Origin of the sequence: Paeniglutamicibacter antarcticus, from assembly GCF_039544305.1 — a bacterium.
In the GTDB taxonomy this organism is placed as follows: domain Bacteria; phylum Actinomycetota; class Actinomycetes; order Actinomycetales; family Micrococcaceae; genus Paeniglutamicibacter; species Paeniglutamicibacter antarcticus_C.
The window spans coordinates 1-57671 of sequence record NZ_BAABLK010000004.1 but is presented as its reverse complement, the minus strand read 5'-3'; the positions used below and the strand labels follow the sequence as shown (position 1 = coordinate 57671).

General features: G+C 60.0%; 50 protein-coding genes, 3 tRNA genes and 1 pseudogene (1 of these 54 running past the window's edge). 27 read left to right on the top strand and 27 right to left on the bottom strand.

All coding sequences use genetic code 11. The annotated features are described in order from the left end of the window. From ABEA12_RS18575 to ABEA12_RS00710, 6 genes are all read right to left on the bottom strand, one after another. A protein-coding gene (locus ABEA12_RS18575) for a D-alanyl-D-alanine carboxypeptidase family protein (protein WP_210100521.1) crosses the window boundary here: on the bottom strand, positions 1-132 show its start. The gene continues 159 nt to the left of window position 1, outside the view; 132 of the gene's 291 nt are visible here — the first part of the coding sequence; its start codon is at positions 130-132; the stop codon falls past the left edge of the window. Positions 133-743: 611 nt separating this feature from the next. Next, entirely contained in the window at positions 744-1361 is a 618-nt protein-coding gene (locus ABEA12_RS00730; protein WP_210100522.1) for an Asp23/Gls24 family envelope stress response protein, read from the bottom strand. A gap of 46 nt (positions 1362-1407) precedes the next feature. Further along, the gene (locus tag ABEA12_RS00725) at positions 1408-2010 is read right to left on the bottom strand and encodes a DUF6286 domain-containing protein (RefSeq protein ID WP_210100523.1); all 603 of its coding nucleotides are present in this window, start codon (positions 2008-2010) and stop codon (positions 1408-1410) included. Next, on the bottom strand, positions 2007-2435 hold the full coding sequence (locus tag ABEA12_RS00720; RefSeq protein ID WP_210100524.1) for an Asp23/Gls24 family envelope stress response protein: 429 nt from the start codon (positions 2433-2435) through the stop codon (positions 2007-2009). The genes ABEA12_RS00725 and ABEA12_RS00720 overlap by 4 nt, the downstream gene beginning before the upstream one ends. Next, on the bottom strand, positions 2432-2611 hold the full coding sequence (locus ABEA12_RS00715) for a hypothetical protein (protein WP_210100525.1): 180 nt from the start codon (positions 2609-2611) through the stop codon (positions 2432-2434). Before ABEA12_RS00715 ends, ABEA12_RS00720 begins: the two co-directional genes overlap by 4 nt. 66 nt (positions 2612-2677) lie before the next feature. After that, positions 2678-3199 (bottom strand): Asp23/Gls24 family envelope stress response protein, encoded by a 522-nt coding sequence (locus ABEA12_RS00710; protein WP_210100526.1) that lies wholly within the window; start codon positions 3197-3199, stop codon positions 2678-2680. A gap of 184 nt (positions 3200-3383) precedes the next feature. Between ABEA12_RS00710 and ABEA12_RS00705 the strand changes: the two genes are divergently transcribed. The 4 genes from ABEA12_RS00705 to ABEA12_RS00690 all read left to right on the top strand — a co-directional run bounded on the left by ABEA12_RS00705 (position 3384) and on the right by ABEA12_RS00690 (position 5536). Beyond that, entirely contained in the window at positions 3384-3974 is a 591-nt protein-coding gene (locus tag ABEA12_RS00705; RefSeq protein ID WP_210100527.1) for an RNA polymerase sigma factor, read from the top strand. Continuing rightward, positions 3965-4558: an Asp23/Gls24 family envelope stress response protein gene (locus tag ABEA12_RS00700; RefSeq protein WP_210100528.1), complete on the top strand. Its 594-nt coding sequence runs from the start codon at positions 3965-3967 to the stop codon at positions 4556-4558. Before ABEA12_RS00705 ends, ABEA12_RS00700 begins: the two co-directional genes overlap by 10 nt. Beyond that, the gene (locus ABEA12_RS00695) at positions 4551-4919 is read left to right on the top strand and encodes an Asp23/Gls24 family envelope stress response protein (RefSeq protein WP_210100529.1); all 369 of its coding nucleotides are present in this window, start codon (positions 4551-4553) and stop codon (positions 4917-4919) included. The genes ABEA12_RS00700 and ABEA12_RS00695 overlap by 8 nt, the downstream gene beginning before the upstream one ends. A 251-nt stretch (positions 4920-5170) precedes the next feature. Continuing rightward, positions 5171-5536 carry an SPW repeat domain-containing protein gene (locus ABEA12_RS00690; RefSeq protein ID WP_210100530.1) on the top strand — a complete coding sequence of 122 codons (366 nt, stop codon included), beginning with the start codon at positions 5171-5173 and terminating at the stop codon, positions 5534-5536. 80 nt (positions 5537-5616) lie between these two features. Here the strand turns inward: ABEA12_RS00690 and ABEA12_RS00685 are convergent, their stop codons facing one another. Continuing rightward, on the bottom strand, positions 5617-6051 hold the full coding sequence (locus tag ABEA12_RS00685) for a MarR family winged helix-turn-helix transcriptional regulator (protein ID WP_210100531.1): 435 nt from the start codon (positions 6049-6051) through the stop codon (positions 5617-5619). Between the two features lie 10 nt (positions 6052-6061). After that, positions 6062-7165, bottom strand: a complete 1104-nt coding sequence (locus tag ABEA12_RS00680) for a CE1758 family FMN-dependent luciferase-like monooxygenase (RefSeq protein WP_210100532.1) — start codon at positions 7163-7165, stop codon at positions 6062-6064. 154 nt (positions 7166-7319) lie between these two features. On the opposite strand from ABEA12_RS00680, the gene ABEA12_RS00675 reads away from it, so the two are divergent. Together ABEA12_RS00675 and ABEA12_RS00670 are read left to right on the top strand one after the other, a co-directional pair. Then, entirely contained in the window at positions 7320-8807 is a 1488-nt protein-coding gene (locus ABEA12_RS00675) for an MFS transporter (RefSeq protein ID WP_210100533.1), read from the top strand. 50 nt (positions 8808-8857) lie between these two features. Next, on the top strand, positions 8858-9730 hold the full coding sequence (locus ABEA12_RS00670) for an endo alpha-1,4 polygalactosaminidase (protein ID WP_210100534.1): 873 nt from the start codon (positions 8858-8860) through the stop codon (positions 9728-9730). Positions 9731-9776: 46 nt separating this feature from the next. On the opposite strand, the gene ABEA12_RS00665 is transcribed toward ABEA12_RS00670, so the two are convergent. The 10 genes from ABEA12_RS00665 to ABEA12_RS00620 form a co-directional block, all read right to left on the bottom strand. Further along, complete coding sequence (locus ABEA12_RS00665) at positions 9777-10229, bottom strand: pyridoxamine 5'-phosphate oxidase family protein (protein ID WP_210100535.1); 453 nt, start codon at positions 10227-10229, stop codon at positions 9777-9779. Positions 10230-10394: 165 nt separating this feature from the next. Next, complete coding sequence (locus ABEA12_RS00660; protein ID WP_210100536.1) at positions 10395-13745, bottom strand: efflux RND transporter permease subunit; 3351 nt, start codon at positions 13743-13745, stop codon at positions 10395-10397. Positions 13746-14596: 851 nt separating this feature from the next. Beyond that, positions 14597-14770, bottom strand: coding sequence for a hypothetical protein (locus tag ABEA12_RS00655; protein ID WP_210102717.1), 174 nt, complete (start codon positions 14768-14770; stop codon positions 14597-14599). A gap of 221 nt (positions 14771-14991) precedes the next feature. Next, the gene (locus tag ABEA12_RS00650; RefSeq protein ID WP_210100537.1) at positions 14992-15327 is read right to left on the bottom strand and encodes a PRC-barrel domain-containing protein; all 336 of its coding nucleotides are present in this window, start codon (positions 15325-15327) and stop codon (positions 14992-14994) included. Positions 15328-15571: 244 nt separating this feature from the next. After that, positions 15572-17068: a malate:quinone oxidoreductase gene (locus ABEA12_RS00645; RefSeq protein WP_210100538.1), complete on the bottom strand. Its 1497-nt coding sequence runs from the start codon at positions 17066-17068 to the stop codon at positions 15572-15574. 78 nt (positions 17069-17146) lie between these two features. Further along, positions 17147-18988 carry an ABC transporter substrate-binding protein gene (locus ABEA12_RS00640; RefSeq protein ID WP_210100539.1) on the bottom strand — a complete coding sequence of 614 codons (1842 nt, stop codon included), beginning with the start codon at positions 18986-18988 and terminating at the stop codon, positions 17147-17149. Between the two features lie 137 nt (positions 18989-19125). Beyond that, positions 19126-19207, bottom strand: a tRNA-Leu gene (locus tag ABEA12_RS00635). 90 nt (positions 19208-19297) lie between these two features. Further along, positions 19298-19795 (bottom strand): thioredoxin-dependent thiol peroxidase, encoded by a 498-nt coding sequence (gene bcp, locus ABEA12_RS00630; RefSeq protein ID WP_210100540.1) that lies wholly within the window; start codon positions 19793-19795, stop codon positions 19298-19300. A 476-nt stretch (positions 19796-20271) separates the two neighbouring features. Next, positions 20272-20344 (bottom strand) — tRNA-Lys (locus ABEA12_RS00625). 412 nt (positions 20345-20756) lie between these two features. Next, positions 20757-20829: transfer RNA gene (locus tag ABEA12_RS00620), tRNA-Lys, on the bottom strand. 245 nt (positions 20830-21074) lie between these two features. Between ABEA12_RS00620 and ABEA12_RS00615 the strand changes: the two genes are divergently transcribed. Beyond that, a complete protein-coding gene (locus ABEA12_RS00615; protein WP_210100541.1) occupies positions 21075-22025 on the top strand; it encodes a 2-hydroxyacid dehydrogenase in 951 nt (316 codons plus the stop codon). A gap of 214 nt (positions 22026-22239) precedes the next feature. Beyond that, on the top strand, positions 22240-24381 hold the full coding sequence (locus ABEA12_RS00610) for a catalase (RefSeq protein WP_210100542.1): 2142 nt from the start codon (positions 22240-22242) through the stop codon (positions 24379-24381). Between the two features lie 71 nt (positions 24382-24452). On the opposite strand, the gene ABEA12_RS00605 is transcribed toward ABEA12_RS00610, so the two are convergent. From ABEA12_RS00605 to ABEA12_RS00580, 6 genes are all read right to left on the bottom strand, one after another. Then, on the bottom strand, positions 24453-24887 hold the full coding sequence (locus tag ABEA12_RS00605) for a hypothetical protein (protein WP_210100543.1): 435 nt from the start codon (positions 24885-24887) through the stop codon (positions 24453-24455). A gap of 73 nt (positions 24888-24960) precedes the next feature. Next, on the bottom strand, positions 24961-25224 hold the full coding sequence (locus ABEA12_RS00600; RefSeq protein WP_210100544.1) for a lipopolysaccharide assembly protein LapA domain-containing protein: 264 nt from the start codon (positions 25222-25224) through the stop codon (positions 24961-24963). A 301-nt stretch (positions 25225-25525) separates the two neighbouring features. Continuing rightward, complete coding sequence (locus ABEA12_RS00595; RefSeq protein ID WP_210100545.1) at positions 25526-26287, bottom strand: glycosyltransferase family 2 protein; 762 nt, start codon at positions 26285-26287, stop codon at positions 25526-25528. Then, positions 26280-27653: a PIG-L family deacetylase gene (locus ABEA12_RS00590; RefSeq protein WP_210100546.1), complete on the bottom strand. Its 1374-nt coding sequence runs from the start codon at positions 27651-27653 to the stop codon at positions 26280-26282. Before ABEA12_RS00590 ends, ABEA12_RS00595 begins: the two co-directional genes overlap by 8 nt. Then, entirely contained in the window at positions 27647-28660 is a 1014-nt protein-coding gene (locus ABEA12_RS00585) for an acyl-CoA dehydrogenase (protein ID WP_345465740.1), read from the bottom strand. Before ABEA12_RS00585 ends, ABEA12_RS00590 begins: the two co-directional genes overlap by 7 nt. A gap of 404 nt (positions 28661-29064) precedes the next feature. Next, complete coding sequence (locus ABEA12_RS00580) at positions 29065-29325, bottom strand: GlsB/YeaQ/YmgE family stress response membrane protein (RefSeq protein WP_210100548.1); 261 nt, start codon at positions 29323-29325, stop codon at positions 29065-29067. Between the two features lie 1021 nt (positions 29326-30346). Between ABEA12_RS00580 and ABEA12_RS00575 the strand changes: the two genes are divergently transcribed. After that, positions 30347-30556 (top strand): hypothetical protein, encoded by a 210-nt coding sequence (locus ABEA12_RS00575; protein WP_210100549.1) that lies wholly within the window; start codon positions 30347-30349, stop codon positions 30554-30556. Between the two features lie 93 nt (positions 30557-30649). Next, the gene (locus ABEA12_RS00570) at positions 30650-31048 is read left to right on the top strand and encodes a hypothetical protein (protein WP_210100550.1); all 399 of its coding nucleotides are present in this window, start codon (positions 30650-30652) and stop codon (positions 31046-31048) included. Positions 31049-31132: 84 nt separating this feature from the next. On the opposite strand, the gene ABEA12_RS00565 is transcribed toward ABEA12_RS00570, so the two are convergent. Next, a complete protein-coding gene (locus ABEA12_RS00565) occupies positions 31133-31594 on the bottom strand; it encodes a hypothetical protein (protein ID WP_210100551.1) in 462 nt (153 codons plus the stop codon). A 116-nt stretch (positions 31595-31710) separates the two neighbouring features. Here ABEA12_RS00565 and ilvD point away from each other — a divergent pair, with 116 nt between their 5' ends. The 6 genes from ilvD (at position 31711) to ABEA12_RS00535 (ending at position 40490) form a co-directional block, all read left to right on the top strand. Next, positions 31711-33414 carry a dihydroxy-acid dehydratase gene (gene ilvD, locus ABEA12_RS00560; RefSeq protein WP_210100552.1) on the top strand — a complete coding sequence of 568 codons (1704 nt, stop codon included), beginning with the start codon at positions 31711-31713 and terminating at the stop codon, positions 33412-33414. A 287-nt stretch (positions 33415-33701) separates the two neighbouring features. Continuing rightward, the gene (locus ABEA12_RS00555) at positions 33702-35579 is read left to right on the top strand and encodes an acetolactate synthase large subunit (RefSeq protein ID WP_210100553.1); all 1878 of its coding nucleotides are present in this window, start codon (positions 33702-33704) and stop codon (positions 35577-35579) included. Between the two features lie 6 nt (positions 35580-35585). Then, positions 35586-36104, top strand: a complete 519-nt coding sequence (ilvN, locus tag ABEA12_RS00550) for an acetolactate synthase small subunit (RefSeq protein WP_210100554.1) — start codon at positions 35586-35588, stop codon at positions 36102-36104. A 39-nt stretch (positions 36105-36143) separates the two neighbouring features. Continuing rightward, positions 36144-37166, top strand: coding sequence for a ketol-acid reductoisomerase (gene ilvC, locus ABEA12_RS00545; RefSeq protein WP_210100555.1), 1023 nt, complete (start codon positions 36144-36146; stop codon positions 37164-37166). 135 nt (positions 37167-37301) lie between these two features. Beyond that, positions 37302-38150 (top strand): HAD-IIB family hydrolase, encoded by an 849-nt coding sequence (locus ABEA12_RS00540; protein ID WP_210100556.1) that lies wholly within the window; start codon positions 37302-37304, stop codon positions 38148-38150. Between the two features lie 276 nt (positions 38151-38426). Further along, entirely contained in the window at positions 38427-40490 is a 2064-nt protein-coding gene (locus ABEA12_RS00535) for an SH3 domain-containing protein (protein WP_210100557.1), read from the top strand. Between the two features lie 51 nt (positions 40491-40541). Here ABEA12_RS00535 and ABEA12_RS00530 read toward each other — a convergent pair whose 3' ends face one another. Beyond that, positions 40542-40778, bottom strand: a complete 237-nt coding sequence (locus ABEA12_RS00530; RefSeq protein ID WP_210100558.1) for a hypothetical protein — start codon at positions 40776-40778, stop codon at positions 40542-40544. A gap of 201 nt (positions 40779-40979) precedes the next feature. Here ABEA12_RS00530 and ABEA12_RS00525 point away from each other — a divergent pair, with 201 nt between their 5' ends. After that, complete coding sequence (locus tag ABEA12_RS00525) at positions 40980-42572, top strand: ABC-F family ATP-binding cassette domain-containing protein (RefSeq protein WP_210100559.1); 1593 nt, start codon at positions 40980-40982, stop codon at positions 42570-42572. A 109-nt stretch (positions 42573-42681) separates the two neighbouring features. Here ABEA12_RS00525 and ABEA12_RS00520 read toward each other — a convergent pair whose 3' ends face one another. Next, positions 42682-44883 (bottom strand): hypothetical protein, encoded by a 2202-nt coding sequence (locus ABEA12_RS00520; protein ID WP_210100560.1) that lies wholly within the window; start codon positions 44881-44883, stop codon positions 42682-42684. An 869-nt stretch (positions 44884-45752) separates the two neighbouring features. Between ABEA12_RS00520 and serA the strand changes: the two genes are divergently transcribed. The 10 genes and pseudogenes from serA to ABEA12_RS00470 all read left to right on the top strand — a co-directional run. Beyond that, on the top strand, positions 45753-47348 hold the full coding sequence (gene serA, locus ABEA12_RS00515; RefSeq protein WP_210100561.1) for a phosphoglycerate dehydrogenase: 1596 nt from the start codon (positions 45753-45755) through the stop codon (positions 47346-47348). Positions 47349-47659: 311 nt separating this feature from the next. Continuing rightward, on the top strand, positions 47660-48712 hold the full coding sequence (locus tag ABEA12_RS00510; protein ID WP_210100562.1) for an NYN domain-containing protein: 1053 nt from the start codon (positions 47660-47662) through the stop codon (positions 48710-48712). 47 nt (positions 48713-48759) lie between these two features. Next, positions 48760-50304, top strand: a complete 1545-nt coding sequence (metG, locus tag ABEA12_RS00505; RefSeq protein WP_210100563.1) for a methionine--tRNA ligase — start codon at positions 48760-48762, stop codon at positions 50302-50304. Between the two features lie 37 nt (positions 50305-50341). Then, positions 50342-52039, top strand: a complete 1698-nt coding sequence (locus tag ABEA12_RS00500) for an ATP-grasp fold amidoligase family protein (RefSeq protein WP_210100564.1) — start codon at positions 50342-50344, stop codon at positions 52037-52039. Between the two features lie 39 nt (positions 52040-52078). Beyond that, the gene (locus ABEA12_RS00495) at positions 52079-53968 is read left to right on the top strand and encodes a glycosyltransferase family protein (RefSeq protein WP_210100565.1); all 1890 of its coding nucleotides are present in this window, start codon (positions 52079-52081) and stop codon (positions 53966-53968) included. Between the two features lie 37 nt (positions 53969-54005). Then, positions 54006-54950: a glycosyltransferase family 4 protein gene (locus ABEA12_RS00490; RefSeq protein ID WP_210100566.1), complete on the top strand. Its 945-nt coding sequence runs from the start codon at positions 54006-54008 to the stop codon at positions 54948-54950. 119 nt (positions 54951-55069) lie between these two features. Further along, positions 55070-55489: a hypothetical protein gene (locus ABEA12_RS00485; RefSeq protein ID WP_210100567.1), complete on the top strand. Its 420-nt coding sequence runs from the start codon at positions 55070-55072 to the stop codon at positions 55487-55489. Between the two features lie 315 nt (positions 55490-55804). Next, positions 55805-56554 carry a hypothetical protein gene (locus ABEA12_RS00480; RefSeq protein ID WP_210100568.1) on the top strand — a complete coding sequence of 250 codons (750 nt, stop codon included), beginning with the start codon at positions 55805-55807 and terminating at the stop codon, positions 56552-56554. Between the two features lie 398 nt (positions 56555-56952). Continuing rightward, positions 56953-57222 (top strand): annotated as a pseudogene (locus tag ABEA12_RS00475) (IS110 family transposase); the annotation flags it as partial. A gap of 280 nt (positions 57223-57502) precedes the next feature. After that, positions 57503-57671 (top strand): helix-turn-helix domain-containing protein (locus tag ABEA12_RS00470; RefSeq protein WP_425571708.1); only part of this gene is annotated, 169 nt, incomplete at its 3' end.

The following is a 57671-nucleotide window of genomic DNA, read 5'->3' as shown; positions in this document are numbered from 1 at the left end:
TGCAGGGCACTTACCGCAGCCCGGGTTGCCCACGTCAACGGCCAACCCCGTTGGGTGCTCGGAGGTTCCGGGTTTGGCGGCAATGCGCCGGGCGTACGTTGATCCGCAGATCAGCGCGTATTTCGCGAGCAACGACTTCTGGATCGCTTAGGAACGGCAGCCGGAGCTGAGCCTGATGCCAACGCCGTCCTTGCGCGCGGCGGCAACAAGTTTCTTGTAGGCCCGGGCAACGACAGGTTGCAACCTGACCCCCGTGCCGGGGACCGTTGAGAGCGGTGGCGCGTAGGTCTTGGGGACCAGCGGCTATCTCTTGTTCACCAGCACGATGGTTGCAGTAACCTCAGACGGGCCAGGGTGCAGAACAGCCGTGTCCTGGATTCCCGCAGGTACCGGGGCCGCCAGCGCCTGAGAACCGGTCGGGGGAGCCAAGACCATGGCCAGTGCAGAGGCAGCCTCCCCGAACGTTGCCCTTTTGGTGCGCCCAATACCCATTTTGGGTGACCTCTCGTGTCCCTGGTGTCAGCTTGCCCGAAAGCGTCGAACCGGCCACCGGTTGCGGAGGCAGTGGTTCATCCTGACTCGGGGACGGGGCAGGGAGAATGAAACGGCTCCGGTATCCCCTCTGGCGGTTCAGGGGGCATCGTGCAGAAGCGAAAGATCACCACGAGTCCGACGGGATGCCCCTTGGTATCGGGCTTCATGTCACTGCGGAAAGGCAGATGGAGGCTCCGTGGCCAGGGTTGCTAGTGGAGGACGGTGCCGGTGGAGTGCACCACGGCTCCGGACTGTTGGGTGTGGGCGCTGACATCGAGCTCCAACCTGCACCTCTGGATGGGGCTCTCCAATGCCGTGGACACGTCCGCCGGGATGCTTCCTTCAAGCTTGCGCAACAGTTCCCGGATATCTGCGCCGTCATTGACGGTGACCTTGAGATCCAGATCCGGCTGGTCGGCGGTTCCGCGCAGCAGGGCCGAGGACGTGACCACCCCTGGTAAGCCGTTGATCTGTTCCACTATGGCAGAGGCCAGTACCGAGGGCTCACAGGTGGTCCGTCCTTGCGTGGTGTCCAGGTGCAAACGGTACTTCTCACTCAGGTTTCTCCGTGGAACCTGGGCGATCATCCAGGCCAGGGCCAAGACACCAAAGACAACGCCGATGACCAGCATCAGGGCCACTACCCAGGTTTGGGCGAAGAATGGGTGGAGTTCCCCGGAGACAACTTTCGCCTCCGGCTCCGGGGTTTGGGCGATGGCCTGGAGGATACCGGCGGCCTGGAGCAGGCCCAGTACTCCGGTGGCCAGTATCAGGATGCCCAGTATGGCCAGACAAGTGCGGTTCAGGGTTCCGGCTGTATGTTTCATCGCAATCCTTCCTGGATGATCGGTATGTGCGCGATGCCCATGGGCCTTAGCCCCGGGACTCGATGGTGGCAGTGACTTCCGGTACCGGGTCCAGCCCTATCGCCGTCAGTCGGTTGCGGACGCCGTCGGTGACAAGGGTGTGCAGGTCCTTGGTCTCGCGCAGGGAGGTTCCCACCTTGAGGTGGACCTTCTTGGCGGTGGCGGTCACCGAGGCCGTGGAGACGCCATCGACCTGTACGCACTGCGCCCGGGCAAGGTGTGCCACCCCGCGGCGGGTCATCACAGTCTGTTGCCCGGGATTTCCGGATTGCGCGTGGACATCGCCCCGACCGGTTTCTTCCCCGGAGCTGCTGCGTACCCTCAGGGTGTTGAAGCCGCCGGGAACAAGGGCGCAGAGCAGAAGGATCAATCCCACCGCGACGGCGACTGCCGCGATGCTCCACATCAAGGGATCGCTCCACGTCAATGTTGCCAGCTGGTTCCGTGGTGCTTGCAAGAGCGTGGACCATGAGCCGCTGACCAGCCTTGCGATGCACAGCCACGCCAAGCCGACGCCGATGGCCAGAAGCAGGATGCCGACGACCAATGACGGGACGGTGCGGGCCGGACGTCGGCGAAGTCCGGCGGATTCTCCCTCGTTGCGGCTCATAGCAGTTTCCTTTGCCTGCTGGCCGGGACCGTGGCGGCGCTTAGCCAAGAGATCTTGATATCGACATGGCGAACCTCTACACCGGTCATTTCGGTGACCCGGGTCCGGATGCGCTGGCGCATCTGTTCGGTTGTGCGCCGCAGCGGAACAGGATAGGGCATTCCGACTTCGACGCTGAGCGTGGCGATGTTCCCGGTGAGCTCCACGGAGGCCTTGGGTCGCGCCTTGAGGTCGGCGTGGGTTCCGATCCCCAGGAAGCCCCCGGAGGAACCGCCGGCGACCGATTCATCGCTGGCAACCTGGCTGGCGATCTTCTCGATCACCTTGTCTGCCAGGACCGTTTGGCCGCGCGAGGAGAAAGCGTCATGGTGCGACGTGCGTGGAGCGCCGTTGAACGCCACGGCGCCGGGCCCCGAGGCGTTCATCGGCTCGAGGCTTTACCAAACAGGGCCGCCATGTCCAGCTTCCCCTCCGCGACCCTGCCGACCAGCAAACCGATGAAACCCAGGACGACCGCGGAGACCAATGCCCACCAACCGCCGAAAGCCAAAACTATTCCAAGCACCAGCCCTATGGCCAGGCACCAACGTGTAGTAGACATTGCCAACCTTATTTCTTCTTGGACTTGACCGAGCACCGGGTCGATGGATCGGTCGGGGCAGCGGAGTTACTGAAGTTCGTTCTTGGGCTCCGGACGTGGGGCACGATCGCGCTCTTCGTCGTGGTCGTCTTCGGGCAGGTGCACGTCGGTGACATTGACGTTCACCTCCAGCACCTCCAGCCCGGTGGTTCTCTCCACCGACTGGATGACGTTGCGGCGGATCCCCTGGCTGACCTCCACGATCGAAACGCCATAATCGACGACGATCGAAACATCGATGGCCGTCTGCTTTTCGCCCTTTTCGACGGTGACCCCGCCACTGACGTTTACCTGGGATCCCGGGATGCGCTCGGTCAAGGCGCTGAATGCGCGGCGTCCGGCGCTGCCCATGGCGTATACGCCAGGAACCTCGCGGGTGGCGATCCCGGCGAGCTTCTGCACCACGGTCTCCTCGATCGTGGTGTCCCCGAGCTCGGTATGCAGTGCATCGTGCTGCCTGGGTTGCTGCGCCACGTCACTGCGGTGGTGTTCCTCGGCCTTGCCTGGCGCACCTGTGGGGGTTGCGGGGGTTCTGGGTGACTCGCCCATGGGAAACGACTCCTTCGAAGGAAATATGATCTTGCTTACATATAGAGAGACGAGGCCCGGAGCAAATCCTCACGCGGTGTCATGGACTATTTTTCTTTCCATCTCCGGCAGGGTTTGCCCACCTGTTCCCGCGGAGTGAAGGCTATGGCATATTGGAGACAATCCCGGGAGGAGCGGACTGCCAATGCCAGAGCACGTCCCGGGTTCGGACGCGGATGAAGGAAGCATCGTCGCGCGCGCCCAAGATGGGGACCTGGCGGCATTTGAACTGCTGGTTTCGATCTACCAGGTCAGGCTTTTTCGCTTGGCGTACCGGATGCTCAATGACCGGCTGGATGCCGAGGACATCGTCCAAGAGGCGTTCACTTCCAGCTGGCGTTCGCTGCCCATGCTCAGTGACGTGAATGCCTTCGGCGGCTGGATCTACCGGCAGGCGATGAACAAGTGCCTGGATCTGTTGCGCAAGCGCTCGGTACATCCCGAAGCCCTCACCGATCCCGATGATCTTCGCTCCACCTGCGAAACCGGCGCAAACCTCCTGTCCTCGTGTTGCGATCCGGCCGATTCGGCCCAATGCGCCGCCGCGGAAGACGAGCTTGCACAACTGCTCAACGCGCTGCCTCCGGTTCAAAAGGCTTGCTGGCTTCTGCGGGAGATCCATGGCAGGAGTTATGCCGAAATCAGTGACACACTGAAGATCAGCCCAAGCACGGTCCGCGGCACACTGGCGCGGGCCAGGCATCGCATAGCAGAGGGGATGAGCCCATGGCGTTAGCCGACCCTCCCCGCCTCGGGTGCGGCCGCAGCATCGACCAGGTATGGGCCGGGATAGATGCGCCGGCGATCGGACATGAACAGGGGTGCGCGCAATGCCAGGAGGCACGCACCCGGCTGCAGAAACTCAAAAAAGCAACCCGTGCGATGCGTGAGAACGAGATGCACGATGCACAGCCCAAACCCCGTGACGGGCTCACCGATGCAATCATGGCGGTTGCCCGGGCGGAGGTCCGCCGGGGAAGGATCCTGCTGCTGCGCACCACGGAGAACGGGGCCACGGAGATCAGTGAGCAGGCACTTGGTTCACTGGTTCGATCCGCGGCAAGCGTGGTTCCGGGCATCCATTCACGACGTTGCAGCATCGAGATCCATGAAAGCCCCGGGCAGCCCCCGGCTCCCGCTGGTACCGCCATCCTCGGCCAGGACTTGGTCATCAACCTGCGGGTTGCGTGCGCTGCCGGCATCGAGATCCCCCGTACCGTCCAGGCGCTGCGGCGCGGGATCTGCGAGGTGATCCCGGCATCCATCGGGGTCAAGGCAGCCACCATCAACATCACGGTGGAGGATCTCTATGATGCCTGAGCAGCGCGCCCTGGTTACCAACCGCGATATCGAGGCCCTTGCCGCCCAAGCCGCAATGCAAACCCCCGGTGTCCTGCGGCTTGAACCCACCATCCGGGATCTTCTTGGACGGATCGGACCCACGGGCGCGGCAAGGAGCGGGCAGGGAGCCAACCGGCTACACGAAGGGGTGGTGGCGACGATCAATGACGGAATAGCACGCGTCCACCTCGATATCGCCACCGACATCACCTACACAGCGCTGCAGGTGGCCCAAACCGTGCAGGACCGTGTCTGCCAGGGCATCCGCAAGACCGGCTTGATCCCCGGCAACGTGGACATCAGCATCCTGGCCATCGAGCCTGCTAACGCCACCGGGTAGTTCCCTGTTGGAGTTCGGCGGTGCAAGCGGTTGCCGGTGCAGTGGGGTGCTTTTGGGCATTCCGGGTGGCGAACGGTGACTTTGGACCCTATGCGGGCCCACCGGCCACGGGCAGGATGGAATTACAGCCGAGAGGACAGCCTGGCGGGCAGATTGGGCCAGCTGGAACATCGGCACCCGCAAGGGGAACCTTCGCGATTCCGGGCCATCCGAGAATCGGGGGTGGAGGAGAAATGAAGGAGATCTTAACCATGAAGCGATGGACTGCATGGCAAAACTGGATCGCCGTGGCTGCTGGCGTTTACATGCTTCTGGCCATGACATGGACCGTGGATGTTGGATCCTCAAACGCATACATGCTCACCGGCGGTATCGTCTTGATCGTCGTAGGCGTCATCAATCTCGTGTCCACGAGCAGGCCCGTGGCCGAGTGGGTGCAGATCGTTGTATCCCTGTTGGTGATCGCATCCCCATGGATGGGTGCCTTCGCAACCGGAACCCCGGCAGTGGCTTGGAGCACTTGGATCCCGGGCGTTATCGCGCTGATCGCCTCGGTGATGGCGCTGCAGCCTGCAATGAAGGGCTACCGCGAGCACCACGCAGTGGGCTCACACTAGGGAATGACTACCCAAGGACCCGGCCGGTTGGCCGGGTCCTTGGTCTGCGCCGGGGGCCGCTGGGCACACTGTGGCGGGATCTAGCGGGATTCGATATGCGTCCGCAGCTTGGTCGAGAGCTCCCGGAGGGTCGCGAACTCCTCGGCTGACAGGGCCGAGCCGATCAGTGCGTGGATGCCCTTGACATGCTCACGGCCAATGGACTTCTGGACCTCGGCGCCCTTGGCGGTTAACGAAAAGAGTACTGCGCGTTGGTCCGTGGGATCGGGCGCCCGGGACACTAGGCCCTTGGCCTCGAGCCTCTCGGCCATGCGGCTAAGGCTCGGCTGGGAAATCAGCAGGTGCGCATTGAGGTCCGAAAGCCGGCTGCTTGATGCCGGGCAGCGCGAGAGGTTGAAGAGCACGTCGTATTCGCGGATGCCAATTTCCTTGAACTCCGGGAGTTTCTGGATCTCGCGCATCACCGTAACCTGTGCCCGGAACAACGCTTCCCATGCCGCATTTGAGAACTGCATCGAGGCGGGCCTATGCATTGGCGTTCCCGGCGTTGGCCTTGGCGGCGCGGGCGGCAACACGGTTGGCGTGGGTGGGTGCTTCGGGATGCTCGGGAGGGGTTCGGTGTCCCAGTTCCTTGCGCAGCTCGGGCAGCACGTATTCCCCGAAGAGGTCAAGTTGTTCCAGCACCGTCTTGAGGGGCAGCCCCGCGTGATCGATGAGGAAAAGCTGGCGGTGGTAGTTGCCGAAGGCCTCCTGGAAGGTCAGGGTCTTGTCGATCATCTCGGCGGGAGAGCCAACGGTCAGCGGGGTCTGGTCGGTGAAGTCCTCCATCGAGGGTCCGTGCCCGTAGACCGGTGCGTTGTCGAAGTAGGGACGGAATTCGTCCTTCGCATCCTGGGAGTTCCTGCGGATGAAAAACTGCCCGCCCAAGCCCACGATGGCCTGATCCGCCCGTCCGTGTCCGTAGTGCTCGTAGCGTTCGCGGTAAAGGTTGATCAGCTGCTGGTAGTGCTCCTTGGGCCAGAAGATGTTGTTGGCGAAGAATCCGTCCCCGTAGTAGGCCGCGATCTCGGCGATCTGTGGGGTCCTGATCGAGCCGTGCCAGACGAACGGGGCAACTCCGTCAAGCGGGCGCGGGGTGGAGGTGAAGTTCTGCAGCGGGGTGCGGAACTTGCCCTCCCAATCCACTGTTTCCTCATCCCACAGCCGGCGCAACAGGTTGTAGTTTTCCACCGTCAGGTCCACCGAGTCCTGCTGGTTCTTCCCGAACCACGGATACACCGGGGCGGTGTTGCCCCGCCCCAGGACCAAGTCCACCCGGCCCTCGGCCAGATGTTGGAGCATCGCGAAGTCCTCGGCGATCTTCACCGGGTCATTGGTGGTGATCAACGTGGTGGTGGTGGAAAGGATCAGCTTTTCGGTTTGTGCGGCGATGAAAGCCAACGTGGTGGTGGGGGAGGAGGAGAAGAAGGGCGGATTGTGGTGCTCGCCGATCGCGAAGACATCCATGCCCACCTCTTCGGTCTTCTTGGCGATGGCGACGATGTCCTTGATCCGTTGTTTCTCACTCGGGGTCTTGCCGGTGACCGGATCGGCGGTGATGTCACTGACGGAGAAAATACCGAACTGCAAGGGTGCCTCCTGGGGCGGGTTTGCCTGGCTCCGCTAACTAGGTTGCCAGAGTTGTATGCGTTTGCATGTAATAGCGTCCGGGGCGGTCAAGTGATTCCCGAGTGCCCGGGTGATGGCGCTCACCCAAAACGGGACTTCGCGGTAGGCTCCCGCTATGGGCACACCGCTATCGGCAAACCGGGAACCGGACAAGGCACAACCGGTGCGCTGGAGCGCAGTGGCCGGAATCGTCGGGTTCCTTGCCATCGTGGAACTGACCAGCGGAATCCTGCAGGGCTACTACACGCCGCTGATGACGGACATCGCCCGCCACTTAGACATCCAAGACGCGGACGTGAACTGGTTCGAGGCCGCCCAGCTCATGGTTTCGGCCCTGGCCGTTCCGCTGCTTGCCTCGCTGGGCGATATCTTTGGCCACAAGAAGATGCTCCTGCTCTCGGCAATCGTCACCGCCGTCGCCTCATGGGCCGTGGTGTTCTCCGGTTCCTTCACCACCTTCCTGATTGCTTGGGCCCTGCAGGGGTTCTATGCCGTATGGCTGCCATTGGAAATCGCGATCGTCTTTTCCCGTGCGCGGAAGCTTGGCGCACCAGGACCAATGACCCGACGGGCAGCGGGGCTGCTGGTCGGCGCCCTTGAATTCGGCGTGATCGCCGGGGCGCTGGCCGGAGGCGCACTGATCGGGGTCTTTGGCGGAAACCTCGCATTGACCATGATGATTCCGGCCGTTGCCACCACCATCTGCATCTTCGCTGTGGCCTTCGGAGTACCTGATGACGGGCAACGCAACGAGGCGAAGATCGATGGTGGGGGATTCGGGTACCTGGCCGTGGGGTTGCTGCTGCTCACCAGCGGGCTGAGCTTCCTGCGGATCAACGGACCGGCGTCCCCGCTGGTGTGGAGCTCGTTGGCTCTGGGGTTGGCGGTGCTCTACATGTTCTACCGCCACGAAAACAAGCAAGCCGATCCCCTGATCGACTTCAAGGTGCTCTTTGCCCGATCGATGTGGCCGGTGCAGCTGACCGCGGGCCTCTTTGGCGTCTCGGTGCTCGGCGCCCAGATCCCCATGAGCACCTTTGCCCGCACCGACCCGGCAGTGAACGGCTACGGCCTGGGACTCAGCGCCTCGGGGGTCTCGGTGATCATCGGCGCCTACGTGCTGGCGTTGCTCACCGGTGCCTTGCTCTTCCCGGTCGCGGCACGCCGGGTTGGAACTCGGGTGACTCTGATTGGCGCCAGCATGCTGGTGGGGATCGGTTACCTGCTTTTCCTGCCGCTGCATGATTCCCTGGCACAGGTGCTGGCCAACATGATGGTTGCCGGCCTGGGCTCCGGTGCCTTGGTTGCGGCACTTCCGTCCGCGGCAGCGGCGGCGGCGCCGTTCCACCGCACGGGCATGGCCACCGGGCTGACCAACGCGATCAAGACGATCGGCGGATCCTTTGCCTCGGCGATCTTCGGTCTGGCATTGATCGGCCAGGTCGCCAGGGCCGTAACCGATGGTTCGGCGGAGAACTTCGCTGCTCCGTTGGCCGGCTACATGGTTGTCTGGGCGATATGCGGCGGCACTGCCGTGGTCTGTGCGCTCATCCTCTTCGCCGTGCCGCGCGATGCGCTCGAGGATGCTCCATTATCGAAATGAAGCGGCGTCTCCGTTTTCGTGAAGAACCCAATGAGTGCAATAGCAAGGAAATGGATGATCGAGGTTCGGCTCGGATCCCTGCGCGCCCGGCACCACCCGCGGGCCAGGCTGCCGGAGTCCAGAGGAACGCACGGGTCCGCCAACTGGCGGGGATAGGGATGCTGGTCGCTGCACTGCTGGCTTTCACGGCCTGTTCCTCGGGTGGGGCAGTGGACCCCGAATCGACGTGGTGGTCACCAGAGCAGGGCCAAAGCTGGCAAATGCAGCTTGCCGGTGGCCTGGATACCGACGTGGAAGCGCAGATCTACGACGTGGATTCGATCGACACGTCCTTGAAGGACCTGGAGGAAGCGCACGGAAAAGGGGCGCACCTGGTGTGCTATTTCAACGCCGGGGCGTGGGAAGAGTGGCGCGGCGACGCCACCGGGTTTGATCAGGTGCTGCTGGGTAACGAGCTCGGGGGATGGCCCGGAGAGCGCTGGTTGGATGTGCGCAGGCAAGATGCGTTGCTGCCGATCATGGCCAAGCGCATGGATGCATGCAAGGAACGCGGCTTTGACGCGGTGGACCCGGATAACGTGGATGGGTATTCCAACGACTCGGGCTTTGGGCTCAGTGAGGATGACCAGCTGGCCTACATCCGCGCCTTGGCGCAACTTGCCCACGAACGTGGCCTTGGTTTTGGCCTGAAGAATGCGGTGGAGTTGGTCGGCGGGCTGGTGGACGAGATCGATTTTGCCGTCAACGAGCAATGCCATGAATACGACGAGTGCGATGTCTATGACCGGCTGCTGGCTGCCGGCAAGGCAGTGGTGGTCCTGGAGTACGCCATGGACCCGAAGCAGGTCTGTGGTGCGGTCCCGCGAGGGATCGAAGTGCTCTTCAAGCCCCTTGAGCTCGGCGCCGAACGCAGCACCTGTTGAGCCTTGGCGCGCAACGACCGGTCCCGCGCCAAGGCTACCGCGTTGCCTACTCCTTGCTCATGTTCTTCCACCACGTCGTGGGATCGGCAACCTTGAAGCGCCTCCCCGTCATAGAGCTGGGAACGATGCGCACGAATTGTTCCTTCGGGCCCGACTCCCACGGGAAAAGCATTAAATCGAAGGTGTCTAGCGTTTCCTCGATCCCGCCAAAGAGCTCGGCTTCGCCCTGGACCATGACCGACCAGGCAACCCCGGTTTCTTGGTTTACCCCGTCGGCTTCGAAGGCAACGTGGGGCTGGGAGCGCAACGTATCGAGTTTCGTGCCCGGTCCGGTCCTGAAAACCACCGTGCCGTGGTCGATGGTGAAGTTGATGGGGAAGATTTGCGGGCGGTCGCCAGTGCTCACGGCAAGGTGGCCAACGGAAACCGCGCGGAGCAGCTCAAGGCACTGGTCGGTTTCGAGTCGTTCGGTGTTGGGGTGGTGTTGTTTCTCATCCATGCTCCGAGCGTACGTGTGGACGCCCCAAGTGGCCAGAGCCAAAGACCTTAAAGCACGTTTGACTATGCGCGGCCCGTGGATGGGCAACAGTGCTGAGCCCAAGGAGGGAGGCGGGAAACCCATGGTGTCGAACCCCCTCCTGAACGTGCACGCTCAGGGTAAAGCCTATGAATCCTTGTGCTTGTGCTTGCGCTCGTCCTCGATGTCCTTGCGCTCACGACGGGTGAGCGGGCTCTGACCGGTAGCCGGGTTGATGATCACGCCGGGTTCCGCCGGAACAGCTCCCGTGGTGCCCGGTGCTTGCGTCGCGCCGGAGGACGGGCCGCCAATAGGGCCTGAGGTGACCTTCGGTGCGGCCATCTTAGCCGGGACCTGGAGGCTGGCGCCGGCCACGGTCATGACCTCCTCGGTGGTGGGGTGGTTGCCGTGGCGCTGGGCCCGGCGGGTTGCTGAGCGCTCCTTGGCGCCTTCGACCAGGTGGTAGAGCACCGGAACCAGGATCAGTGTCAGCGCCGTGGAGGAGACCAGCCCGCCAATGACCACCACTGCCAAGGGCCTGGAAATGAATCCTCCCCCGCCGGTGAGTCCCAGTGCCATTGGCACCAGGGCGAAGATCGTTGCAAGCGCCGTCATCAGGATCGGGCGCAGACGCTGCCGGGCACCGTGGTAGATGGCATCTTGCAGGTTCATTGCCGGGCGTCCGTCGCGCGGTACCCTGTACTGGTTGATCAGATCGATGAGCACGATCGCGTTGGTGACCACGATGCCCACCAGCATCAGCATGCCGATCAGCGAGGGCAGCCCCAACGGGACCCCGGTGATCAGCAGCAGCCCGATGGCGCCGGTGGCGGCAAACGGGATGGAGACCAGCAGGATCAGCGGCTGCACCAGCGACTTGAACGTGGCAACCATGACCACGTACACGATGGCGATTGCCGCAAGCAGTGCCAGGTAGAGCTGGGCGAAGGACTCGGCCTGCTCGGTGGCGGCACCGCCAAGCTCGGCGGTGGCTCCCTCGGGAAGCTTAAGCGTGTCCAGGCGCTTGGTGACTTCCGCGGAGACCGCACCCAAATCGTTCTCGCCCGGGGTGATCGAGACGGTGGCGATCCTCTCCCCGTTGGAGGAGGTGATGGTTGCCGGGGATTCGGTGCGCTCAACCGTTGCCACGTCGCCGAGCTTCACGATGCCGTTCGCGGTGGGAAGCGCGAGGTCGCGCAGCTGCTTGAGGTCCTTGAGCTCGGTTCCTTCACCGATGCTCACTGGGTAGTCCGTGTATCCCAGGCGCACTGTGCCGGCGGGAACCGGAGAGATCGTGCCGGCGGTCAATCCGCCGATCTGCGCCTCGGAGAGCCCGGCCTTGGCGGCCTTGGTCTTGTCGATCTCGATGGAAACCTGGGGACGGGCCGTGGAGAGGTTGTCGCTGACGTCGGTTGCGCCCTCGATGCCACCCATGGCATCCACGGTGGCCTTGGTCGCCTCGGTGAGCAGCCCGGGGGTCGGTGCCCCGACCTTCACGGTGACGGTGGAGGAGCCGGTGGGACCGCCCTCGTTGGCCGATAGAGAGATCTCCGAATCCTTGCCCAGCGGGCCCAGCACCGTGCGTGCGGCACCCTGGATGGCCTCCTGATCGGCATCGGGGTCGGTCATCACGGTGAAGGACGCGGTATCTGTTCCCCCGGCCATGAACGCGGCGAACCCGCCGGACGGGTTTCCGGCGGTCAGCTGGACATCCATCACGCTATCGAGTCCACGCAGGGCCTTCTCCACCGGTTCGGCAGCATCCAGCGTGGTGTCCAGGGAGGAACCGGCGGGAAGCTTCTGGGAGACGGTGAAGGTGTTCTGCCCGGTGCCTCCGAGCAGGTTGGTCGGCACCAGGGGCACCAGGAAGGCCGTGAGCCCCAGCAACAGCACCGCGGCCACCAGCGTGACCGCCGGGTGCCGCTGGGTGCCGCGCAGGATGGGGGAGTAGCCGCGCTGGAGCCAGGAGCGTGATTCCTTGGCCTCGGCTGCGGTGCGGGCCGCTTCGACATCCGCCGCGCCGGACTGGCTCTGGCCCAGGAACCAGTAGGCGAGTACCGGAACAATCGTCAGTGCGACAAGCAGCGAGGCAAGCAGCGCAATGGTCACTGTCAGTGCAAAGGGTCGGAATAGTTCCCCGGCCACCCCGCCGACCAGGGCGACGGGCAAAAACACCGCAACGGTGGTTAGCGTCGCGGCGGTCACCGCGGTGGCTACCTCGCGCACCGCGGTGATGATGGCCTTGGACTTCTCCTCGCCATAGGCCAGGTGCCGCTTGATGTTCTCGATGACCACGATGGAGTCATCGACCACGCGGCCGATGGAGATGGTCAGTGCACCAAGTGTCAACACGTTCAACGAGTAGCCGCCCACGCTCAGGCCGATGAAGGTGACCAGCAGGGAGAGCGGGATGGAAATCGCGGTCACCAGCGTGGAGCGCACCGAGAGCAGGAAGATCAGGATCACCACCACGGCGAAGCCCAAGCCCAGCAGGCCCTCGACGGTCAGGTCGTGGATGGATTGCTCGATGAAGGGGGCCTGGTCAAATACCGTCGTGAAGGTGGCGGCGGCGCCCAGTTGGGCGGCCAGGTCCGGAAGCTCGGCGGTGACTGCCTGAGAGATCCCCACGGTGTCGCCGTCGGGCTTCTTGGTGATGGAGACCGCGAGGGTTTCCTCGCCGTTGGTGCGGGTGACGGAGGTCGCGGTGTCGTCCTGAAGTTCCACGGTGGCCAGCTCGGAGAGCTCGGCCACGCCGTTGGTTCCGCGCACGGGCAGCGACTTGACTGCCTTGAGCGAATCGATAGAGGATCCGGAGGTGACGGGCAGGTCAAGGCCATCGGTGCTCAGCCGGCCAACCGGCATCAACCCGGAACCTTCCTCGATGACGTCCTTGAGGTCCTTGACGCTCAATTGCGCGGCAGCCATCTTGGCGGAATCAGGAAGCACGGCAATGTGCTGGGAGGTGCCGCCGGAGACATCCGCGGTGCGCACACCCTCGATTTTCGAGAGCTTGGGAAGGACCAGGCGCTCGACGTCGGCACGCAGCGCGTTCAGGTTCTCGTCCCCGGAGACCGCCAAATAGACGACGGGGAAGTCGGAAATGGAACCGGCGAACGCGGTGGGATCGACGTCCTTGGGCAGCTCGGACTTGGCATTGGAAATGGCCTTGTCCACCTGCGCGCGCGCGCGGTCCAGGTCCGTACCGTAGACGAAGGTCAGCGAGACGGTGGTGAAGCCGGTCTGCGAGGTGGAAGACGAGGATTCAAGACCCTCCACGGCCTGCAGCGCGCCTTCAAGGGGCTGGGCAACCTGCTTGTCGATGACCTCGGGGGAAGCGCCCTGCTGGGATGCCACCACGGAAATCTGCGGGAACTCGAGGGCAGGAATGAGTTCCTGCTTGAGTTGGCCCATGGTGATCACTCCGAATACCGCCACAAACACGGTGATCAGTGCGATGAGGGCGCGGTTGCCCAATGAAAGTACGGCTAACCGGTACATCTGCCATCCTAGAAGATCGTTGTCTCGCTATTGCTCCTCCCGCCTACTCTAGTGGGCTTGGGGACGGCAGAGGTGCATCTCCGGGGCTACCTTTGGCCACGGGTTTGCCAGGACCGATTGCTGGACTCACCTGCCGTTGACGTGCAACCATGGGCCAACGGTCCGCAAGACCGATATGAGGTCGCTCCGCCGGCGTCCCCGCAAAGGGTTAACGGCGGCTGTCGACTCCAGCCAACGTGAGGAGAAAACATGTACTCCCTAATCAATGAGCCGGCGAATCACGAGCGCCTGCCGGGCGGCACGACGATGCCCCCGGAACACGCTCCCGAACCGGAACCGCCCCCGGGTCCTCCCGCCCCGGCGCCGGCACCCGAGCCCGGCTTCCCGCCGGATGCGCCCCCGGGCCCGCCTCCGGCGCCATCACCGGAACCGGATCCGTTCCCGGCACCTGGTCCCGGCCCGGTGCCCGGCCCCGATCCCATGCCGAACCCGGACCCCACGACCCGTTAGCCGCCCCGAGCCCACGGGCATTGCGCGTGCACCGTGTTGTGGCCCCGGCATTGTCTCGAGCCGATGCCCCAGGCAGCAGTATCAGCGAAGCCGGGTGAGCTCGCGGGGAAAAGGACTCGCTGGCCGAATCGAACCCGGCAGGGGATTGCTATTGAGCGCGCCCGGTGATTGGCGGTGGCTCAGTGGCCGGTTGGGCGTATGCAAGGGTTTGGCAGGAACTCGCTCAAAAAAATAAGCACGGATGCGGAACCTGGTCACAGGTTCCGCATCCGTGCTTTATCCAACATCCAGCGCGTGGAGGCTAGATTCGTGCAGCCTCCAGAGGCTGAGTATGTTGCGCGTTATTCGGCCGATTCCTTGTCGGGGTCGACGTTGGTGGCCGGTCCGCCCGGCGTGGCGCCCCCTTCGTCGGACCAGTCATGGCCGGTCTCTGCGCCCAAGGCAGGATCCGAGACACTGTCCTTTGGCTTGGTTGGCTCGTTCTTGGAGTTGCCCTGTTCGGTCTTATCGCTCATAGCTTGTTTCTCCTTTGTTTGTGCTGGCGGGGACTGCTCCCCGGCGGTACTGCCGGCCCTGCGTTGCTTTCTGCACCGGGCCAGAGGCCGTCGCCTTCCATCGTAGAACGGTTCTGCCCTCAAACCGTCGCAGCGACATAGTGCCACTTTGCCTCGTTGCTCGGTGTTGGGCAACTGTGGTTCGGTGCCCGATCCCGTCCCCAGGCGGACCGGATGCCCGGCTAGGATCCGGTGTCCGGGTCCATGGCGGAGTAATACCTGTCCAGCAGGTCCTTGGCATGGTGGTTGAGTTCCGCCGCAGGATCGATGTTCGGTGCGCGCTTGATCACGTCCTTGGGGAACCGGACCTGCAAGTGGCCATCGGTGAACACGGCGCCTGAGAGCGGGACCAAGCATTCCTCGGATCCGAACAGGCCAACGTGGACGGACACGAAGTCCGGATCCCCGGTGTTCCGGTCGACAAAGATATTGCCCATGGTGCCGACCTTCTCCCGGTTTGGGCCGTAGACGGTGCTCTTGGCTTTCTTCAACGTGTTCAGGTAGTCCTCGCCGGGCATGACACTGTCCTCACCGGATGGTCCTCCCGGGCGCTTTCACCGGGGCCATCTGGTCGGTGGCACCGCAGTCCGCGACGTACCAAGGCAGGCATGTGGTGGTCGTGCACCCGCCCCGGGCATCCACCCCAAGCAAAGCACCGTGCGCACCCGCTTTCAAGGGGCAAGGGCTTGGGAGGCAAAGAGCAAGGGCCCGGTTCCCCGAGCGGGGAACCGGGCCCTTGCCATCGTGGCAGGTGCCGTGGACCTAGGCCAGCTTCAGGACCTTGTCGGTCTCTGCGCGGACTTCTGTGTAGAGCGAGGCGTTCTCATTGAGCTTCACACCGTAGGACGGGATGATCTCCTTGAGCTTGGGCTCCCAGGAAGCGAACTGCTTGGGGAAGCAGCGGCCCAGCAGCCCGATCATGATCGGGGTCGCGGTGGAGGCCCCGGGGGATGCACCGAGCAGCCCTGAGATGGTGCCGTCATCGGAGGTGATGACCTCGGTGCCGAACTGCAATACCCCGACCTTCTTCGGATCCTTCTTGATGACCTGGACACGTTGCCCGGCGGTGATCAATTCCCAGTTCTCGTCCAGCGCGCTGGGCAGGTACTCGTGCAGGGCATCGATCTTGCTGCCGCGGGACTTGAGCACCTCCTTGACCAGGTACATGGTCAGGTCAAGGTTGTCCTTGCCCACGGCCAGCATCGGAAGGATGTTGTGCGGGCGGATGGACAGCGGAAGGTCCATCAACGAGGAGGTCTTCAGGAAGTTGGTGGAGAAGCCGGCGTAGGGGCCGAACATCAGCGAGCGCTTGCCATCGACGTAGCGGGTGTCCAGATGCGGAACGCTCATCGGCGGGGCACCGACCGAGGCCTGGCCGTAGACCTTGGCGTGGTGCTGTTCGATGATCGAGTCCTCGGTGCAGCGCAGGAACTGGCCCGAGACCGGGAATCCGCCGAAGCCCTTGATTTCCTTGATGCCCGACTTTTGCAACAGGCCCAGGGCGCCACCGCCGGCTCCGACGAAGACGAACTTCGCGTTCACCGTGTGCTTGGCCTTGGTGGCGTTGTTCCGCACGGTGATGCCCCAGCCGCCGCGGTTGCGACCGATGTCCGTGACGCGGTGGCCGAAGTTGACCTCGACACCATCGGCGGCGAGGCTTTGGGTCATCTGCTTGGTGAGCGAACCGAAGTCCACGTCGGTTCCCGAGGTGACCCGCGAGGCTGCCACCGGCTCGGATTCATCACGTCCCTTGGCCACCAGCGGCGTCCAGGAAGCGATGGTGTCCAGGTCCTCGGTGTGTTCGATCTCGTTGAACAGCGTGTTGGGCTTCAGGGCCTCGTAGCGCGTCTTGAGGAACTTCTGCGAGTCTTCGCCCAGGACGAAGCTCATGTGCGGCAGCGGGTTGATGAAGCTGGCGGGATCCTCCACCACCTTGTTCTTCATCAGGTGGGAGAAGAACTGGCGCGTGACTTGGTACTGCTCATTGATCTTTACAGCCTTGGCGGGGTCGACGCTGCCGTCGGCTTCAAGGGCGGTGTAGTTCAGTTCGCACAGGGCGGAGTGGCCGGTGCCTGCGTTGTTCCAGGGATCGGAGGACTCGAGGCCCGCCTGGTCAAGGTTCTCGAAAAGTCCAATGCTCCACCCCGGTTCCAATTGCTTGATCAGGGTACCGAGCGTGGCGCTCATGATACCGGCGCCGACAAGGACGACGTCGAATGACTGCTGGGTGGATTCAGAAGGCACGAGGGGGATCTCCATTGAAAGTTCTTCTAGACTCTAGGCAAGGTTAGCGTGGCGCGGCAGGGTCCGGGAAATTGGGGCCTTGGCACGTGATGTTTAGGTGGCGAGTTTCACGTCCGAGAACACTTCGTCCAGAACCGGTGAGGAAGGGTAGTACTTCACCGTGTCGTTGAACGCCAGAGCCGAAATCGGGAAGGCCAGGGGCAGTGCGGGAAGGTCGGTGGCCAGCGTGTTGGAGAGCTCCTCGTATGCGGTCACGCGGTCCTGGCCGGCCGGCATGGACCGGGCCAACAGCACCTGGGCCGAGAGGATCGGGGAGTCGTAGTCGAACTGCTTGCCGTTGGAGGTGAACAGCGCGCCCATGAAGTCATCGGGGTCCCTGTAGCCGCCGTTGAAGCCCAGCAGGTGCAGCCCCGGGACCTCCCCGGAGCGGACCTTTGCCACGTACCCGTCGGTCCAGTCGATGGGCATCGGCGCCACCTTGATGCCGGCCACCGCCAGTTGGCGTGAGATCTCGGCGTAGATGAGTTCGGGCAGCGGCAGGTAGGCCCGGGAGATGTTCAGCGGGTAGAGGAACGGGATCGGGGTGCCGTCGTAGCCGCAGGATTCGAGCAGCTCGGCGGCGCGGGCGGCATCGGGACCGAAGTAGGTATCCGAGGACTTCACCCCCAGCGAGGCGGGCAGGAAACCGCGGGCTTCCTTGGTCCCGGAGATGAAGAACTGCTCGATGATCTTCTGCCGGTCGATGCAGTGGGCGACGGCGCGGCGGAATTCGTCCTTGGCCAGCCACTCATCCTTGCGGTTCATGCCTAGGTAGGTCACCGAGTAGGGGTCGCGCTGGACCACCAGCTTGCCGTCGCGCACCAGTTCGCGCAGTCCGGTCACCGTGACCATGTCAAAACCGTCGACCTTCCCGTGGGTCAGCGCGCCCAGGCGTGCGGCGGGGGTGCGGTTCTCGTGGAAGGTCACCAGCGTGGGGGCCGTGGGGTTCGCCTCGAGGGTGGCAGCGCCCCAGTATTCCGGGAAGCTGCGCAGCGTGATCGCGTCGTCCTTCCAGGTGAGGAACTGGAAGGGGCCTGTGCCCACGGGGTGCGTCGAGAGGACCGAGACCCTTCCTCCGACCTCCGGCGCGGTGGCCAGGGCCGTGGGGGATGCAATGGCCATCCCCGGCAGGGTGAGGGCCTCGATGAGCCCGGTGATGGGCTTGCGCAGCGTGAGCACCACCGTGTGGGTGTCGGCGGCCTTAATGGAGCCGAAGTAGCTGGCGCTGCCCCCGGAGCCCGCCCCGACGAACGGATGGGCCTTGAGCTGGTCGTGCAACGCTGCCAAGATCTCTAATTGCGCGGTGTGGTGGGCCTCGGCCTGCGGCTCGACGACCTCGTTTCCGGAGGCATCCTTGGTCGGCTTGGGACTGGGCAGTGTCTTGGGCAGCTGGGGCAGCCGTTCGTTGGGCCTAAAGACCTGGGTGAAACCTTGGTCCGAGTTCTCGCGCTCCGCAGCCGGGAGCGTTGCCCAGTGCTCGAAGTTGGTGACAACGGCGTCGGCGTCGAAATCGGTGCCGTCGTGGAACTTGACCCCGCGGCGCAGGATGAAGGTGTATTGAAGCCGGTCCGGGCTCGCGATCCAGTCGGTGGCCAGCAGGGGGATGGGGGCTCCGGTCTCGCGGTCCACCCCCACCAGACCCTCGTAGAGTTGCCGGGTGACGCGGAAGGTCTCGTTGTCACCGGAAATCGCCGGGTCAAGGGTCGCCGGAGTCGCGGCCGTGCCGAAGTGGAACGGACGGATCGCCGGTTCGGCGCTGCCGGTGGGGCCGGGAGCCGGGGGCACGTCCTTGGGGATGCAACCGCTCAGTGCCAGGGCGCCCAGGCCCAGTCCGCCTGCCAGGAAGACACGTCGGGAGGCACCGTGGCGTGCTTCACTGTGCTGCTTGCTTGGCACCAAAGACTCCTCGATTGTGTTTTGGGCCCGTTCCCGTCGCGGCCCCGTACTTGGTTCAAACGAACAGGGCCCCCGGAAATCTCCGGGGGCCCTGCGCGATGCCATTGGTCCCCGTTGGGATTCCCTTGGCTTTGTAGTGCGAGCGGGGGGACTTGAACCCCCACGTCCGAAGACACTGGAACCTAAATCCAGCGCGTCTACCAATTCCGCCACGCTCGCAAGGCAGCGAACTGCTTTCGAAGTTCGGCAGGAATTAGTCTAGCTGAGATTATCTTGGGGCTTTGACGTTTTTGGGCCGTGGGTGGAACTTTACTTCGAATCCAGGCCCAAATCACGACGTAGTTTCGCAACGTGTCCGGTGGCGCGCACGTTGTACTGGGCCAAGGTGACGATTCCGCTTTCGTCCACCACGATGGTGGAACGGATCAGGCCCTCGTAGATACGGCCGTAGTTCTTCTTCTCGCCCCATGCGCCGTATGCGGCAGCAACCGCGTGCTCTTCGTCTGCCAACAGCGGGAAGCTCAGTTCCTGGTTGGCGGTGAAGGTGGCCAGCTTCGCCGGGGCGTCGGGGGAGATGCCCACGACCTGGTATCCGGCGGCCTTGAGAGGCTCGAGGGAATCGCGGAAGTCGCAGGCCTGCTTGGTGCAGCCCGGGGTCGACGCGGCCGGGTAGAAGTACACGATGGTCTTGGCTCCGCGAAGCGAATTCAGCGAAACCTCCTGCCCCTGGGCATCGGGCAGGGTGAAGTCCGGGGCGACGTCGCCGCTTGAGAGGCGGATGGGCTCGGCCGTGTTTGTCTCACTCATGGCTTTGGGGTGCTCCTTGGTGCGTATGGGAGATTCGAAAAGCGCGCGGGTTGCCACTTCCGGATCTGTTGGTGGGCGGGTTCTCCCCAAAGCCTATCCAAGGTGCACGTCGATTGGCGTGTTTGCACCGCGAGGCAGCGCGCGGAGAAAATCTAGCAACCGGGTCCGCCGTGACCTGTATGCCAACGACGCCGGAGGCATCGGCAGCGCGGTGTTGCAGGAAAGAACCCGTGCACCCACGGGCAGGCAGCCGCGCTCCTCACCCAGGTACTCCCAGATGCCCGGAAGCAGCGTTGTTCCTGGCGTGATCCCGGAAACCACGGAGGCCAAGGGCGTGGGTTCGCAGGAATACCGCAGGAAGCAAGCCAGTTGTTCGTGAAGGGAAGGAAGCTGCCGGCGTGACGGTCCGGCCTTGGAAGGAACCGGAGAAAGCGAAAGACCCGACCTGTTTGAAACAGATCGAGTCCTTCTTCCTGTGCACCCCTCGGGACTTGAACCCGAAACCTACTGATTAAGAGTCAGTTGCTCTACCAATTGAGCTAGAGGTGCATTCTTCGCGTGGCCCGGCGCTCCTTGCGGAACCCGTCCTTGCGACGCAGATAATCATAACCAGAAAGTGGGCAGGAAATAAAATCGGCGAACAACTTGCCCCGATAGCGCATGGTTCGCCGGATTCTCGCGGTCCTCGGCACTCTTGCGGCCGTCCTCCTGGCGGAAGTCAACGAGAGGGACCCGTATCGGACACTGTGATGATGAGCACATTGGATGGAATCCGATTCCGTCCCCATGCGCGGATGAGTGATCCGGGTGCCGGCATCTTGGATTGCGGTTGGTCATCCGCGAGTGATCGGTCGTTGAACAGCGGTGCGTTGTGGTCATTGGTGGCGGCGTGTTTGGACTGCCATGTGGACGCCGATGCGAAAAGCCCGGTTCGCTGTGGCAAACCGGGCTCTTCCGTATGTGCACCCCTCGGGACTTGAACCCGAAACCTACTGATTAAGAGTCAGTTGCTCTGCCAATTGAGCTAGAGGTGCGACTGTTGTTCTGCTCGAAGCTCGTGGCTCTTGCGCTTTGCAACGAGAAGAAACACTACCAGCTGGGATGTCGATTGCAAGCCCAGCACCGGCTTTGGGATTGAGGTCACAAAATTGTTTTGAGTAGCGTCTTTGCGGTTCCCGGCCCGGTGGCAAGTTTGCACTGTTTCGCGAGTCGCAGGTGCCGGTGCGCGGCGGTGACTTGGTCTTGGGGCCGCCCGATGCAGCGGCCTAGGCTGGGAGGCATGAAGCCGATTCGCGTTGTCACCTTTCCCACTTCCGAACTTCTTGAGGCAGTTGGCCCGTTACCCGATGGGCTCCGAGCAGGTGTTTGGGACATCAGCGGGAAGCCCGTAGGGGTTGGGTTGGAGGACATCGATGCCGTGATCCTGCCGTACATGGCGGATTTCTCGAAGCTCCAAGGCATCACGGCGGCGCGGAACCTCAAGCTTGTCCAGACCCAGACCACCGGATACGACGGAGTGCACGACCTGGTGGGCCCCGGGGTTGCCGTGGCCACCGCCGCCGGTGTCCACGCAGCGTCCACGGCCGAGCTGGCCGTCGGGCTGGCCATCGCCTCGCTGCGGGGGATTGGGGAGTCGGTCCGTGACCAGACAAGGAACCACTGGAACCCCGGGCGCTGGCCGGGATTGGCCGACCGCAGGGTCGCCGTGGTTGGAGTCGGCGGCATTGGCGAAGAGATCCGCAAGCGGCTGGATCCTTTCGAGGTCGAGCTGAGCCGCTTCGGCACGTATGCACGCACCGATGAACACGGCGAGGTCATGGGGATCGATGAGCTGATGGATAAAGCCAGCGGTATCGAGGTGTTGATCCTGATCGTTCCGCACAAAGAAAGCACCCACCATCTGGTAGGGGCCGAACTATTGGCCCGGCTTCCCGATGGTGCGGTCGTGATCAACGTCGCCCGCGGCCCGGTTGTTGACACCGATGCGCTGGTCGCGGAGCTGAAGACCGGCCGGCTTCGTTGCGCCTCGGATGTCTTTGATCCCGAGCCCCTGCCTGAGGACCACCCGATCTGGGCGTTGCCCAATGCATTGGTCGTTCCCCACAACGGGGGGAACACCGAAGCGTTCCTGCCCCGGATGACGTCCTTGCTCAAGCGCCAGATGCTGGCTTGGGCACAGGGGGAATCAAGTGAGAACCTGGTTGCCGATCCGGCAGGGGGAAAAGGGTAAGCTGCCCGAGGAACCGCAGCGGCGCAAAAGCGCGGTTCCCGATTCGGAATAAACCTTCGGATTCCCTTGACCAGCCTCGGGGACACGGGGCTACGGTAGGGATGGTGGAGCCGCGCAAGCAAACCATGTCCATGCGGTCTCGCGGTGAACCACCGGAAAGTTCATGTTCCATCGATCGTGTCCAGCTGCGGCACCGAACGAAAGCGAGTCAGGCATGACCACCCCAGTGCCCGAGCCCACCCAGGCCAGGAAGCCGAACACAAACGCAGACCCGGGCCACCCGCAGGGCACCGCGTTGACCACCAGCCAAGGCGCGGTCCTGCGGGACACCGACCATTCCCTCAAGGCCGGACCGAGGGGCCCGGTCCTGTTGCAGGACCACCACCTGAGGGAAAAGATCACGCACTTCGACCATGAGCGGATTCCCGAGCGTGTGGTCCACGCCCGCGGGGCCGGCGCCCACGGGACCTTCACCAGCTACGGCACCGGATCACGCATCTGCAGTGCGGCATTCCTGGCCGAGGGAGTGAAGACCCCGCTATTTGTCCGGTTCTCCACCGTGGCCGGTTCCAGGGGATCGGCCGACGCGGTGCGTGACACCCGCGGCTTCGCCACCAAGTTCTACACCGAAGAGGGCGTCTTTGACCTGGTGGGCAACAACATGCCGGTGTTCTTTATCCAGGACGCCATCAAGTTCCCCGACGTGGTGCACTCGGTCAAGCCGCACCCCGATCTGGAAATACCCCAGGCGCAGTCCGCGCATGACACCTTCTGGGATTTCGTTTCCCTGCACACCCAGGCCCAGGCCCACGCGATGTGGGTCATGAGTGACCGGGGGATCCCGAGATCCTTCCGGATGATGGAGGGGTTCGGCGTGCACACCTTCCGGATGATCGCGGCCGACGGGCAAAGCTCGTTGGTGAAGTTCCATTGGAAGCCGAAGCTCGGCGTGCATTCCCTGGTCTGGGAAGAAGCGATGCTGGCCAACGGGGCGGACCCGGACTTCCACCGTCGTGATCTTTCCGATGCGATCAAGGCCGGTGCGTTCCCCGAGTGGGAACTGGGACTGCAGGTCTTCGAGGATAACGAGGGGCAGTCCTTTGACGGCATCGATTTGCTCGATCCCACCAAGTTCGTCCCCGAGGAGCTGGTGCCCATCCAAATGGTGGGCAAGATGGTGCTGGATCGGAATCCCAGCAACTACTTTGCCGAAACTGAGCAGGTGGCCTTCCACCCCGGGCACCTGGTGCCGGGGATCGATGTCACCAACGATCCGCTGCTCCAGGGACGGCTGTTTTCCTACATCGACACGCAGATCACGCGGCTGGGCGGACCGAACTTCTCCCAGCTGCCCATCAACCTGCCCCACGCGCCGGTCAACGACATGCTGCGCGACGGCATGCACCAGACCTACATCCACGAGGGCATCGCCCCCTACCATCCCAATTCGCTCGATGGGGGATGTCCCTACCAGGCAGGGGAGGGTGACAATTCGAAGATGCCGTTCATCGACTTCCCGGAGCTGGTGGCCGAATCCGTGAAGGGACGCAGCAACCCGGTGTCCTTTGACGACCATTTTAGCCAGGCACGCATGTTCTACCGGAGCCTACAGGCCCACGAACGTCGCCATGTGCAGCAGGCCTACTCCTTTGAGTTGGGCAAGTGCGCCAGCGAGGTCATCCGTGCGCGGCAGCTGCAGGCGCTAGCCAACATCGATGTCCAGCTGTGCGCAGCCGTGGCACGGGAGTTGGGCTTGCCGGTTCCCGGGGCCGACACCGAGGTGGTGGACCGTGAACCGTGTCCCTCGGTCTCGCAAGCCCTGGGCAGCTGGCCGGTGGATGGACGCATCCTGGGTATCGTGGCCAGCCACCACACGGAGGCCTCCGTCATCGAGACCCTCGTCGCCGCGGCGAACCATGCGGGTTTTCAGCCGCTGCTTCTCTCTTCGGTCGGCGGCAGCCTCGCCGATGGTTCGCCCGTGGACAGGACGTTGCTCACCGCCAGGTCCATTGAATTCGATGCACTTCTCATCGCCGATTTCTTGGTGCCGGTAGCAGGGGCAAAGGTCGATTCGGACACCAAGGCCGGAGCGGTGCGGCCTCCGGGCGCCATAGGGTTTGACCCCCGCTTGGTCTTGCTGTTGCAGGAGACCTACCGCCAGTCAAAGGCCATTGTGGCGGTGGACCAGCCAGAGTCCTTCTTTCAGGATTTGGGACTGGAAGGGACCGGGCCGGGACTGGTGCATGCTTCGGTCCCCGACGCGGTGCCCGGGGCTGTGGCGCTGTTGGCCACCCACAGGGTCTGGGAACGGTTTGATGAATCCGGCCCTGTCCCGAAGGACAGCGCGAGGGCCTGAAAGGCAAATGCTCCCCCGTTCCGCGGAACGGGGGAGCATTTGCGTCGGGCTTGTGGATCCCTGGGGTGGTTCTACTTCTCGATGTCCGGATCCACGCCCTTGGCGTCGCTCGCACCGGTGTGCGGTTCCGAGGGGCGGGTGGCCGTGGTCTCGGGGTTTGCAGCGCGGCGGACCACGATTGCTGCGACGATGCCGATCACTGCCAAGGAACCTAAAACGACCCAGGTGCCTGATGCACAGGACTTCTTGCTGCCGGCCTTCTTTTGCGCTCGTTTGAGCGTGGACTCAATGGACTTGCGTGCCTGGCGTGCCTTCTTGCGGTTACCTGTCACCGTGGCCAGGACATCCTCGGAGGCCTTGGCGATCCCTGCCGGGTCCACGCGGTCCACCGCTTGGCGAACGGTGTCCTCCAGCGCGCTGGGGTAGTCCGCCTTGGCTTTCTTGGCCCAGGTCTTGAGCTGCTTCTGGATGGTTTCCATCTGCTTGTCGATGTTGATGTCGTTCATTGCTGAATCATCTCCGTTGCTCTTGTGCGGTTGCCATGCACGGGAAAAGGGTTTCCCTGCATGGTCCCTTTGGCTAGTGGTTGAGGCGTTTGTCTGCGGCACTTGCACGGCTACGCAGCTGGATGATGCGTACCGCACCGGCAATCGCCACCACCGCTGCGCCGCCTATCGCGGCAATCAGCATGGCGATGCCCAGGGCAAGTTCCCCCTGGAACCCCAAGAAGGTCACGGTGGTTTGGACCTGGTTCTGGATCATGAAGATCACCAAGAGGATCGCGACGATGATCGCCACGATGGTGAACGTCCAGATAACCCCGGCACGGGTTGTTTGCTGCACCGTCTTCGCTGTCCTTTGGGGCTTTGCAGCCGCCGGGGGGAGGTGTTCGGGCTTGCCGGTGGCAGGCTCGAGTTCGCCGGTGGCAGGCACCGTTGAACCTGCTGCAGGCCTCGGTGTATCTGGGCTTGTGGCTGGCTTCGGCTCAGCGGCTTCCCATGGTTCTTCAACCATCATGTCCCCGTTTCTCTATCCTGTGCCGACCGCAGGGACTGCGGAACGGCGGCGTTGGCCGGGAAAATGGCTCCCTGTGGCCAACTTATGCGTATAGCGGTGATGTCGCAAGTCCATTTGTTCCCGTGTTCTAGCTATTCGGCCTGCCGGTTTGCGTGCTGGTTCCCGTGTCAAGGCTGTGCAGGTAGGCGGCGAATCCGGTGCCGACCCGCCCCTGGATCCGACCCGAAGTGATCGCATGAAGCTGACCCGTGGCCAGGATCCTGGCTCCGTGGGCGCGTAGACGATCGACCAGGAGGACATCCTCGTCCACGGGGACCGGGGGGAAGCCGCCAACGGCGCGGTACTCCGAGGCCCTGAAGCCCAAGTTTGCTCCGTGGACGTGGTTGTGGCCCTCATGGCTGCGGTGCTCGCGCCGCCATGCGGCGAACAAGGTCTCGCCCAATTCATTCCTGTCGGGTTCCACGGTTCCGGTGACAGCGTCGTGGCCGGATTCGGCCAGTTCCACCGTGCGTGTGAGCCAGTGCGCCGGGACCTGGGTGTCCGCATCGGTGCAGGCTATCCACGTTTCGTGGAGCGATCTGTCCGGGGGGACGCAGCTTGAGAGTGCGGCTAGCGCATTCTCGATTCCGCTCGCACGGCTGGACCCGACGGACCCGAAGTCGACGGATATCACGGTTATCCTCTTGTCCCTGGCCGCATGGGAAGCAGCCACCAAAGCCGATGAATCCTGGCATTGGTCCAGGACGACGGTGAGGTTGACCGTGATTTGCGGGCGGGCGCGGTGCAACTGTTCCATGGCAAGGCGCACGTGGTCCAGGCAGAGACCCAGCAATTTTTCCTCGTTGCGTACGGGGACCACGACCACCACGGCACCGAGCGCGTCATCCATCGCCGCCGCCGGTCTTCTCAAAGATCTCCAGCAGGAAGTCCGCTTCACGGTGGAGCACCTTGGCGTCCATGCCCAAGCGGTGTGCGGCGGCATGGACCTGCTCCCCGTCCAGCGGCCATCCGTGCACCGGATGCAGCCAGTGGCACAGCAGCAGGTGGCCCCCGGGAGCGAGTGCTTCGTGGCAGCGGCCCAGGAGTAGATCAAGTTCATCGGGCGCCAAGAAGTAGCCGATTTCAGAGACCACCACCAGCTCCTGGGTACCTGGTGCGGTATCCGGGAACTGGTGCGGCAGCACCGCATGTACCAGTGTCACGTGCGGCATGCCGGTCAACCGCTCACGTGCTGCCTTGAGGGCAACACCGCTGGCGTCAACGGCGACCAGCACGTCGGTGCGCCCGGCCAGTTCGCCGGTCAGGACCCCGATCGAGCAGCCGAGCTCCATGGCTGTGCAATACCGCGCCTTGGGCAGCGAGGCGATGGTGACGGCCCGCTTGCGTTCCTCATAGGGGCTGCCCAGGTAGTGCCAGGGATCGGGTGTACGGGTATAGAGGCTGTCAAAGGTGGTGGTTGCCGTACCCGAGTCCTGCAACCCGGGTGCGGTGAACCGGAACGTTTCACTGCCGCGTTCGAAGTGTTCCAGGAAGGGCCCGTGCAGCAGCGTGGCATCCTCGGGTGCCCCGGACAGCGGCGCAATCTGCGAGCGGTGCATTTCCATGGCGCGGCGCTTGGCCGCCAGGGCCTCGGGATCCAGCACCAGTGAGTTCCACCGCGTCCACCGCGCATCTTGCTCCGGTAGCGCCCAATGCCAGTACCAGATCGGGTATTCCAGCAACCCGAGGTGCAGTTCCTGTGCAACCCGGGCCGCGAGTGCGCCGAGGGTGTCGTGGTCGGTGTGTCCGTCGTGGCGGTAGGGGGCCACGACGAGGGTGTCACCGGCTGGGACTGCCGTGTGGAGTGCGGCTTCAAGCTTGCCGGTGTGCTCGGCAAGGGAACCGTCCGCAAAGCCCAGCATTTCAAAGGTGAGGATGCCGGCATCTGGGATGTGGGGTTCTAGCGCCGCGAGCGCGGCGGCCAGCTCCAGGGCACGGATACGCGCCAAATCACTGGGTCGGTGGGTGGGCGAATGCGGATGCGAGGCTTCACCGGCCGTGGCAACGATGACGTGCACCGGGGAACCTGCACGTAGTGCCTGGTGGATCAAGCCTGCCGCGCCCAGCGTCTCGTCGTCGGGATGGGCGGAAAGGACCAGTAAAGGATGTCCGAAACAGGGCATACCGATTGCAGGCACGGCGGCCAACATGCCTACCCCCGATTCCTGCCAGCTGCTTTCGGACGTGCCGCTGTCCTCGTGGTTGAAGCTCACCATGGGCCGATACCTTTGTCCGTCGATCCGGAAGCCTCCAGGAGCAGTGTCCCTAGGGCAGCGTCGTCCCGGGCGGCATGGTGCTGCCTGAGGTAGATTCCCAGGTCAGCAATCCGCTGTGCATGGGAATGGTCAAAGCCCAATGGCGCGGGCCCCAGGGACTGTCCCGCCAAGGTGATCAGGCGTTCGCAGATCCCGGCTACCAGCCCACGGACCCGTTGGGCGGTAACCCAGTCCAGGGTGCCGGCGTCGGCGGACTGTGCCGCAACGTGCAGGGCCGTTGCGCCAGCGGCCAGCAGCCGGTCCGCTTCACCGAGCCATGCCAAGGCCAACTGGTCCGGCTCACGTGCCTGGGCGGCAGCGAAGAGCGTGCGGAAGATCCCCACGGCGCCTCCAAACCAGCAGGCGGCGACTGCGACACCGCCGACGGCAAATCCCGGCCGATCAAGATACCAATCGGTTGCTCCCACAGGGGTGGCCGGAACCTGGTCGAAGGACACCGCTTCGCTGGGGATCCGGTGCAGGCCGTGGCTGGTCCAGGTACCTGCATGTGGGCTCACTCCCGGTTGCTTCAGATCCACGGAAAACGCCCGCCGCCCGCCGGGGACATGGGCAGTGACAACAGCATGGTCCAGCGTCCCTGCCAAGGAGCACCACGGTTTCTCACCCGCCAGGTTCCAGCTGGCTGAAGGCTCGGCGGGTGCCGTGGCAGCGAGTTTCCGCTGGCCCTCAGCGGCAAAGACTCCCCAGCTGGTCCCCGGGGTCCAGCGGATTCCTGCTTGTGCCAGGATTGCGGCGGCATCCAGATGCGGCTCCACTGCGCGGGCGGCAACCAGGTCGATACTGCCGAGCGTTGCCAAAAGTTCCCATAGTCCCAGGGTTTGCCCGCGGCCAGGGATCGGAGGATCTTGGGCCGAAGTGCGCAAAAGCTCCAAGAGCGGCGACGGCTCGCCGTGGCATTCTTGGGCTGCTTCGACCAAGGAATCGATCAGGTCCCACCCAAGGCTCATGGCGGGGCTCCCTGGGGCCAAGGAGACGAAAAGGCTGTTCATGGGTTGTCACGTCTTTCACATGGACAAGAAAACGGATAGAGGGCTATTTTTCCGAAGGCAGGGAGGTCCGAAGGGTCCGATCCGTGGGGCCGGGTCTAGGACTTGGGTCTTTCAGACGCGTCGCCAAGAAGCGTGCCAGGCTGGTGCCGTTTCAGAATTGCGGGTGTTTCTTCAAGCCCTTTGGTGGATTGACGGTTCATGACGTGAGCGTATGAGCTAGCGAGCCCCAGGTAAAGGAACTTGCACCGTGTCGTGATGCGGGATTTTTGGGGTCTGTTGCGGCTGCTGGCGGACGGATCCAGTGTTAACGATGTGAGGGTTGCTCCGGCGTGAGCCGGGGCAACCCTCACATTCTGAAGTGCTTAGGCTTTCTTGCGCGTCAACAGTCCCCAGATAACGAGGACAATCAATGCTCCGCCGATCGCCAGCAACCATGTGGATAGCGACCAGAACTCATCGACTCCGACGTTGAAGATCGCTGAACCAATCCAGCCACCCAGGACGGCGCCAACGACACCGAGCACGAGCGTGGCCAGCCAGCCGCCGCCTTGGTCGCCTGGTTTGATGGCCTTTGCAATAGCTCCGGCAATCAGTCCTAGAACAATCCAACCAATGAAACCCATAACTATTCTCCGTTCGGATGAAGGTTCAGTTTAAGCATCATTGTTGCGATGCACATTTCGATCTTACCGCGAAAGAATCAGCGAAGGGTACTGGCAATGAGGTGTTTTGATATTACGATCTGGTGATCGAAAACTTTTTTCTCGTACGGGTCCCATACATGAATTCGGTAGCCGGCCTCGAAACTCAGGGGGCTAGCGGCGGCGGGGCGGACTCGCGTGACGCCGAGTGGCAGCAGTGAATCCATGAAGCAAGATGTGAGGTAAAGATTTAACTGAATGCTAATTCCTCGGCCTTTTCAGCATTCTTCCAGATATGCCACGCCCACATCCGTAAACCCCGAATCCCGCGGGAACATTCCATGAAAGGTACGCCTGGAGCAGTAGAGCGTTGCGCGCCTGATGCGCCGGGCCTACGGTAGAGGCACCCTTGAAAGTCCCGAAACCTGCCAAGACGGGAGGCAGCAGTGAAGACCAATGCACGAATGTCCCACAGCGCCGTGGGGATACCGGTCAGGATGCCTGATGCGTTATTGGGAGCCACAGCTGTGCCCCCTTTGCTTGTAGCCCTCGTTGCCCATTCCAACGCCACCATGGAATCAAGCCGTCTGCTGTGGCCTTCGGGCCTGGGATCCCGGAGGGGACAAAAGCATGGGAGCCGCACCCGGAAATCCACCGGGCAGGAAACCGATCATGCATTCGCGGGCAACGGCGGCACGCAAGTGAACCAACCGTGCGACGTTCAGGAACCAGATTTCCCCCTTGATGCTGGATTCTGGTTTTCGCTGTTCGGGGCCTTCCAGAAACAGACCCGCCGCGGCAGGAGGGCCTGCAGCACCGTTCATGTATGCTCGCCGGACAATTGGGGAGCACCCATGACCATGATGTGGATGAACCAACCCAAGGGTGTGGATTCAACGAACCAAACATGTCCACACGCCATAACGAACCACCAGGAACGGAGCATGCCATGACGCAGCAGCCAGGGGAAACCCCCAGACGGCCTTTCTTGAAAAGGCGCGGCATGGGGCTCGTGATCACCGGCATTTTGTTGATGATCCTCTTCGGGATTTACATCATTGTGGGCAAGTCGCCCGGGGAAGGACTTGCCACCCCGGTGTGGCTTGGCGTGGCGCTGGGCCTGATCATGACTGGTTTCGGGGTATACCGGCTGATCGCCGGCCCCGGCACGCTTGATCACCCAGAGGGCGGGACGAACAACGAGCCGATGTGAACCGCGCTGCTTCCGCCCCCAACAGGGCCGCATGAGAACAAGAAGAGCAGCAAAGGCACCAACACCTACCACGTCACCATGAAGGAGCAACGCATGTCACTGAACACACCGGAATTCGAGCCACGCAAGGACTACGAGGCAGAAGGCAATCCCTTAGACGGGCGCGACGGGCAACCCGTGGAGGAGGGTTCCTCGGATGACCCACGCGCCCTTTCGACCATGGACCCGCTGCGCGATGAGGAACTTGAAGTCGACGAGCTTGCGGGCCATGAGGCACAGGCGGAGGGGGAACTTCCGTTCAGCGAGGCGGAGAGGATGGCAGCACAGGCCGATATGGAGCATGCCAGCGATGTCCGCGCGGGGGAGGGACAGCCGGACCTGTCGGACACAGCCGGTGCCCGGGTGCCACAGCCGAACGACGCGGCCGGGCAGGAAGCGGACGGCCTGGATGCACTGGGAAGGCCCCTTCCCGAGGACAGCCCCCAGGGCTAAGCACGCTGGGGGGCTCCCGTGGCACCTGATGAGAACAGGGTGCCTGTACCGCTGCAGCACGATCGCTGCGGTGCAGGCACATGCCTAGGTGGAAGCGGGGACCGTGGGATCGAGCTGGTCCATGAACGAGTTCATGAAGTCGACGAATTCCGCCGCGTCGTCTTCCTGCAGCAGGATTTCGCTGCCGGACTCCGTCTCGCCCGGGAGGTTCAGTGACAGCACGGACGGGACGTTAAAGCGGAAGACGCGGCCGGTGCTGTTTCCCACCTCGTAGCCGCCATCTGAAACCAGGGCCACGTGGGAAACGTTGGTGTTGTCCACCGAGATCGCGCGCTCGGATGGCAGCAGGTTCTTGGGGTTCAGCGGGCAAAGCACAAGTTCGGCCGGCTCCCGGCGGAAGCCGATCACCTTCAGGCCCGCGGAGCCTGAGGTGCCTGAGGCTGCCACCAGGTTGTAGCTGCCGAAGTTGGGGATCTGCGAATCGAAGGCCCTGTGCAGATGCTGCTTGAGTATGTCGTCGCTGGATTCAACGTTGAGTGTCTCCATTTAATCCACCCTATCGGCACCTGGCGCGCGCCAGGGTGTCCTATTCTCCGGGCGAAATGTGTCGGCGCGCCGTCACGGGTTCGAAGTCGGTGACCGGGGGTTCTAGAATCGATGCCATGAGCCAGGACACTACCCCAGACATAAAACCCCGCAGCCGGATCGTCACGGACGGAATCCATGCAGCCCCGGCCCGCGGAATGCTTCGCGCCGTTGGCATGGGTGACGACGATTTCTCCAAGCCGCAGATCGGCGTTGCAAGCTCGTGGAACGAGATCACCCCGTGCAACCTTTCGCTGAACCGCCTGGCGCAGGGCGCCAAGGAAGGAGTCCACGCAGGTGGCGGCTTCCCGATGCAGTTCGGCACCATTTCCGTCTCTGACGGCATCTCCATGGGACATGAGGGAATGCACTTCTCTTTGGTCTCCCGCGAGGTTATTGCCGACTCCGTGGAGGTCGTCATGCAGGCCGAGCGGATCGACGGCTCGGTCCTTTTGGCTGGTTGCGACAAATCCCTTCCGGGCATGCTCATGGCAGCAGCCCGCTTGGACCTTGCCTCTGTGTTCCTGTACGCCGGTTCCATCATGCCCGGCTGGGTCAAGCTGGAGGACGGAAGCGAAAAGGAGGTCACCCTCATTGACGCCTTCGAGGCCGTGGGCGCCTGCGCCGCCGGCAAAATGAGCGAAGCAGACCTCACCCGCATCGAAAAAGCGATCTGCCCCGGCGAAGGAGCCTGCGGCGGCATGTACACCGCCAACACCATGGCTTGCATCGGCGAAGCCCTGGGCATGTCCCTGCCCGGCTCGGCCGCCCCGCCCTCGGCGGACCGCCGCCGCGACATGTTCGCCCGTGCCTCGGGCGAAGCCGTGGTTGAACTGCTGCGCAAGGGCATCACCGCCCGCGACATCATGACCAAGAAGGCCTTCGAGAACGCCATTGCCGTGACCATGGCCTTCGGCGGTTCCACCAACGCCGTGCTGCACTTGCTGGCCATCGCCCGCGAAGCCGAGGTCGATTTGACTCTCGCTGACTTCAACCGCATCGGCGACAAGATCCCGCACTTAGGTGACCTGAAGCCCTTCGGGCGCTACGTGATGACCGACGTGGACAAGATCGGCGGTGTCCCGGTGATCATGAAGGCGCTGCTGGATGCCGGCCTGATCCACGGTGACTGCCTGACCGTCACCGGCAAGACCGTTGCCGAGAACCTCGCGGAGATCAACCCGCCGGATGTCGATGGAAAGATCCTGCGGTCGTTGGACAACCCGATCCACAAGACCGGCGGCATCACCGTGCTGCACGGTTCGATGGCACCGGACGGCGCGGTGGTGAAGTCCGCTGGCTTCGACGCCGACGTCTTTGAGGGCACCGCGCGGGTGTTCGAACGCGAACAGGGCGCGCTCGAGGCCCTGGATGCGGGCAAGATCGCCGCCGGCGACGTCGTGGTCATCCGTTACGAAGGACCCAAGGGCGGCCCGGGCATGCGCGAGATGCTGGCCATCACCGGCGCCATCAAGGGTGCCGGGCTGGGCAAGGATGTCTTGCTGCTCACCGACGGACGCTTTTCCGGTGGCACCACCGGGCTGTGCATCGGCCACGTGGCACCGGAGGCCGTTGACGGGGGCCCGATCGCGTTCGTCAAGGACGGGGACAGGATCCGCGTGGACATGGCGGCCCGTTCCTTCGACCTGTTGGTCGATGAGGCGGAGCTCGAAACCCGCAAGGTCGGCTGGGAGCCTTTGGCCGCCAAGTTCACCACCGGTGTGCTGGCCAAGTACGCCAAGCTGGTCAAGTCCGCCTCCACCGGCGCATACTGTGGCTAGGCGATAGACCGCGCAGATCGATGGGTGGACGCTTCGGCGTCCACCCATCGGACAGTAGTCTCATATAATGAGATTACAGGTGCGGGTGTTTGACTCCGGATGCGGCGGCGACCACACTGGAAGAATGCATAATCGCACCGAACTACTACTAGTTATCAAGCGCTGAGCTTGGGCCCCTCCGGCAGTACCATGGAGGGATTCGGTGACGCGCAAACCCCATTCGCCGCAAGGTGCCTTTGGGGTTTTTTTATGTGCAGGGTCAGAAGAGATAGAGAAGGAATAATCCCATGAGTAACGGAACACCTGCCAGCCCAGGGCTGGTGGCAAAAACCGCCAACCGTAGCAAGGATGCCGCTGTCTCTTCCAACGTGGAAGCGTCGAGCCTGGTCCAGGGCCCGAACAACATCGTTGCTCCCACGGCGATGACTGGCTCACATGCCATCGTCCGCTCACTGGAAGAATTAGGCGTCAAGGACGTCTTCGGGTTGCCCGGCGGGGCCATCATGCCAACGTACGACGCCCTGATGGACTCGACCAAGATCAACCACATCCTGGTCCGCCACGAACAGGGCTCGGGCCACGCGGCCCAGGGCTACGCCATGGTCACCGGGGAAGTCGGGGTGTGCATAGCCACCTCCGGCCCCGGGGCCACCAACCTGGTCACCGCCATTGCCGACGCGCACATGGACTCGGTGCCCATTGTGGCCATCACCGGACAGGTACACAGCGCCTTCATGGGCACCGACGCCTTCCAGGAAGCAGACATCGTGGGCATCACCATGCCCATCACCAAGCATTCCTTCCTGGTCACCAAGGCCGCGGACATCCCGCGGGTGTTGGCGTCCGCCTTCCACATCGCTTCCACCGGACGCCCCGGACCGGTGCTGGTGGACATTACCAAGGACGCCCAGCAGTCGGGGATGGACTTCTCCTGGCCGCCGAAGGTCGACCTGCCCGGCTACAAGATCGTGGTCCGCGGGCACAACAAGCAGGTGCGCGAGGCAGCCAAGCTGATCGCCGCGGCTTCCAAGCCGGTGTTCTACGTCGGCGGCGGGGTGATCAAGGCTCACGCATCCAATGAGCTCAAGGAATTGGCGGAGCTGGTAGGAGCCCCGGTGGTCACCACCCTGCAGGCCCGCGGCGCCTTCCCGGATTCCCACGAGCTTCATGTGGGAATGCCCGGCATGCACGGATCGGTCTCCGCGGTCACCGCGCTGCAGCAATCGGATTTGCTCATCACCCTGGGCGCACGCTTCGATGACCGGGTCACCGGGGTGCTGCCGACCTTCGCACCCAACGCCAAGGTCATCCACGCGGACATCGACCCGGCGGAGATCTCCAAGAACCGCACGGCGGACATCCCGATCGTCGGTTCGGCCAAGGAAATCATCCCCGAGCTCACCGAGGCCTGCCGCGCACGCTTTGCCGAGACCGGCACACCGGACATCTCCTCCTGGTGGTCCACCATCGGCCGGCTGCGCTCAACCTACCCGATCGGCTACACCGAGACCCACGACGGGCTCTCCGCCCCGCAGAACGTGATCCAGCGGATCGGTGAGCTCACCGGACCCGAGGCCGTGTACGTCTCGGGCGTGGGACAGCACCAGATGTGGGCAGCGCAGTTCATCAAGTACGAGCGCCCGCACGCTTGGCTGAACTCCGGGGGACTGGGCACCATGGGCTACTCGGTACCCGCGGCCATGGGCGCCAAGGTCGGTAACCCCGACCGCGTCGTGTGGGCCATCGACGGGGACGGCTGCTTCCAGATGACCAACCAAGAGCTTGCCACCTGCGTCATCAACAACATCCCGATCAAGGTCGCGATCATCAACAACTCTTCCTTGGGCATGGTCCGCCAGTGGCAGACCCTGTTCTACGACTCGCGCTACTCCAACACGGATTTGAACACCGGACACGGCACCGCGCGCGTCCCGGACTTCGTGAAGCTCGCCGACGCCTATGGTTGCGTGGGCCTGCGCTGCGAACGCGACGAGGACATCGACGCGACCATCAAGGCGGCCTTGGAAATCAATGACCGCCCGGTCGTCATCGACTTCGTGGTCTCGCGGGACTCCATGGTCTGGCCCATGGTCCCCTCCGGCGTGAGCAACGACCAGATCCAGATTGCTCGCGGCATGACGCCCGAGTGGGAAGAAGAGGACTAGGAAAACATGGCACGTCACACTCTTTCCGTACTCGTCGAGGACGTCCCGGGCGTCCTGACGCGCGTGGCCGGGCTCTTCGCCCGCCGTGCGTTCAACATCCACTCGCTCGCCGTGGGCCCCACCGAGATCAAGGGCCTGTCCAGGATCACCGTGGTGGTCGACGCCGAGGGCGATCTACTCGAGCAGGTCACCAAGCAGCTTAACAAACTCATCAACGTCATCAAGATCGTTGAACTGATGCCCGATGCCTCGGTGCGCCGCGACCACATCCTGGTCAAGGTCCGTGCCGATGCAGCAACCCGGCTGCAGGTCACCCAGGCCGCAGACCTCTTCCGCGCCTCGGTGGTGGACGTGTCCACCGACTCGCTCATCATCGAGGCCACCGGAAACGCCGAAAAGATCCATGCGCTGCTTGCGGTGCTCGAACCGTTCGGCATCCGCGAGATCGTCCAGGCAGGCACACTTGCCCTGGGCCGTGGCTCCAAATCGATGTCGGACCGCGCACTGCGCTCCGTCTCTGCCTAAAGCACTCATCTTTACACTGATTACCAAGGAGAAACCACAGTGACTGAAATGTTCTACGACGACGATGCAGATCTCTCGATCATCCAGGGACGCACCGTCGCCGTCATCGGCTACGGCTCCCAGGGCCACGCCCACGCACTGAACCTGCGCGACTCCGGGGTGGACGTGCGCGTGGGACTCAAGGCCGGCTCGAAGTCGATCGCCAAGGCTGAGGCAGAGGGCCTGCGCGTCCTTCCCGTCGCCGAGGCAGTGGCAGAAGCCGACCTGATCATGATCCTGACCCCGGACCAGGTCCAGCGCCACGTCTACAAGGACGACATCGCCCCGAACCTGCAGGCCGGCGACGCGCTGTTCTTCGGCCACGGCTTCAACATCCGCTACGGCTACATCACCCCGCGCGAAGACGTCGACGTCGCCCTGGTTGCACCCAAGGCACCGGGACACACCGTGCGCCGCGAGTTCGAGGCAGGACGCGGCATCCCCGACTTGATCGCCGTGGAGCAGGACTACACCGGAGGGGCCAAGGCCCTGGCCCTGTCCTACGCCAAGGCCATCGGCGGCACCCGCGCCGGCGTCATCGAGACCACCTTCACCGAAGAGACCGAAACGGACCTCTTCGGCGAGCAGGCAGTGCTCTGCGGCGGCGCCTCGCAGCTGGTGCAGTACGGCTTCGAAACCCTGACCGAAGCCGGCTACAAGCCGGAGATCGCCTACTTCGAGGTCCTGCACGAGCTCAAGCTCATCGTTGACCTGATGTGGGAGGGTGGCATCGCCAAGCAGCGCTGGAGCGTTTCGGACACCGCCGAGTACGGCGACTACGTCTCGGGCCCGCGCGTGATCACCCCGGAGGTCAAGGAGAACATGAAGGCCGTTCTGGCCGACGTGCAGTCCGGTGCCTTCGCCAAGCGCTTCATCGATGACCAGGACGCCGGGGCACCGGAGTTCAAGGAACTGCGCGCCAAGGGTGAGGCCCACCCGATCGAGGCCACCGGCCGCGAACTGCGCCAGCTCTTCTCCTGGAAGACCACCGACGACTACACCGAAGGCTCGGTAGCCCGCTAAGGCGCACCGAACCCACGGTGAAAGAAGCATTGGGCTTCGCCTAAACCACCTGAGGATGCCCGTTCCGAGAGATGTCGGAGCGGGCATCCTCATTTTTCGGAACCGCGCCACCGGTTCCCTGTAGAATCCGGAAGCATGCAAGAAAAACGATTTCCAGCCACCCGCAGAATCCACGCGGTCTTTCTTGACGTGGATGGCACCTACGCCGATTACGGGGTTGTCCCGCAGGCCAATGCCAACGCCGTGCGTGCTGCCAGAGACGCCGGGCACAAGGTCCTGCTGTGCACCGGGAGGCCGCTATCGATGCTTCAGGAATCCATCCTTGCAGCGGGCTTTGACGGTCTGGTCACCAGCGCCGGGGCTTACGTCGAGGTGGCCGGGGAAGTCCTGAGGGATCGTCGTTTCCCCGTGGGCTTGGCATCCCGGACGGTGGCATCCCTTGATTCCCACGATGCGGTCTATGTCCTGGAGTCCCAGGAATCCCTGCACGTTCGTTCAGAGGTGCTCGAGCGACTGCGTTCAATCATCGAGGGGCACTTCAACCAGCGCGGCGCAGATGGTGAAAACGGTGCCCGGGCGATCTTGGATTCGATCAAACCATTTTCCGCGGACACAGGGTTCTCAAAGGTCTCCGTTTTTGACTCATCCATTCCAGTGGGAGAAATAGCAGGGGGAATCGGGCAGGAGATTGCCGCGGTCGAGAACTCGATCGTCTCCGAGGGCCTGCATACCGGTGAACTCTTCATGAAAGGCATCAGCAAAGCAGATGGGGTTGCGGTGGCCATTGCCGCTCTCGGTATCACGCAGAAGGACACGATCGCCATCGGTGATGGGGAGAACGACCTGGAAATGGTCGCATTTGCCGGAATAGGTGTGGCGATCGAGGGTTCCCATCCCGGGCTAGTCGCGTTGGCTGACCGGACGGCCCCTCCACCGGAGCTTAACGGGATAGCCGTTGCTTTCAAGGCGCTCGGACTCATCTGACTTTTCGACTCAGGCCAAGCTCGGACTGGAAGGGGGGCCCTCCAAAAAATGCAGCGTGCTGGTTTCGTGCGTGGTCCTTAGAACGTTTCCGCGGCGCGGACCGAAGCGCTAGTGAGCGATCTGAACGACATATTGGGGTTGGTCCGGACAAACTACGTGTTCCACACACCCTATTACTTGGATAATCGAGTAGGACTACTTGTGTCTGAGCCGGTAATTTGGCTTGAGTAGGTACTGTGGTGTGTTGTATCGCACCCGCAGGCCAGGAGCCACCACTTGAAACACAAAAACCTTGGAGTAGTGCTCTCGCTTGCCGTGGCACTGATTGGCGGGCCAGCCACCGTTGCTACCGCACAACCCATTGAGCCGGTTGTCACCGCAGAACCAGCTCCTCTTCTCGCTACGGCAGACCCCATAGCTTCTGTTGCCAAGGCCAAGGCCAAGGTGAAGGTAAGCACAGCGAAGCCGAAGGTTTATCACTACGCCCAGGTGTTTACGACGGTGAAGTCGAAGGCTTCTGCGTCCTCGGTCAGTGTGCTCTCGATTCAGCGTCAGAGCAAGGTTGAGGTGTTGGGTCGCAGCGGGTCGTGGTCCAAGGTGGTGGTGTCGGGGAAGAGCGGTTTTGTGCCGTCCTCGGCGTTGGGTGTGAAGAGTCCTGCGACGGTGTATCGCTGGGTGAAGGGTAGCCAGCCGGTTTATCAGGTCGCGAAGACTTCCTCGAAGAAGTTGGGGACGGTTTCGAATAATTCGAGGGTTACGTGGTTGCGTACCTCCGGTGCGTGGCAGGCGGTGCGTACTAGTGTTGGGACGGGGTGGGTGCAGTCCAGGGGTCTGTCCACTGTGGTGATCAAGGCCCCGGCTAAGCCGAAGGTTTATCACTACGCCCAGGTGTTTACGACGGTGAAGTCGAAGGCTTCTGCGTCCTCGGTCAGTGTGCTCTCGATTCAGCGTCAGAGCAAGGTTGAGGTGTTGGGTCGCAGCGGGTCGTGGTCCAAGGTGGTGGTGTCGGGGAAGAGCGGTTTTGTGCCGTCCTCGGCGTTGGGTGTGAAAAGTCCTGCGACGGTGTATCGCTGGGTGAAGGGTAGCCAGCCGGTTTATCAGGTCGCGAAGACTTCCTCGAAGAAGTTGGGGACGGTTTCGAATAATTCGAGGGTTACGTGGTTGCGTACCTCGGGTGCGTGGCAGGCGGTGCGTACTAGTGTTGGGACGGGGTGGGTGCAGTCCAGGGGTCTGTCCACTGTGTTGATCAAGGCCCCGCCGAAGCCTCCCGTGGCTTTCAACAGCCCGCGGTGGACCACGGCGAATGTCAATCTCCGCTCTGGTCCCGGAACCAAACATTCTGCACTCGGGGTGGTGACCAAGGGAGAAAGAATCCTGCTGGGGCCGACATCCAACGGATGGTCCAACGTGAAGACCAGCAAAGGGACGGGCTGGATAAGCTCGTCGTACCTTACGACCACGGACCCAAAGCCGGTGATCAAGCCGACCGGGCCAAAACCCCCGATCGTCAAGCCAACACCACCTCAGCTCGACTCCATCGTCTTTGATGCCCCGCGCTGGCCCACAGCCAACCTGAACCTCCGATCAGGGCCAGCAACAAGCCACAAATCCATAGGCGTGGTTCCCATGGGCGAACGTGTGCTTCGTGGAGAGTCTTCAGGTGGCTGGGCCCATATCAAGACCAGCAAAGGCACCGGATGGGTTAGTGAGATCTATCTTGCGACCTCAGCGCCGACAGCTCCCGTGGTTACTCAGCATCGATGGGCTACCGGCGATGTTAACGTCCGGGCCGGGAATTCGACCGTTTATCCGGTGATGGGCTTGGTCAAGGCCGGCGACAGGGTCACCTACCTCCACTCAAGCAACGGTTGGGCCAAGGTCGTCACCAATTTCGGTACCGGCTGGATGAGCGAGCTTTACCTCTCCAAGATCGAGACCGGAAAACTTCAGCCCGATACGATCGCGGTCAACGCAGCGGTTAAAGAGCGGTACGGTACTTTTGTCTATGGATATGGTGGTATCCGCGCAGGTTCGGTGGGACACAGCAGCGGCCGTGCCACCGACCTGATGATCAGGGACTACAAATCAGTCAAAGGGATCAAAAACGGCGACGACGTAGCGCGTTTACTGATTGCCAACCGTGAATCCCTGGGAATCTATTACCTGATTTGGCAGGACAAGATCTGGTTGGGTCCGGCCAAGGGTTGGGAAGAATACTCGAAATCAGGCAAATACGGTTCGCAGTTTGCCAATAACTGGAATGATACAACCAGGCACATGGATCACATCCATGCTGAGACCCACGGCAATTCAGGGACCGGCGTGCCCTTGGTCAAGTAGTGATCGATCCACAGCAGTGGAAACGTGAATTAAGCGAAGGAACCACACGCGTCATCCTGCGCGGATATTGAGTTCGCGCAGGATGGCCGATTGGATCAAGCGTTTGCGGATCTTCAGGTTGATGGGCCGTCCTGCCATGTGCATCCCGTAGGCGATTTTCTCTACCTTGCGCTCGGCACGGCCGATGATGCTGTCTATCTCGTTTTTGGGCAACGATTCGATATAGTCCCAAATGAGTTGTTCGTGGGCAGAACTGTCGCGTGAACCGGTGAAATCTTTTCCAGACACGGGATGCCTCCTGCCTCCAGTCTGGCATTGGAACCTGAAACAAGCCATCGCGATGACCAGTAAGCACGCTGGAAACTTGCCTTGTAGAATCGTTGATGGTGTTCATGGGCTTTGACCCGATGCCATTTCATCGAGCAGGCTCCATCCGGGGGTACGTGCACTTTGTTCCACCACAGATTCTCTAGATAGGACCCCGCCCGTATGAGCTTGATCAGGCTAAACGATGTCAGCATCCGATTCGAAAACCAGCACATCCTACGTGAGGCCTTCTTCAAGCTGGAAGCGGGGGACCGGGTCGGGCTCATCGGTCGAAATGGCTCCGGAAAATCGACCCTGCTGAAGCTCATTCTTGACAAGATTGTTCCGGATACCGGCACGGTATCGGTGGATCTGGGAACAAAGATCGGCTACTTCTCCCAGTTCTCCGAACTCAACGGGAACTCAACTATTTCCGAAGTGCTGAACGATCTCTTTACCGAGGTCAAAGGGATCGAGGAGGAACTCGCACAGATCGATCAGGCCATTGCCGTAGATCCCACACCCGAAGAGATGGATCGCCTGATCCATCGGCAGTCCGAGCTTTTTGAATTCATGGACAGGTTGGATGGCTGGGACTACCCCCGCTCCATCGACACGGTGCTCACCAAACTGGGCTTTGACGAAGCCCACCGGATTTGCCCCATTGATTCATTGTCCGGTGGATGGCGCAACCGGGCTGCACTGGCCAAGATCCTTCTGGAAGATCCAGACGTGCTGTTGCTCGACGAGCCGACCAACTTCCTCGATGTCGCGGGTGTTGAGTGGCTGGAAAACTGGTTCAAGTCATTCCAGGGTGCCGCGATCATCGTCTCGCACGATCGCAAGTTCCTGGACTCGGTGGTCACCAGGATCGTCGAAGTCGAAAACTTCCACCTCCACGAATACCCGGGGAACTTTGCCCAATACGTGGTGGCCAAGCAATTCAAGCTCAAGAGCCTGGAATCACAGTTTGTCCACGAATCGGAACTTCTCGCCTTCGAAGCCGAGGGGATCTCCGACCGTCGCGAAGCAGCAAAGGCTGCCAGCAAGGGCCTGGATAGCAAGCTTTCAAAGATCAAGAAATCGCGGGCACCGCGGCCCGTGGACAAGATCATCACCGAGATCTACGGCGGACTGCACATCAAGGACACGCTCTGCCGGGTCGAGGGCCTATCGAAAGCCTATGATGAAAAGACGCTCTTCACCGACCTCAGCTTTGAAGTGCGTCGCGGGAACCGCTTGGTGATCCTGGGCGCCAACGGCAGCGGCAAGTCAACGCTCCTGCGCGTTCTGACACAGGAGGAAGAACAGGATTCGGGGTACGTCACCTGGACCAAGGGAGCTGCGGTGGTGTCGTACAACCAGATCCTTGAGGAACTGGACCCCGAAGACACCGTGACGCACGCTGTGAACTCCATGCCTGATTCCTTGGCGTTCAGTGCGACCAAGAAATCCGTGAATAGGTTCCTGGCCATGTTCCAGTTCTCCGAAGCCGACCTGAAAAACCGCATCGGCAACCTTTCGGGCGGGCAACGTGCGCGCGTGGCCATGGCCATGTGTCTTTTATCAGGGGCTTCCGTGCTGGTGCTTGACGAACCCACGAACCACCTGGACATGTCCAGCACCCAAGTCATGGAACGCGCTCTGCTGCATTTCCCGGGTGCTGTGGTGGTGGTGAGCCATGACCGGTTCTTCACCGAGAAGATCGCCAACCGCTTCCTCGTTTTTGGGGCGGAGGGTGCTGACCCAGGGGAAATCACCGTCCGCGGGGCATAGGCGCTTCGTGTCCGCCATGGGCCACTGAGCCATGAATAGGCGTGGCCCCTTTCGTGGTGGGGCTACAACAACAACGCGCAGAAAAAACGCAGCCGGGCGTTTTGGGATCCTACGATGAAGTAGATGGGGATGTCGTGGGTTTGGACGGCCGTTGTGACCCTGGTGCAGCCGTCGCGGGGAGCAAGTCCAGCTCAACCAGTACGGTCTTGTCGGTGTATCCGAAGACCCGCCCTGTCGGGGTCGAGGCGAGCCGGGCCCCGAACCGTTCTTTGCTGTCCTGGCTGCCGATAACGGCGCTGCTTCCGGCCCGGAAGTCCACCACCGTGGTGGTGCCGGCGGCGCTGTGGACCACCTTCGATCCGTCGCCGACCTGGGCGATGTCTGCATTGGCCCAGCCGGGACGGCTGGTGGCGTTGTTCCCCTGGGTCAATCGATGGCGGGTCGCGAGGCGGCCGGTGGCGGGATCGATGATGTTGATGCCCTCGATATCGGCCACCACCAACCAGCCGGCGATGAGCTTGGGCGCGTAAAGTGCTCCGGTCTGAGCAACCGGTGCCGTTTCCCAGACCTTCGTCCTGGTGGAGATCTCCAGCTTGAAGACCTTGGCAGCACCGGTGGTGTCCGGGATCCCGTAACCGTTCCGCACCGACGAAGTGCCATAGACATAGCGATCGTCCGCAGCCAAACCGATGATGGAGTGAGCCCGGATGAACCCCTTGCCTGCCCCGTCCAGCACCCACGCGATCTTGTTTGAGCGTGGATCGATCATCCCCAGCACGCCACCGGCACGTCCGTAATCCGGCACGGTGCCGAAGAAGACGTTCGTTGAGTTCGTCGCCCACCCGAAAGGACGTGACTGGTGGTATTCGGTTCTCAGTCGATCGAGCCGGCTGTAGCCCTCTTCGGTGTCCTTTTTCGCGCTCTTCAAGCCGATGATGTCGGCTGAACCGTAGGAGCCGATATAGGTGCGCTCGGCATCGAACTCGATCATGGCTTCGATCTGGTTGATGAGCCTTTCGTCATGGGGGGAGTGCCAGCGTGCGTTGGTGTCGGGGTTGACCGAGGCGATGCCTTGGCCCATGTATCCGCCGATGTAGATGTTCCCGTCCGAGTGCCCCATGAGGGATTGGATCTTGTATTCGCCGGTGGTCAGCGAGAGCGTACGCCGAGTTTCCACGCGGCGCTCCGAAAGGCTGAAATACTCCAGGCGAAGCCCGGTGGGCAGCTCGCTGGTCACCAGCACGCGCTGTCCATCTGCTTGTAAGGACAGGGGTGCGTTGGTTTCCACGACGCCGAGCAAGGTGTCCTGCCACGTTGCGGTGTCCGTGGCGTAGAGCTCATTCTTGGTGACGGTGTACACGGTCGTCGCACCTTCGACTAGCGGTGAAACCTTGCGGGAGGACCACTTGCGGTCCACCGTGCCCACCCACTTGAGAGTGGCGGGATCGAGCAGTAGCTGGCCATCGATGTCACTGGCCATGACCACCACCCGGTCTCCGAGCACCTCTATGGAGGAGATGAAACCTTCGGTCATTGGGTTAGGCAGTTGGACCTCGGTGCGTTGCCCTGGACGGGCGGCGGGAAAGGTGAACAACCGTGGATTCACCGATCCGGTCCCGGCCCACACCACGTCATCCGGCCCGATGGCCACACGCCTGACATAGTCGGTGTCCGCGGCCAGTCGGGAATGAGCCCGGATCTTCCCTGTTGCCACCGTGTAGGTAAACGTTGAGCCGTTGGGGTAGGTGCCGCCCCAGAGGTTTCCGGCCGAATCCAGGGTGAGGTCATACAGGGTGCTTGCGCCCGGGACCTCGCCGATCCGACGCATTTCTTGCGGATTCTTGGGGTTCCACGAATACAGCTTGCTTCCGGTGCCGAGGTAGAGCGTTCGCGTTTTCATGTGCCAGACCAGGGATTCGATACCACCGTTGTGGCTATCGGGGATACTGACGACGTGCGCGGGTGTCTCGGTCTCCGGGTTCACGATCTGGAGTTGGTTGACCGGCCCGACAATGGATGCGGCAAGCCACGGGCTGGTCGTGTTGGCCAGCCCCGGCAAGGGCACCACAGCCTTGGTATTGAGAGCCGGGAAGGCGGCCTCATAGCGGGAGATGGCGCCGAGCGTGTGGGCGGACGTGGACAGCGGGGCGGTGAGCAAGGGGTCGCGGTTCTTCCACGGAGGTGGACCCGGCATCGGGACAGGCGGTGCTTCCGGGGTCGGAGGGAGTGAATCCACCTGGGGAGCCCGGGGGGAGAGCGCCATTCCTCCGGCGGCTACGACAGCCAGGGAAAGCAGACCGCGCCTGCTCACGGAGCGTGGGCCGCGCCGGGGATCGGGGTGCACTTCTGTGCCTTTCGCTTTTGATGAAACTGTTGACGGACGGCACTGAGACTAACAGTCCGACATGGGACTTTGCTGGATCCGCACCTTGGGGTCAAAAATGGTGGCTTCAGTTTTCGAATGGAGCATCGGAACCACTGCCAACACCAGAGTGATGCGCCATCTGCTGAGCCGTTTTACCCCGTTGATGTCAGCTGTGCCAATTTTGCTTCCTGGCGTCAATCGCATCACGCAGGAGCAATTTTCGCGGGCTGAAATCTCAAGATGACTCAAGGCATCAAGCTCTATGGTGACCGGATCGATGGGGAGAGACGAGCTGCAATTCTGCGTCGATGGCGCCCACTGAGGATGGAAACATCTTCTTGAAGCAGTGACACAAGGGCTCCATTTCAGCCTTTCGTTCGTCGAGACGGATAGCGAGAGCAGATTACTGATGCTAATCCAGCCCCGCGGAGAACCTGAACTATGGCCATGCCGTGTGCAGGGCACGAGCACCGCGGAGAACTCCAACACGCAAGCGAGCCAATGGATCCACGTGACCAGGAGCAGGAGGCCGAATGGTTCGATGACCCAATACGAGACTTAGCGTGAGGCGCCTGTTCCCGGTGAACATTGTGGCCATTGTAATAAAGTTGACCCTCTACGTTTCCGACACCCGACCAGTGGGAGTGGCCGCGATCTTGGCTCGTCTGCTGATTGTCTTAGTGACCAATCGCACCCTTCGTAACATCACGCCGTAGACCCGGGTATATGACGAGCCGGGCGATATTCTGGGGATTCTGGTCCGGCCGTTCCCTGACCATGCATCCAGCCCACTGAAATAGCAAAGGTGCCACCCCGTGTCTGTAAACAAGCCAGTCGTCCTTTTGGCCGAAGAACTCTCGCCCGCAACTATTGCGGCCTTGGGTCCCGATTTCGAGATTCGCCAGACCGACGGTGCGGACCGAACCCTGCTGTTGTCTGCCATTACCGACGTTGATGCGATCCTCGTTCGCTCGGCCACCCAGGTCGATGCGGAAGCCATTGCCGCCGCAAAGAACCTGAAGATCATTGCCCGCGCCGGTGTCGGGTTGGACAACGTGGACATCAAATCGGCCACCCAAGCCGGTGTCATGGTCGTGAATGCCCCGACCTCCAACATCATTTCCGCGGCCGAGCTGACCGTGGGACACATCGTATCCCTCGCCCGCCGCATCCCGGCAGCCAACGCTTCGCTCAAGGCCGGAGCCTGGAAGCGCAGTTCATACACCGGCGTGGAACTCTTCGAAAAGAAGGCCGGCATCATTGGGCTCGGGCGCATCGGAGCACTCGTGGCAGCCCGTCTTCAGGGCTTCGGCATGGAAATCCTGGCCTACGACCCGTATATCACCCCGGCACGCGCCCAGCAGCTCGGGGTCACCCTGGTGGAGCTAGACGAGCTGTTGGCCCAGGCCGACTTCGTGACCATCCACATGCCCAAGACCCCGGAAACCATCGGCATGCTGGGCAAGGATGCCTTCGCCAAGATGAAGAACTCGGCCTATGTGATCAACGTGGCACGTGGTGGTCTCGTCGACCAGGACGACCTGTACACGGCCTTGAAGAATGGCGAGATCGCCGGTGCCGGCATCGACGTCTACGTCCAGGAACCAAGCACTGACCTCCCGTTCTTTAAATTCGAAAATGTCACGGTGACCCCGCACTTGGGAGCGTCCACCGAGGAAGCGCAGGAAAAGGCAGGCGTATCGGTGGCGAAGTCCGTCCGCCTGGCACTGGCCGGTGAGTTGGTCCCCGACGCCGTCAATGTTGCCGGCGGCGTCATTGACGAGAACGTCCGTCCGGGCATCCCGCTGATCGAGAAGCTCGGTCGCATCTTCACCGCACTGACCGTAGGCTCATTGACCAATATCGATGTCGTCGTTGCGGGCGAGATCGCATCCTTTGATGTGAAAGCGTTGGAACTTTCGGCACTCAAGGGTGTCTTTATGGACGTTGTCTCCGACCAGGTCTCCTACGTCAACGCCCCGGTGTTGGCCGAACAACGCGGCGTGGCCACCCGGCTGGTGACCACACCCGACTCGTCCGAATACCGCAACCTGTTAACCATCAAGGGGGCATCCACCGAGGGAACCCAGCTTTCGGTCTCCGGCACGCTGACCGGACCGAAGCAGATCGAGAAGCTGGTAGGCATCAACGGCTACGAGATCGAAATCCCTGTCACCGACCACATGATCGTTTTGCGCTACGCGGACCGACCCGGTGTCATCGGCACCCTGGGCAACGTGTTGGGGGATCAGGGCGTGAATATCGCGGGTATGCAGGTGGCCCGAAAGGAAGAGCGTGGCGAGGCCGTCGCGGTACTGGCCGTCGACTGCTCATTGCCGGCCGGCGTCCTGGATATCGTCCGTGCGGCCATTGGAGCCACAGTGGCGCGAGAGATCAACCTGCAGGACTAAAGTAGTCCCCGGACTTTCGTCAAAAGCGAGCCTTGCACCCGTAAGCAGACTTCCCGGACTCGATTGTGGAAATTTCTCCAGTCGCTTACGAGGCTCGCTTGTTTGTTGGCTGAGGGCAGCATGGCAGTCCAGAGTGCGATGGTGGCTAAGTCGGTCCTCCACAGCTTCGAATATTCGTGAGAAACAGCAACGCACGTGGCACTTTGGAATGTGGGTCTGGAGGTGCTGCACTACGCCATGGTCGCGTTTGGCACGCGTACGTCGTTCGGATAGTTCCCAGGTCGAACCTTTCCACAGCATAAGATTGAAGAATGATGCCTCAAAGTGCTGTGTTCGTAGATGCAAGCTTCTTATTAGCAGTAGGGGGACATAGGGCCTCAGGCACCACGCTACGTGCAGCTTTTACTGTCAACTACGAAGCGTTGATTGCAGGAATACTCAGAACAGCCAAAGAGTCGAGCGGACTGGAGAACTTACGCATCTATTGGTATGACGCCTCGAAGGATGCCATCTTTACTGATCAGCACAAGCGTATTGGCCTGATACCTGGTGTGAAAGTTAGACTAGGCCGGATTTCTTTCAACGGAGAGCAAAAAGGCGTTGACCTAAAGCTCGGTCTTGACCTCGTTGGTATTGCCCGCAATCGTGCAGCCTCCGTTGCTTTCCTATTTTCAGGAGATGACGATCTGGCGGAAGCGGTGGAAGAAGCCCAAGACTTGGGTATGAAGGTCGTGCTGATGGGCGTGGAGAAGGCGGATCATCGATTGGGTGTTGCTTCCGTGGCTGAGCACCTGGCCTTGCGTGTGGATAGCATCATCACCCTGCCCGAAGATCAGATCAAGCATGCGTTCGTTAAGGCAGTGTCATGGGACACCGGCCATGCGACTCAAACATCCACCATGGCCAATACTTCCCAAGAAAGCAAGGAGCCGGGTTCTGTAAACGACGCGGATTCGATCGTGCCGAAGCCAGTAGTTCCGAAGGCTCCGACGCCTGCGCTCTTGGGAGCACGACAGAAAACCTCGGCTCTCGCGCCAACATCGTCGGCAGCTACGTCTGACTATCAGCTTGTCTACAGCTCAACGCATCAGACCTCTGGATTTACCGGAGATGACGGTGGTGACGCCGGATCAATAGACTTGGCTGCCGAGGTCGGTAGAAGCGTGGCACAGAATTGGCATGCCAGCACGACGCAAGCGGAGCTCAAAGAACTGCTCTCCGATCGCCCGCTTTTACCTGCAGAGATTGACAGGGTTCTGCTCAAGGACTGTGCTCAACAGATCGGTGAATGGAAGACGGATCTACAGGAAGTACGCCGTGCTTTGCGCGTTGCCTTCTGGGATCAGCTCGATCAGCTCACATAAGGGTCTCCGATGGGCATATGGAAGCGAAAATACGATAGATTTCTAGGGTGACTTCTGAGCAGACTCCGTTTTTCATCACCACAGCCATCTCCTACCCGAACGGCGTGCCACACATCGGGCACGCCTATGAGGTAATCGCCACTGACGCCATGGCACGCTTCAAGCGCCTTGATGGGTACGACGTGTTTTTCATGACCGGTACCGACGAGCATGGCCAGAAAATGCTGCAGACGGCGGAACGTGAGGGCATCAGCCCGCGTGAGCTGGCGCAGCGCAACTCCGATGCCTTCCAAGCCATGAATGACGAGCTTGGCATCAGCTATGACAGGTTCATCCGGACCACAGACTCGGATCACTATGCCGCTGCCCAAGCGATCTGGAAGCGGATGGAGGCCAACGGAGACATCTACCTGGACAAGTACGCGGGATGGTACTCGGTTCGCGATGAAGCGTTTTATGCCGAGGAAGACACCGAAGTCCGTGAAGACGGGGTCCGTTACTCCACGGATACTGATACTGAAGTCGCATGGACCGAGGAAGAATCCTACTTCTTCCGCCTCTCGGCGTACCAAGACAAGCTGCTCGAACTGTACAAGTCGCAGCCTGACTTTGGGGCTCCGCATTCGCGGTTTAACGAAGTCATCCGGTTCGTTCAGCGCGGGTTGGATGATCTTTCGATCTCGCGCACCACGTTCGACTGGGGCGTACCGGTCCCCGGTAACAAAGACCATGTCATGTATGTGTGGGTTGACGCGCTGACCAACTATTTGACCGGTGCAGGTTTCCCGGACATCGATTCAGAATCTTTCAAGAAGTACTGGCCGGCTGACGTCCACGTCATCGGCAAGGACATTTCCCGCTTTCATGCCATCTATTGGCCTGCGTTCCTCATGTCGGCGAAGCTCCCGCTGCCGAAGCGCGTCATGATCCACGGGTTCCTTCACAACAACGGCGTGAAGATGTCGAAGTCCTTGGGCAATGTCGTTGCTCCTGGGGATTTTATCTCCCAGTATGGTTTGGATCAGGTTCGCTACTTTTTCCTCCGGGAAGTTCCTTTTGGCGCGGATGGCAGCTACAGCCACGAGACCATCGTTGGGCGTATGAACTCCGATTTAGCCAATAATTTAGGAAACCTAGCACAGCGTTCACTGTCGATGGTGGCCAAGAACTGTGCGGGAGTGGTCCCGGCTGCCGGTAAGTTCACGGATTCGGATCAGCAGATTCTTGCCGAGGCGGGCAAGCTGTTGGAGACTTGTCGAGACTTCTATTCGCGACAGGATTTCAGTAGGGCGCTTGAAGCAATCTGGACGGTTTTAGGGGACACGAATGCGTACTTTGCGGATCAAGCACCGTGGGTATTACGTAAAACTGATGTGGCCCGTATGGAAACAGTGCTGTATATAACCCTCGAGGTCATTAGGCGAGTAGCAATCCTGGTTCAACCTGTGATGCCAGAAGCGGCAGATGCGCTTCTCAAATCACTAGGAATGGCGGACGGATCCTGCCGCGAATTCGTGTCCTTTGGTCTACCTATGGTGCCGGGATGTCCTTTACCCGCACCAACACCGATATTCCCAAAATATGATTTGTGAGTAGCGATCATGGCAGAGAAAGGAACTTTCGATCGAAATGATTGACTTCAATCTTTCACTAAATGACGGAATGAAAACTCCGTTTACGACGGTGCCTAGCCCAACCAGCTTTGTTCCTGCTTCCGCGCAAGGCCCATCTCGATACAGATACACGACTGAAGGTTGCCATCTGGATGCACTTCTAATTAATAAGGGCTCTGAAACGCTGGTAGTCAGCTTCCACGATAAGGTGAACAGGCTTAGTACTACCTTGCCCAGATTTGGGCGACTTAGTTCTTTGAGTGCTTTAGACGTGAGTTCGATGTATTTTGCTGATCCAGGACTTTGGGCTGACGAAACTCTTGAGGTCGCTTGGTATACCGGCTGGCGCGGATTTAATTTGCCATACATAATTGCCCAGTGGGTTGTGAAAGCTGCCGAGGCTATTGGAGCTTCGAGAGTCATTCTAGTAGGAACTGCTAGTGGTGGATTCGCGGCCTTGCAGACATCTGCCCTAATTCCTCATAGCTTAGTCGTAGCGCTTGACGCAAAAATCTCAATACCGTCCTCTTTATACGAAACTCAAAAGAGTACGTACACGAAATTATTTTGGCCACAAGTTACTGAAACCAAAAATAATTCACCATTGCTTAATGAACAAACACAAAAAATTATTGGTGATGATAGATTTTCAATCATTGATCGCTATTCGCATAATTTAGTAAATAAGATATTATTAGTCAACAATAAAGAGAAGATAAATCAAAATCTTAGATATTCTTTATTCGAAAAACTTTTAGCTTGTTCTGATCGTAAACAGGATATTAGATTTATTAGCTATTCTGATTCCTCTTCGATCGAATCGTTCAAAGAAGAAGAGTCAGAAGAAATATTTATATCTAGTCTAAAGTATGCTATTGACTGGTCAAGTAATTCTAAACGGATTAAGGTTGTTCGAGAAACTGCCCGACGTCAGATGGGGTGGCATGAGAGAATGAGCCGCAGGATCTGGGACCAGGAGCCTAATGTTCCATGGTCTCTGGAAGATAAATTCAGTTTTGATGATTTTTGCTCAAAATACGACTATCCGAAACCGAAAATTTACGCGACGGCTAATTCTATTGACGAACTTTCACAACTTGCTCAATATGACAATGTGGTGATAAAACCTCGTTCTCTTTCATCCTCAATTGGTGTAATGGTACTCGAAAAGAAATCCACAAATACCTACTTTGATAATATGACAAAAAAAACCTATTCTATACAAGAAATTTTATCATATCAAAAGACAATTTCTGATAAATGGAAAAGTTCGGAGTATATAATTGAGCAAAGAATTTACGATATTGGTAAATACGCGATACCTCGAGATTTTAAATTCTACGCTTTCAAGGGACAAATCGCTTTAATACAATGCATTGACCGAAACGCCGATCGTTCTCGCAACACGTGGTTCGATGAAAACTTCGAACACGTCCCCCATAATCTGATCGGCCACAATGAGAAGTATGTAACTATGGCTGCTTCCAACAGACCAACCATGTGGGAGGAACTTCGCGCGCTTGCAATCGACGTCTCATCAAAACTCGCAACAGGATTCGCGCGCATTGACCTATTCGCGACACCGCATGGCCCGCTCTTGGGTGAAGTTACGCTCACTCCTGGTGGGCCATACTTCAGGCAACATTTCTCATTTTCTTCTGGACTGGATGAGCGACTGGGTTGGCTATGGAATGAAGCTGAAAAAAAATTATAATATATATATCCAAAATGACCAGAAAAGGCCAATAACTTTATGTTGAAAAATCTTTGGAAATATTACGGAAAAAATCTGATTGAATTCTCAACAGAAAGTCCCGCAAGTTTTCATATCGAAGTAGGGCCAGGTAATCATGGCTATGTAGTTGGTGGTAGACGAAATGGCGATTTCTCAGTACTACCCGATTATTCCTTCACTGATTTCCAACCAGGTGCGGGACTCTATGTGAATGCGACGGTGCGTTCTATTGGCAATGTCCTAGGGCAATGGGTAATTATGCTCTATAAAGCTGATGGTACCCGCACCAATCATTGGGGGAATGATGGCGGGGTTGAAGCGACAACGAGCAAAGATACAGTACGGGCAACCGTGGCTTTTCGTGTTAAGGGTATCGGCGAGATTCGAGTAACGGATGTAGAAATGGGCGCGTTCTGGTCTGGTTTGACGCAACCAATTGTATTCAGCCGGGACGTAACGGGAGCAAGAAAAGTTGCAGTCTCTGCTGGACTATTCGCTGTTGATAAAGGAGAGGATGCGAGTGCACTCATCTCGTGCCAATTCTTCGACGCAAAACGGACTCTGGTTCCTCCGAACGCTGGGACCGCTATTAATCCCAAACACGGGGCTTATCACTATGCCATGATGGGCGTAAACAGCAACATAGAGCCAACTGAATACAACTTTGATGTCCCGCCACTGGCTGAGACCGCAGAAGTGAGCATATTGCCCTGGAAAGGGTCGAAGTCAATTCGAATCGGATTTGTACCTGGGATTTCAGTGAATTTTTCTGAGGTTAATCAGACGAGTTCGCCCATAGTCCTTATTCAAGCCTTCGTCGAGGCAATTGATTTAGGGCAGTCTTTGATAATACAACACACTACGGCGCCTGTACTTGGGCATCCCAGTCTCTTATTGAGACCAAACCGGCTTGCTAAAGAATTTGTCGATCTTGGAGCGAAAATAATCTTCCTGCCTTTCAGCCGTGTGGATGGGGGAGCGATGCTAATGGATTCCAACACACTAATGGTTTCTAGAGAGCATTGGCCTATCCTACAGAGGATCGTAGGTACTCGCTCCGGGAGTCGGAATATTTTTATATGCAGTTCGTTCCCTGACAACACCGCCATCTTTACTTCCGACTACTTGAAGGCGAAGGGATGGCATGTCGTTTATGAGGTTCGAGACGATATGGAGGAATTTAACCGTGTTGGTTACTCGAAGTGGTTTGATCCTATGCTTGAGCGTCGAATGGCGCAGATAGCTCATCAAATTATTACCGTTAGCCCACGTCTATCCGATAAAATGAATATTATTTCGAATCGAAATGATGCGATAACAGTTCCGAATGCAGTAGCTGACAAACTTATTGAGAATGGTATCCGGGCTAGAGGGGTATTTGCCGAAGAATTACGCCATGAATCACGGATTGTCGGGTATCTCGGCCATCTGACACCTTCTTGGTTTGACTGGAAGTTGGTTCTGGACTCGGCGAAACTTCGGCCTGAATATGTATTTGAAATCATTGGCCATGGTATGCCTGAGAATATGTCTTTGCCGGATAATGTTGTCTTTTTGGGACCTCAGGGTCATGATGAATTTCTTGAAATAGCGAAGCGTTGGAAGGTTGGACTGATTCCCTTTAAGCCATCCACATTAACTTTTGCTGTTGATCCGAACAAATTATATGAATACTTGGCAGTCGGGCTCAGAGTGGTGTCTGCCCAGATGGGCAGTGTTGATTCTGCGCCTGCAACTTTCGTTTATAAATCGGCTGATCAGTTTATTCAAAAATTAGACTCGGCAATGAGTATGAATTTCGATTCAGTTACGATTGATATAATTGAAAAATACCTTGTAAAATCTAATTGGCAATCTAGAGCCAAAACTATGCTTGAACTCTTTAAGGACAGTGCACGGAATGCGTAACATCCTATCCATATATTCAAACTGCAGCATGGGTGGTATGACCACTGTCTATAAGAACCGCATAGCCGACAGCCCATCCGACCGGCATCACATGGTCTTCAAAAATGATTTCGGTGCCAGAGGTGTCTTCGAGTCTTATGAAAACGCTAGGGTTGATATTGCGGATAAGGGTCGGCTCGAAGCGTTCGTAAAATATGCTTACTCGACCGCGACGTACGACGAGGTTCGAATAACCTCACTACCAGTAATTGCAAATATTTTATTAGATATTGCACCGGATAATGTTGTGTATGAATTTCATTCTTCAACTGAAACAATATTGAAAACAGAAGTTGATATATTAAATCTAGATAAATTAAAACACATAATCGTACCAAGCTTATATTTACAGAATATTATAGTTTCAATGCTTCCAAGCGAATGCACTGTCGATGTTAAAGTTTTGCCTAATATTGTTGACAATTCAATATTTTTCCAGAAACAATCAAATATGATTTGGGATTTTCGTAAAGAATCTATTCCTTTAATTTGGATAGGCCGTTTCGACAAAGGTAAAAATGCGCGTGATTTCCTTCGGGCATTGTCCTTGCTGCCAGAGTCCTACATAGGTCTTTTGGTCGTCAGCATGGAAACCGAACCTGAACGGGCCTCTTCATTCATGGCGGATGTGGTCTCTTATCGGTTGGACGAACGTGTCCATATCATGATGAACCTTTCTCAAGAAGAAATAGCCGCGCTTTATTCCTATGTTTCCGGAAAGCATGGTGTCTTCGTCAGTACAAGCCTTGGGGAATCTTTTGGGTATGGTGTTGCCGAAGCACTTGCCTGTGGCCTAGACACGGTTGCTTACGACGTTGGTGCACTTGCGGAGCGAGAGCCACTGGCCGGCTGCGCGTACTCTCTGGTCGATGTCGGAGATCTCTCCGCTCTGCGTCAAGAGATTACCAGGCTTCACGATTCGCGGGTTCTAAATAGAGTATAAGCAAGTTTTTTCTCGTTGAGCCAGCAGTCTGTGATCTACAAGGAGTCGGCACGGTTAAGCCGTGTGATTGTATAATTGTGGAATTTGCTTGTGATCTTACTGAAGGGATTAAATATATAATGAAACAACTTTTTAGTATCCTGGCCTTGTCGGCGATGTGCTTGACTGCGGGTTGCGCGAAGACGGGTGTCGTCGCAAGTTCGGAGATGTCGCCTTCGACGGCGTCCGAATCACTTGAATTGGGAAAACTCGACGAAATCAAAAATAGGTATGTTAAGGCTGGATTTCATTGTGATGAGTGGTCTATTGGTGATCAGTTACAACTTGCGTCGGCATCAGGATCCTGCGAAGAGGGTGTCCGGATTGGTTACTTTGTCGACGCAACGGACCTTGAGAAGCAGGTTGCAGCCAGTCGGAATTGGACGGAAGAATACGATCTGGGTAAGCGAAGTTGGGTTGTTGGCGAGGATTGGATCATCGAGACGAATGAAGCGAAGCAAGTTGCAAAGAATTTGGGTGGGAAGATCGTGATCATTTAATCAGACTGACCAGAGGTTCTAGAAACGCGCAAGGCTGGAGGCATCAGGATTAGTTCTACGGTTTAGTAAGTTGAAAACTTGGCAATGTATAATTTTATAATGGCTTCATCACATTTCGGGGACGCGCTCGTCGAATATCGGGGACAGAATTCGGATTTCGACAAACTAATGGGCGTGCCTATACGCCGATTCGGGAGTATAGACGAAATCGTTTTTGATTTATCGGCTCCAGCGCGTTACATCGTCGTAGACCCAAGGTACACATTACCCGTGGACGTTCTGCTAATACCGCGGGAGAGCAATCGTAGGCTTCTAGTGGGTTTTCATGGTGCCGAGAACCGAGCCAAAGCAGACTTTCCCAAATTCCAGTTTGTTAGTTCCTTTAAGACCCGCGGAGAGTCTTTGCTGTTTGTTTCCGATTCGACGTTATTGCAGGGTGAAAAGATCAATATTGGCTGGTTGGCTGGAAATAAGTCTACGCCTTTATCGCGTCTAATAAGCAAAGTCGTTCGTCGTGCAGGTGAAGCATTAGAAGTTCAACAGACGGTACTAGTAGGCCATTCGGCTGGGGGGTATTCGGCAATTCTTGTTGGTTCTCAAGTTCCCAATTCGCGGGCAATTTCTGTCAGCGGGCAAACCGTCGTTGATCGTTACGAACCTTGGACAATTAAGAACCTGCTGGCAGAAGCGTTTCCCGATTGTTCCAGTCGGGAAGAAATGATGGAACGCTATGCAGCACGCTTGGACCTCCGCGAAGCTCTAAAATATCGTCTATTGTCGTCGAGCTTCACGTACTTCGGAAATATGCGTGATCAATCTACCTTTGGAAAGCTACCTCATTTCCCTCTTCTGGCTGATTGGTTTGGGCTTGGTGCCGCCGGTGGGATTACAACACATGGGGACAGTTTGATTGCGACGGACTGGGGAACCCTCGAGGATACGGGTCACGCGCTTCCAGGCACGATACTTCCCTTTGTGGAGATGGTCCTTGGGGAAACACCCTCGCTAGATATAAAGCATTCTTTCGATCCACGTTGGCATTTTACATATGGGGTGCGTGGCTAGCCCAGCTGTGTCATGAGGGTCGGGCTTGCTGCCAAATTGCTAAATAGCGTCTGAAGGTACTCATGTTCCGGCTCGTTGGTGTGGAACCTCGTCACATCGTGGACACCAAACCTCACGGCATCGAGGACACCAGGTCTCAAGACTTCATATGTCCTGTCTCGGCGCATCGTGGACACACGATCTCATGACATCGTGGACAGGATGTCTCGATACATCGTGGACGGTTTCGAAGATCGTTTCCTGGCAGATTGGCTAATATGCCTACCTGGTACGCCCATTCCACCCACTTGGTGTGTAATCTCGCAACATCGTGGACACTGAAACTCATCACTTCGTTGACAACCGATCTCATGACTTTGTGCACAAATACCACAAGCCATCCAAGACCGGCCCGCTGGCTTGTGGGTTGNGCTCGCACCATGCCCCACACCCTGCGCACCGTCGAGGTCCCCGAAGAGCAGGTCGCAGAGCTCTCGATGCTCTGCGGATTCGATGATGACCTCGCCAAACAGGGAACCGCGACCTCCAACCGCATCCGTGGTCTGCTCACCCAGATCCACCCGGCCCTGGAACGGGTCATCGGCCCGCACCTTGACCACGTGGCCATGGCAGAACTGCTGGCCAAATACCCGAGCCCAGCAGCCCTGCGCCGGGCTGGAGAAGCCCGCNTGCCGTTCTTGTGCATGGCCATCATCGGCAACGGGAAGGACATGACCACTTCGCCGGTATCGGGATCCGACACCAGAAATTCCTCATCGGTGACGGTGCGGCAATACCGACGACCCGCCAAAGTCGAGTGCTAAATAGCGTCTGAAGGTATGTGATCTCTCAGGTCATCGCTTACAGCATCACTCAAGACATCGTTTACATGATCTCTCATAACATCGCTGACAGGTATCAAAGGTGTGGCAGACCCGGAGCTGACCTCGGATTATTTGATAATGTTGTGTGTCAAATACATTATCGGCGTCGGTACGCCGTCAAATCATAGAGTTCGATCCGGGTCTGCCAGACTCCCTCAGTATCTCGCAATTTTGCGATCAACTGGGCATCAGCCGACCGTCCTATTACAAAGTCAAGAAACGCTATATTGCCGAAGGCAACAAAGCACTGAACC

Coding starts and splice junctions, on each gene's coding strand:
- ABEA12_RS00730 (WP_210100522.1), bottom strand. CDS start 1,361: ATGAAACATACAGCCGGAACCCTGAACCGCACTTGTCTGGCCATACTG.
- ABEA12_RS00725 (WP_210100523.1), bottom strand. CDS start 2,010: ATGAGCCGCAACGAGGGAGAATCCGCCGGACTTCGCCGACGTCCGGCC.
- ABEA12_RS00720 (WP_210100524.1), bottom strand. CDS start 2,435: ATGAACGCCTCGGGGCCCGGCGCCGTGGCGTTCAACGGCGCTCCACGC.
- ABEA12_RS00715 (WP_210100525.1), bottom strand. CDS start 2,611: ATGTCTACTACACGTTGGTGCCTGGCCATAGGGCTGGTGCTTGGAATA.
- ABEA12_RS00710 (WP_210100526.1), bottom strand. CDS start 3,199: ATGGGCGAGTCACCCAGAACCCCCGCAACCCCCACAGGTGCGCCAGGC.
- ABEA12_RS00705 (WP_210100527.1), top strand. CDS start 3,384: ATGCCAGAGCACGTCCCGGGTTCGGACGCGGATGAAGGAAGCATCGTC.
- ABEA12_RS00700 (WP_210100528.1), top strand. CDS start 3,965: ATGGCGTTAGCCGACCCTCCCCGCCTCGGGTGCGGCCGCAGCATCGAC.
- ABEA12_RS00695 (WP_210100529.1), top strand. CDS start 4,551: ATGCCTGAGCAGCGCGCCCTGGTTACCAACCGCGATATCGAGGCCCTT.
- ABEA12_RS00690 (WP_210100530.1), top strand. CDS start 5,171: ATGAAGCGATGGACTGCATGGCAAAACTGGATCGCCGTGGCTGCTGGC.
- ABEA12_RS00685 (WP_210100531.1), bottom strand. CDS start 6,051: ATGCAGTTCTCAAATGCGGCATGGGAAGCGTTGTTCCGGGCACAGGTT.
- ABEA12_RS00675 (WP_210100533.1), top strand. CDS start 7,320: ATGGGCACACCGCTATCGGCAAACCGGGAACCGGACAAGGCACAACCG.
- ABEA12_RS00670 (WP_210100534.1), top strand. CDS start 8,858: ATGGATGATCGAGGTTCGGCTCGGATCCCTGCGCGCCCGGCACCACCC.
- ABEA12_RS00665 (WP_210100535.1), bottom strand. CDS start 10,229: ATGGATGAGAAACAACACCACCCCAACACCGAACGACTCGAAACCGAC.
- ABEA12_RS00660 (WP_210100536.1), bottom strand. CDS start 13,745: ATGTACCGGTTAGCCGTACTTTCATTGGGCAACCGCGCCCTCATCGCA.
- ABEA12_RS00655 (WP_210102717.1), bottom strand. CDS start 14,770: ATGAGCGATAAGACCGAACAGGGCAACTCCAAGAACGAGCCAACCAAG.
- ABEA12_RS00650 (WP_210100537.1), bottom strand. CDS start 15,327: ATGCCCGGCGAGGACTACCTGAACACGTTGAAGAAAGCCAAGAGCACC.
- ABEA12_RS00645 (WP_210100538.1), bottom strand. CDS start 17,068: ATGGAGATCCCCCTCGTGCCTTCTGAATCCACCCAGCAGTCATTCGAC.
- bcp (WP_210100540.1), bottom strand. CDS start 19,795: ATGAGTGAGACAAACACGGCCGAGCCCATCCGCCTCTCAAGCGGCGAC.
- ABEA12_RS00615 (WP_210100541.1), top strand. CDS start 21,075: ATGAAGCCGATTCGCGTTGTCACCTTTCCCACTTCCGAACTTCTTGAG.
- ABEA12_RS00610 (WP_210100542.1), top strand. CDS start 22,240: ATGACCACCCCAGTGCCCGAGCCCACCCAGGCCAGGAAGCCGAACACA.
- ABEA12_RS00605 (WP_210100543.1), bottom strand. CDS start 24,887: ATGAACGACATCAACATCGACAAGCAGATGGAAACCATCCAGAAGCAG.
- ABEA12_RS00595 (WP_210100545.1), bottom strand. CDS start 26,287: ATGGATGACGCGCTCGGTGCCGTGGTGGTCGTGGTCCCCGTACGCAAC.
- ABEA12_RS00590 (WP_210100546.1), bottom strand. CDS start 27,653: ATGGTGAGCTTCAACCACGAGGACAGCGGCACGTCCGAAAGCAGCTGG.
- ABEA12_RS00585 (WP_345465740.1), bottom strand. CDS start 28,660: ATGAGCCTTGGGTGGGACCTGATCGATTCCTTGGTCGAAGCAGCCCAA.
- ABEA12_RS00580 (WP_210100548.1), bottom strand. CDS start 29,325: ATGGGTTTCATTGGTTGGATTGTTCTAGGACTGATTGCCGGAGCTATT.
- ABEA12_RS00575 (WP_210100549.1), top strand. CDS start 30,347: ATGGGGCTCGTGATCACCGGCATTTTGTTGATGATCCTCTTCGGGATT.
- ABEA12_RS00570 (WP_210100550.1), top strand. CDS start 30,650: ATGTCACTGAACACACCGGAATTCGAGCCACGCAAGGACTACGAGGCA.
- ABEA12_RS00565 (WP_210100551.1), bottom strand. CDS start 31,594: ATGGAGACACTCAACGTTGAATCCAGCGACGACATACTCAAGCAGCAT.
- ilvD (WP_210100552.1), top strand. CDS start 31,711: ATGAGCCAGGACACTACCCCAGACATAAAACCCCGCAGCCGGATCGTC.
- ABEA12_RS00555 (WP_210100553.1), top strand. CDS start 33,702: ATGAGTAACGGAACACCTGCCAGCCCAGGGCTGGTGGCAAAAACCGCC.
- ilvN (WP_210100554.1), top strand. CDS start 35,586: ATGGCACGTCACACTCTTTCCGTACTCGTCGAGGACGTCCCGGGCGTC.
- ABEA12_RS00540 (WP_210100556.1), top strand. CDS start 37,302: ATGCAAGAAAAACGATTTCCAGCCACCCGCAGAATCCACGCGGTCTTT.
- ABEA12_RS00525 (WP_210100559.1), top strand. CDS start 40,980: ATGAGCTTGATCAGGCTAAACGATGTCAGCATCCGATTCGAAAACCAG.
- ABEA12_RS00510 (WP_210100562.1), top strand. CDS start 47,660: ATGATGCCTCAAAGTGCTGTGTTCGTAGATGCAAGCTTCTTATTAGCA.
- ABEA12_RS00500 (WP_210100564.1), top strand. CDS start 50,342: ATGATTGACTTCAATCTTTCACTAAATGACGGAATGAAAACTCCGTTT.
- ABEA12_RS00495 (WP_210100565.1), top strand. CDS start 52,079: ATGTTGAAAAATCTTTGGAAATATTACGGAAAAAATCTGATTGAATTC.
- ABEA12_RS00490 (WP_210100566.1), top strand. CDS start 54,006: ATGACCACTGTCTATAAGAACCGCATAGCCGACAGCCCATCCGACCGG.
- ABEA12_RS00485 (WP_210100567.1), top strand. CDS start 55,070: ATGAAACAACTTTTTAGTATCCTGGCCTTGTCGGCGATGTGCTTGACT.